Source organism: Lentzea kristufekii (assembly GCF_033949925.1).
GTDB classification, from domain to species: domain Bacteria; phylum Actinomycetota; class Actinomycetes; order Mycobacteriales; family Pseudonocardiaceae; genus Lentzea; species Lentzea kristufekii.
Window position 1 is genome coordinate 54,930 of record NZ_JAXAVV010000002.1, and the last position, 56,775, is coordinate 111,704.

54 protein-coding genes and 5 pseudogenes (2 of these 59 running past the window's edge) are annotated in these 56,775 nt (G+C 66.6%); 25 read left to right on the forward strand and 34 right to left on the reverse strand.

Going from position 1 to position 56,775, the window contains the following annotated elements:
* The 10 genes from SK571_RS03850 to SK571_RS03895 form a co-directional block, all read right to left on the reverse strand.
* Positions 1-943: the 5' portion of a hypothetical protein gene (locus SK571_RS03850; RefSeq protein ID WP_319982624.1), read on the reverse strand. Its footprint begins 545 nt before the window's first position; the window shows 943 of its 1,488 coding nt (coding positions 1-943); its start codon is at positions 941-943; its stop codon lies beyond the left edge, outside the window.
* Positions 944-1,020: 77 nt separating this feature from the next.
* Positions 1,021-1,182: a hypothetical protein gene (locus SK571_RS03855; RefSeq protein ID WP_319982625.1), complete on the reverse strand. Its 162-nt coding sequence runs from the start codon at positions 1,180-1,182 to the stop codon at positions 1,021-1,023.
* Between the two features lie 296 nt (positions 1,183-1,478).
* Positions 1,479-3,734 carry a hypothetical protein gene (locus SK571_RS03860; RefSeq protein ID WP_319982626.1) on the reverse strand — a complete coding sequence of 752 codons (2,256 nt, stop codon included), beginning with the start codon at positions 3,732-3,734 and terminating at the stop codon, positions 1,479-1,481.
* On the reverse strand, positions 3,731-4,603 hold the full coding sequence (locus SK571_RS03865) for an ABC transporter permease (protein ID WP_319982627.1): 873 nt from the start codon (positions 4,601-4,603) through the stop codon (positions 3,731-3,733). Before SK571_RS03865 ends, SK571_RS03860 begins: the two co-directional genes overlap by 4 nt.
* On the reverse strand, positions 4,600-4,884 hold the full coding sequence (locus tag SK571_RS03870) for a hypothetical protein (RefSeq protein WP_319982628.1): 285 nt from the start codon (positions 4,882-4,884) through the stop codon (positions 4,600-4,602). Before SK571_RS03870 ends, SK571_RS03865 begins: the two co-directional genes overlap by 4 nt.
* Positions 4,881-5,147, reverse strand: coding sequence for a hypothetical protein (locus tag SK571_RS03875; RefSeq protein WP_319982629.1), 267 nt, complete (start codon positions 5,145-5,147; stop codon positions 4,881-4,883). The genes SK571_RS03870 and SK571_RS03875 overlap by 4 nt, the downstream gene beginning before the upstream one ends.
* Positions 5,148-5,239: 92 nt before the next feature.
* Positions 5,240-5,560, reverse strand: a complete 321-nt coding sequence (locus SK571_RS03880) for a hypothetical protein (RefSeq protein ID WP_319982630.1) — start codon at positions 5,558-5,560, stop codon at positions 5,240-5,242.
* On the reverse strand, positions 5,560-5,967 hold the full coding sequence (locus tag SK571_RS03885; protein ID WP_319982631.1) for an RRQRL motif-containing zinc-binding protein: 408 nt from the start codon (positions 5,965-5,967) through the stop codon (positions 5,560-5,562). The genes SK571_RS03880 and SK571_RS03885 overlap by 1 nt, the downstream gene beginning before the upstream one ends.
* 26 nt (positions 5,968-5,993) lie before the next feature.
* Positions 5,994-6,470, reverse strand: coding sequence for a Pycsar system effector family protein (locus tag SK571_RS03890; protein WP_319982632.1), 477 nt, complete (start codon positions 6,468-6,470; stop codon positions 5,994-5,996).
* Positions 6,470-6,712, reverse strand: coding sequence for a hypothetical protein (locus SK571_RS03895; protein ID WP_319982633.1), 243 nt, complete (start codon positions 6,710-6,712; stop codon positions 6,470-6,472). Before SK571_RS03895 ends, SK571_RS03890 begins: the two co-directional genes overlap by 1 nt.
* A gap of 194 nt (positions 6,713-6,906) precedes the next feature.
* Here SK571_RS03895 and SK571_RS03900 point away from each other — a divergent pair, with 194 nt between their 5' ends.
* The 3 genes from SK571_RS03900 to SK571_RS03910 all read left to right on the forward strand — a co-directional run bounded on the left by SK571_RS03900 (position 6,907) and on the right by SK571_RS03910 (position 10,553).
* Entirely contained in the window at positions 6,907-7,755 is an 849-nt protein-coding gene (locus SK571_RS03900) for a GntR family transcriptional regulator (protein ID WP_319982634.1), read from the forward strand.
* 57 nt (positions 7,756-7,812) lie between these two features.
* On the forward strand, positions 7,813-8,724 hold the full coding sequence (locus SK571_RS03905) for an NAD(P)-dependent oxidoreductase (RefSeq protein ID WP_319982635.1): 912 nt from the start codon (positions 7,813-7,815) through the stop codon (positions 8,722-8,724).
* An 899-nt stretch (positions 8,725-9,623) separates the two neighbouring features.
* Positions 9,624-10,553, forward strand: coding sequence for an HNH endonuclease (locus SK571_RS03910; RefSeq protein WP_319982636.1), 930 nt, complete (start codon positions 9,624-9,626; stop codon positions 10,551-10,553).
* A 510-nt stretch (positions 10,554-11,063) separates the two neighbouring features.
* Here the strand turns inward: SK571_RS03910 and SK571_RS03920 are convergent.
* Positions 11,064-12,365, reverse strand: a pseudogene (locus SK571_RS03920) (IS701 family transposase).
* 154 nt (positions 12,366-12,519) lie between these two features.
* On the opposite strand from SK571_RS03920, the gene SK571_RS03925 reads away from it, so the two are divergent.
* Positions 12,520-12,669: a hypothetical protein gene (locus SK571_RS03925; protein WP_319983166.1), complete on the forward strand. Its 150-nt coding sequence runs from the start codon at positions 12,520-12,522 to the stop codon at positions 12,667-12,669.
* A 40-nt stretch (positions 12,670-12,709) separates the two neighbouring features.
* On the opposite strand, the pseudogene SK571_RS03930 reads toward SK571_RS03925, so the two are convergent.
* Positions 12,710-13,138: pseudogene (locus SK571_RS03930) on the reverse strand (DUF4383 domain-containing protein); the annotation flags it as partial.
* 206 nt (positions 13,139-13,344) lie between these two features.
* Between SK571_RS03930 and SK571_RS03935 the strand changes: the two are divergent.
* Together SK571_RS03935 and SK571_RS03940 are read left to right on the forward strand one after the other, a co-directional pair.
* Positions 13,345-13,989, forward strand: coding sequence for a hypothetical protein (locus tag SK571_RS03935; protein ID WP_319982639.1), 645 nt, complete (start codon positions 13,345-13,347; stop codon positions 13,987-13,989).
* Between the two features lie 58 nt (positions 13,990-14,047).
* On the forward strand, positions 14,048-15,619 hold the full coding sequence (locus SK571_RS03940; RefSeq protein WP_319982640.1) for a serine-rich family protein: 1,572 nt from the start codon (positions 14,048-14,050) through the stop codon (positions 15,617-15,619).
* Between the two features lie 68 nt (positions 15,620-15,687).
* Here SK571_RS03940 and SK571_RS03945 read toward each other — a convergent pair whose 3' ends face one another.
* Together SK571_RS03945 and SK571_RS03950 are read right to left on the reverse strand one after the other, a co-directional pair.
* Positions 15,688-16,320, reverse strand: coding sequence for an anti-sigma factor (locus tag SK571_RS03945; RefSeq protein ID WP_319982641.1), 633 nt, complete (start codon positions 16,318-16,320; stop codon positions 15,688-15,690).
* Positions 16,317-16,838, reverse strand: coding sequence for a sigma-70 family RNA polymerase sigma factor (locus tag SK571_RS03950; protein ID WP_319982642.1), 522 nt, complete (start codon positions 16,836-16,838; stop codon positions 16,317-16,319). The genes SK571_RS03945 and SK571_RS03950 overlap by 4 nt, the downstream gene beginning before the upstream one ends.
* A gap of 144 nt (positions 16,839-16,982) precedes the next feature.
* Here SK571_RS03950 and SK571_RS03955 point away from each other — a divergent pair, with 144 nt between their 5' ends.
* On the forward strand, positions 16,983-17,834 hold the full coding sequence (locus SK571_RS03955; protein ID WP_319982643.1) for a DUF4394 domain-containing protein: 852 nt from the start codon (positions 16,983-16,985) through the stop codon (positions 17,832-17,834).
* Positions 17,835-17,877: 43 nt separating this feature from the next.
* On the opposite strand, the gene SK571_RS03960 is transcribed toward SK571_RS03955, so the two are convergent.
* The 3 genes from SK571_RS03960 to SK571_RS03970 are packed head-to-tail and all read right to left on the reverse strand — an operon-like array spanning position 17,878 to position 18,785.
* The gene (locus SK571_RS03960; RefSeq protein ID WP_319982644.1) at positions 17,878-18,009 is read right to left on the reverse strand and encodes a hypothetical protein; all 132 of its coding nucleotides are present in this window, start codon (positions 18,007-18,009) and stop codon (positions 17,878-17,880) included.
* 9 nt (positions 18,010-18,018) lie between these two features.
* On the reverse strand, positions 18,019-18,288 hold the full coding sequence (locus tag SK571_RS03965) for an integrase core domain-containing protein (RefSeq protein WP_319982645.1): 270 nt from the start codon (positions 18,286-18,288) through the stop codon (positions 18,019-18,021).
* Positions 18,285-18,785 carry a helix-turn-helix domain-containing protein gene (locus SK571_RS03970; RefSeq protein WP_319982646.1) on the reverse strand — a complete coding sequence of 167 codons (501 nt, stop codon included), beginning with the start codon at positions 18,783-18,785 and terminating at the stop codon, positions 18,285-18,287. Before SK571_RS03970 ends, SK571_RS03965 begins: the two co-directional genes overlap by 4 nt.
* 536 nt (positions 18,786-19,321) lie before the next feature.
* On the opposite strand from SK571_RS03970, the gene SK571_RS03975 reads away from it, so the two are divergent.
* Positions 19,322-19,459 carry a glycoside hydrolase family 2 TIM barrel-domain containing protein gene (locus SK571_RS03975; protein ID WP_319982647.1) on the forward strand — a complete coding sequence of 46 codons (138 nt, stop codon included), beginning with the start codon at positions 19,322-19,324 and terminating at the stop codon, positions 19,457-19,459.
* A gap of 756 nt (positions 19,460-20,215) precedes the next feature.
* Here the strand turns inward: SK571_RS03975 and SK571_RS03980 are convergent.
* A pseudogene (locus SK571_RS03980) lies at positions 20,216-20,439 on the reverse strand (SAM-dependent methyltransferase); the annotation flags it as partial.
* A 17-nt stretch (positions 20,440-20,456) separates the two neighbouring features.
* On the opposite strand from SK571_RS03980, the gene SK571_RS03985 reads away from it, so the two are divergent.
* From SK571_RS03985 to SK571_RS04000, 5 genes and pseudogenes are all read left to right on the forward strand, one after another.
* Positions 20,457-20,672, forward strand: coding sequence for a DUF397 domain-containing protein (locus SK571_RS03985; protein ID WP_319982648.1), 216 nt, complete (start codon positions 20,457-20,459; stop codon positions 20,670-20,672).
* Positions 20,656-20,961 (forward strand): hypothetical protein, encoded by a 306-nt coding sequence (locus SK571_RS03990; protein WP_319982649.1) that lies wholly within the window; start codon positions 20,656-20,658, stop codon positions 20,959-20,961. Before SK571_RS03985 ends, SK571_RS03990 begins: the two co-directional genes overlap by 17 nt.
* A gap of 924 nt (positions 20,962-21,885) precedes the next feature.
* Entirely contained in the window at positions 21,886-23,382 is a 1,497-nt protein-coding gene (locus tag SK571_RS03995; protein ID WP_319982650.1) for a cytochrome P450, read from the forward strand.
* A gap of 1 nt (position 23,383) precedes the next feature.
* Positions 23,384-23,674: pseudogene (locus SK571_RS46320) on the forward strand (undecaprenyl diphosphate synthase family protein); the annotation flags it as partial.
* A gap of 7 nt (positions 23,675-23,681) precedes the next feature.
* Positions 23,682-23,966 carry an undecaprenyl diphosphate synthase family protein gene (locus SK571_RS04000; protein ID WP_319982651.1) on the forward strand — a complete coding sequence of 95 codons (285 nt, stop codon included), beginning with the start codon at positions 23,682-23,684 and terminating at the stop codon, positions 23,964-23,966.
* On the opposite strand, the gene SK571_RS04005 is transcribed toward SK571_RS04000, so the two are convergent.
* The gene (locus SK571_RS04005; RefSeq protein ID WP_319982652.1) at positions 23,963-24,760 is read right to left on the reverse strand and encodes an ion transporter; all 798 of its coding nucleotides are present in this window, start codon (positions 24,758-24,760) and stop codon (positions 23,963-23,965) included. The genes SK571_RS04000 and SK571_RS04005 overlap by 4 nt on opposite strands.
* A gap of 24 nt (positions 24,761-24,784) precedes the next feature.
* Entirely contained in the window at positions 24,785-26,929 is a 2,145-nt protein-coding gene (locus SK571_RS04010) for a COG1361 family protein (protein ID WP_319982653.1), read from the reverse strand.
* 310 nt (positions 26,930-27,239) lie between these two features.
* Here SK571_RS04010 and glsA point away from each other — a divergent pair, with 310 nt between their 5' ends.
* Both glsA and SK571_RS04020 read left to right on the forward strand, forming a co-directional pair.
* Entirely contained in the window at positions 27,240-28,889 is a 1,650-nt protein-coding gene (gene glsA / locus SK571_RS04015) for a glutaminase A (protein WP_319982654.1), read from the forward strand.
* A gap of 3 nt (positions 28,890-28,892) precedes the next feature.
* The gene (locus SK571_RS04020) at positions 28,893-29,657 is read left to right on the forward strand and encodes a bestrophin-like domain (protein ID WP_454780178.1); all 765 of its coding nucleotides are present in this window, start codon (positions 28,893-28,895) and stop codon (positions 29,655-29,657) included.
* A 165-nt stretch (positions 29,658-29,822) separates the two neighbouring features.
* On the opposite strand, the gene SK571_RS04025 is transcribed toward SK571_RS04020, so the two are convergent.
* Positions 29,823-30,242: a hypothetical protein gene (locus tag SK571_RS04025; RefSeq protein WP_319982656.1), complete on the reverse strand. Its 420-nt coding sequence runs from the start codon at positions 30,240-30,242 to the stop codon at positions 29,823-29,825.
* 37 nt (positions 30,243-30,279) lie between these two features.
* Between SK571_RS04025 and SK571_RS04030 the strand changes: the two genes are divergently transcribed.
* Entirely contained in the window at positions 30,280-30,597 is a 318-nt protein-coding gene (locus SK571_RS04030; protein WP_406601937.1) for a transposase, read from the forward strand.
* 39 nt (positions 30,598-30,636) lie between these two features.
* On the opposite strand, the gene SK571_RS04035 is transcribed toward SK571_RS04030, so the two are convergent.
* Positions 30,637-31,871 (reverse strand): IS3 family transposase gene (locus SK571_RS04035; protein WP_319982657.1). Its coding sequence is split into 2 segments (ribosomal slippage): positions 30,637-31,592 and positions 31,592-31,871, totalling 1,236 coding nucleotides; the frame shifts between segments, so codons are not numbered across the junction.
* 74 nt (positions 31,872-31,945) lie between these two features.
* Between SK571_RS04035 and SK571_RS04040 the strand changes: the two are divergent.
* Together SK571_RS04040 and fxlM are read left to right on the forward strand one after the other, a co-directional pair.
* Positions 31,946-32,572 (forward strand): annotated as a pseudogene (locus SK571_RS04040) (lanthionine synthetase C family protein); the annotation flags it as partial.
* 72 nt (positions 32,573-32,644) lie between these two features.
* Positions 32,645-33,856 (forward strand): methyltransferase, FxLD system, encoded by a 1,212-nt coding sequence (gene fxlM, locus SK571_RS04045; RefSeq protein WP_319982658.1) that lies wholly within the window; start codon positions 32,645-32,647, stop codon positions 33,854-33,856.
* Between the two features lie 99 nt (positions 33,857-33,955).
* On the opposite strand, the gene SK571_RS04050 is transcribed toward fxlM, so the two are convergent.
* From SK571_RS04050 to SK571_RS04075, 6 genes are all read right to left on the reverse strand, one after another.
* Complete coding sequence (locus SK571_RS04050; protein WP_319982659.1) at positions 33,956-35,071, reverse strand: uS7 family ribosomal protein; 1,116 nt, start codon at positions 35,069-35,071, stop codon at positions 33,956-33,958.
* A complete protein-coding gene (locus SK571_RS04055) occupies positions 35,072-35,941 on the reverse strand; it encodes a hypothetical protein (protein WP_319982660.1) in 870 nt (289 codons plus the stop codon).
* A 1-nt stretch (position 35,942) separates the two neighbouring features.
* The gene (locus tag SK571_RS04060) at positions 35,943-36,251 is read right to left on the reverse strand and encodes a hypothetical protein (protein WP_319982661.1); all 309 of its coding nucleotides are present in this window, start codon (positions 36,249-36,251) and stop codon (positions 35,943-35,945) included.
* Between the two features lie 18 nt (positions 36,252-36,269).
* Positions 36,270-37,073, reverse strand: a complete 804-nt coding sequence (locus tag SK571_RS04065; RefSeq protein ID WP_319982662.1) for an AAA family ATPase — start codon at positions 37,071-37,073, stop codon at positions 36,270-36,272.
* Between the two features lie 2 nt (positions 37,074-37,075).
* On the reverse strand, positions 37,076-38,260 hold the full coding sequence (locus SK571_RS04070; protein ID WP_319982663.1) for a coiled-coil domain-containing protein: 1,185 nt from the start codon (positions 38,258-38,260) through the stop codon (positions 37,076-37,078).
* 412 nt (positions 38,261-38,672) lie between these two features.
* Positions 38,673-39,194, reverse strand: a complete 522-nt coding sequence (locus SK571_RS04075; protein WP_319982664.1) for a MarR family winged helix-turn-helix transcriptional regulator — start codon at positions 39,192-39,194, stop codon at positions 38,673-38,675.
* A gap of 231 nt (positions 39,195-39,425) precedes the next feature.
* Here SK571_RS04075 and SK571_RS04080 point away from each other — a divergent pair, with 231 nt between their 5' ends.
* The 5 genes from SK571_RS04080 to SK571_RS04100 all read left to right on the forward strand — a co-directional run bounded on the left by SK571_RS04080 (position 39,426) and on the right by SK571_RS04100 (position 46,598).
* The gene (locus SK571_RS04080) at positions 39,426-40,559 is read left to right on the forward strand and encodes an ABC transporter substrate-binding protein (RefSeq protein ID WP_319982665.1); all 1,134 of its coding nucleotides are present in this window, start codon (positions 39,426-39,428) and stop codon (positions 40,557-40,559) included.
* Between the two features lie 48 nt (positions 40,560-40,607).
* On the forward strand, positions 40,608-41,549 hold the full coding sequence (locus SK571_RS04085; protein WP_319982666.1) for an SMP-30/gluconolactonase/LRE family protein: 942 nt from the start codon (positions 40,608-40,610) through the stop codon (positions 41,547-41,549).
* A 751-nt stretch (positions 41,550-42,300) separates the two neighbouring features.
* Complete coding sequence (locus SK571_RS04090; protein WP_319982667.1) at positions 42,301-43,554, forward strand: cation:proton antiporter domain-containing protein; 1,254 nt, start codon at positions 42,301-42,303, stop codon at positions 43,552-43,554.
* 141 nt (positions 43,555-43,695) lie between these two features.
* Entirely contained in the window at positions 43,696-44,805 is a 1,110-nt protein-coding gene (locus SK571_RS04095; RefSeq protein ID WP_319982668.1) for a cytochrome P450, read from the forward strand.
* A gap of 41 nt (positions 44,806-44,846) precedes the next feature.
* Positions 44,847-46,598: an NAD(P)/FAD-dependent oxidoreductase gene (locus SK571_RS04100; protein ID WP_319982669.1), complete on the forward strand. Its 1,752-nt coding sequence runs from the start codon at positions 44,847-44,849 to the stop codon at positions 46,596-46,598.
* 38 nt (positions 46,599-46,636) lie between these two features.
* Here SK571_RS04100 and SK571_RS04105 read toward each other — a convergent pair whose 3' ends face one another.
* A complete protein-coding gene (locus tag SK571_RS04105) occupies positions 46,637-46,984 on the reverse strand; it encodes an ATP-binding cassette domain-containing protein (RefSeq protein ID WP_319982670.1) in 348 nt (115 codons plus the stop codon).
* A gap of 129 nt (positions 46,985-47,113) precedes the next feature.
* Between SK571_RS04105 and SK571_RS04110 the strand changes: the two genes are divergently transcribed.
* Entirely contained in the window at positions 47,114-48,358 is a 1,245-nt protein-coding gene (locus SK571_RS04110) for an ATP-grasp domain-containing protein (protein ID WP_319982671.1), read from the forward strand.
* Positions 48,359-48,547: 189 nt separating this feature from the next.
* Here the strand turns inward: SK571_RS04110 and SK571_RS04115 are convergent, their stop codons facing one another.
* On the reverse strand, positions 48,548-51,556 hold the full coding sequence (locus SK571_RS04115) for a substrate-binding domain-containing protein (RefSeq protein ID WP_319982672.1): 3,009 nt from the start codon (positions 51,554-51,556) through the stop codon (positions 48,548-48,550).
* A 65-nt stretch (positions 51,557-51,621) separates the two neighbouring features.
* Positions 51,622-52,491 carry a hypothetical protein gene (locus tag SK571_RS04120; protein ID WP_319982673.1) on the reverse strand — a complete coding sequence of 290 codons (870 nt, stop codon included), beginning with the start codon at positions 52,489-52,491 and terminating at the stop codon, positions 51,622-51,624.
* 199 nt (positions 52,492-52,690) lie between these two features.
* Here SK571_RS04120 and SK571_RS04125 point away from each other — a divergent pair, with 199 nt between their 5' ends.
* A complete protein-coding gene (locus tag SK571_RS04125; RefSeq protein WP_319982674.1) occupies positions 52,691-53,872 on the forward strand; it encodes a trypsin-like serine protease in 1,182 nt (393 codons plus the stop codon).
* Between the two features lie 37 nt (positions 53,873-53,909).
* Here the strand turns inward: SK571_RS04125 and SK571_RS04130 are convergent, their stop codons facing one another.
* The 3 genes in view from SK571_RS04130 to SK571_RS04140 are tightly spaced (at most 28 nt apart) and all read right to left on the reverse strand, a layout consistent with a single transcriptional unit that may run on beyond the window.
* Positions 53,910-54,911 (reverse strand): LacI family DNA-binding transcriptional regulator, encoded by a 1,002-nt coding sequence (locus SK571_RS04130; protein ID WP_319982675.1) that lies wholly within the window; start codon positions 54,909-54,911, stop codon positions 53,910-53,912.
* Positions 54,912-54,939: 28 nt separating this feature from the next.
* On the reverse strand, positions 54,940-56,262 hold the full coding sequence (locus SK571_RS04135) for a GH1 family beta-glucosidase (protein ID WP_319982676.1): 1,323 nt from the start codon (positions 56,260-56,262) through the stop codon (positions 54,940-54,942).
* Positions 56,259-56,775 carry the 3' portion of a carbohydrate ABC transporter permease gene (locus SK571_RS04140; protein ID WP_319982677.1) on the reverse strand. The gene runs 305 nt beyond the window's last position, so 517 of the gene's 822 nt are visible here — the last part of the coding sequence; its start codon lies beyond the right edge, outside the window — the gene reads right to left on this strand; it ends in the stop codon at positions 56,259-56,261. Before SK571_RS04140 ends, SK571_RS04135 begins: the two co-directional genes overlap by 4 nt.

Here is a 56,775-nt window from a genome sequence, read left to right on the forward strand (position 1 = left end):
TGATGTCCTTCTGGCTGCCGACATGCGAACCAGGTTCGGCGATGTTGACGCTGTGCACCGTGTGCCCGCCGGCGGCCGTGATGCGCTGCTGGCGTTCCTGCTCCCGCATCGCCTTCACCGCCTCGTCCACGGCGTCCTGGATCTCGAACTTGCCGCAGTCGCCCAGGCTCTCGTGGCGCTTGCGGCCCAGCCGCTTGACCTCTGCGTCCAGGAAGCGGGTGTCCCCTGCCGCGGCGCGTTCGCAGAGCTTGAGCAGAGGCTGGATCTCCCGTTCCGGTTCCTGGCGGACCATCGGGACGGCGTGCAGCTTGCCGACCAGCTCTTTCAGCGGTTCGGGCGTACCGGGCGGGACCTGGGGGACGGGCGTGTCCGGGCCGTCCATGTCGCGAATCGCGGTGGACAGGCACCGATGGGCTCGGCTGCCCTCGGGGAGCCGGTCGCGCAATTCCTTGAGGTCGTTGACGGCCTGCTGCGCGGTGGTCTTGCGGCGCACGACGTTGGTGGCGAGGCGGCCCACGACGTTGGCCAGCGGTTCGCCGTCGATGTCCATCTGGGCGTCCTGGCCCATGTACTTGACCGCGGTCCCGACCGGGCCGTCGTCGTGGTAGTGCACCGGGCTCTTGTCGAGCGGTGCACCCCAGGTGTTGTCCAGCAGAGGCTTGTCCGACAGCGCGCCGGTGACCGGACCGGGCTTGGGGGTGGCCACGTCCCCGCTGTGATCTGCGGTGTCGTGGTTGTCGTGCTCACGCATGGCGTTCTCCTTGGCGGCCTTGTGGGCTTCGTTGGCCGCATCGAGTCGTTCGGTGGCGGTGCGGATGGCGTCCTGGTCACCGCTGGCTTTGGCTTCGCGTAGTGCCTTCGTGGCGCGGGAGCGCTGTTTGCGGGTGGCCTGTGTGGCTTTGCCGGTCCCGCCCCGGCAGCGGCGTCCGCCTGCTCTGCACATGTCACGTCCCCTTGGTGTGCAGGGGTTTCGTGTTCAAGGCGCAGGTGGCGCCGGATCGCATGTGGACGGTGGGCATGTCACTTGCCGCCGTTGGCCACACACGCGGCGCAGGTGGGGCGACCGGACAGGCTGGGGAACCACACCTTCTCCGGCTTAGGGATCGTCAGCCCGCAGAAGGTGGTGGACCTGCCGTTCCAGAGGGAGCGCGACTTCTCGATGTGCATCGTGTTGTCGTTCATGACGCGATCTCCGATTCAGTCACTCTTAGTGATGGTTGGTGGACGTGCGTGGTCAGCGCGGCACCGTGCGGGTTCACCGCGGTGAGGGACTTAGGGGGGCGCTCGACAGGGGCGCGCAGGCCCCGTTTCGAGGGTTTTCGCTGGTCAGGCTGACCTAGATGTGGATCTTCCCTGGCGGTTGTTGTCGCTGGTGGGGGCAGGGAGGAAGGTCAGGGAGGCGGTCAGGGGAAAATCCCTGCGGCACTGGTGGTTCCCTGACCGCTTCCCTTGCCGGTGGTGGGTTGCGTAGCGCGGCTCTAAGCCTCACCGGCGTCGTCTTCGGCGCTCTGCTCGATCTCACGCAGAGTGATTGCTTCGGTGACGTCGTCAGCTCGCACGAGGCTGTCTCCGTCGCTCTTGCGGATCGGGACCTGGGCCTCACGCAGCGCTGCGGCGAAGGTCTTGCTGGTCCAGTCGCCGTAGTGACCGGTGTTGAGGTCGATCAGCGCCCGCAACGCGACGGCCGTGCGGATCTTCTGCTCATCACCCAGCACGCGGACGAGGTCGAGCAGGAAGTCCACTTCGGACGACTCTTCCTCATCGCCGCTGGTCGCCGGGGGGACGTGACCGGCGCGCAGGTGCATCGCACGGTCGGTGACCTCGGCTACCTCGTCGCTGGTCAGGTAGAAACTGCGCAGCAGGCCGGGCTTGGCCATGATGCCGCGCACCATGGCGGTGCCGACGTCACCAGGGCCTTCGGAGGTCGCGGCCTCCAGGCTGACCGCTGAAATCCCCGCCTTGTACGAACCGGTACCCAGCACGGCGTCGTTGGACTGCTGGTCACCGATGGCGAAGCACGCCTTGCACGAGGTCACCGCGGTGACCTTGCGCGGCAGCGACGCCGTAGAGGCCTCCGGCGTGGCGAACAGGATCGTGACGGCGTACTTGCGCGCGGCGAACACGAGCTTGGCGACCACGTCAGCGGCCTCCTCACCGCACTCCTTGTGCATGAACAGCGCCTGGCACTCATCGATCACGATCACCCGCGGACGCAGCCGGACGTCCTTCTCCGCGAGCTTGCGCGACACCGCCCGCGCTCCGTGTTCCTTGAGTGCCTTGCCGCGCACGTCCAGGTCTGCGTACAGGGCATTGAGGGTGTCCAGGCAGGCCTTGACGGTGTCGTCATCGGCACCGGTGCGCAGGGTCCGCAGCCGTGGCTTCATCGGGTCGTAGTCGGCGTTCTCCGCGAGCACGAACACGTCCACCTCGACCAGCGGGTCCAGGATCGCCCCGGACACGAGCGTGATGTACATGCTCGACTTACCCGAGCCCATCTCGCCGGCGGCCACGTAGTTCTTCTGGAACAGTTGCGCCACAACGACTTCACCACGAATGTTGATCCCGACCGGGATACCGGTGAAGTAGTCCGCAGGCCCGTCACCCTCCAGCAACGGCCACGCCTCGACCGGACCGGACAGCGCGCCCTGGTCGGCCACCCACAGGTCCAGCACACCGGGCTGTCCCTTGGGCTCGGACGGCCACACCTCAACAGGCAGACGCACGAGGTTGTGCGCGAACACGGACTTGCGCTTGACGATCTCCTCCACCGGCACACCCAGCGGCAGCACGAGCTGCATCCGCCACCCCTTGCCGTCACGGTGCGGAGGCATCACCCAGGTCGGGGCGATGCTGCTGCCCCACCCCTTCTTGAACGCCTCCTTAAGCGTCGGTAGACCCGACAGGTGCCGCAACGCGGTCAACACGGCGGACTCGTCCGGGATGATGCTGCGCCCGTCCGTGGGTACGGCGTCGGCGTCCACGGCCCACATCGGCAGCGTGCCGCGCTCACGACCGACCGGGATCACCCGTGCCGCCCACGCCAGCGCACCCGCCGCGGCCCACGCCGGCCAGTAGCTACCTGCCGGGGACACGTCCACCACGGTGGACCAGAAGCCGGTGACGTCGTGCCACCGGTCGGTCAGCGACCCCGCACCCACCACGGCCTGCACCGCGGCGTAGCCCAGCAGCAGCACGTGGCCGGACGCGAGCACGACCACGACACCGCCGGACCACCGCAGGATCTCGATACGGCGCACCCGAGCGCGTTCGGCGGCACCGCTGCGCCGGCGTTCCAACGTGTCCTCCAGCTCCCGCAGGACACGGAAGTCATCGGCGTTCTTGCCGTTGACGCGCAACGTGGTGATCGCCTGTTCCAGGTCGAGATGCTTACGGCGCGCACGCCGCTCCGCACGGCGGATGCGCGACCCGGCCACGGCGTATCCGGCGGTGCGCACAACCGCGCGTCCGGCGCTGCGGGTCCGCTCGTGCGTGGCCCCGGTCCGCACCACACGCACCACGGCCTTGGTCGCCGCGATCGCACGCTGAGAGGCAAGGCGCTGATCGAGCGCAGCACTGTCCTCCGCGGACACGATCTCGCCCTCGAACACCTTCGGCTCGATCTCACTGCCGTGGTGCTCAGTGGTGCCGGGTGTACGGCGCGTGTGCAGCTCGTAGACCGTCGCGTCCGGCTGGTCGTCGGGACCGGTCGCGCCGGTCGGGGACGTGACGGTCATCGCTGCACCTCAGACGTGTTGTGGGACAGGTGAACCAGAGCAGCAGCGCCACCGAGAACGAGGACGGGCAGGCAGGACACGAACGTGGTGATCTGCCACGGCGCCGCGGTCATCCCGGCAGCCTTCATCAGGTGGTAAGCCACCTGGCCGCTCATACCCAGCAGCAGAGCGGCGAACGTGGACCACATCGCGAACCGCCGTGCCAGCGCGGTCTTGCCGCGGTCGAGCCAGACCCGCATGGCGAACGCGGCGTAGGCCTCCATGCCCAGCGGCAGCGTGATCGCCGTGTTGATCGTCCAGTTGTCGGCGATGCCGGGCAGCGGCGCGACCGGCCCGAAACCGGTGAGCTCACCCAGACCCACCCAGCCACCCCAGATGGCCACGAACGCACCCAGCGCGATCAGGTACAGCGGCGCGTTGCGCCACCGGCTCGACTTCTGGGTCTCCACCGTGACCGGGGCGGGGGACGTGACATCGGCCGTGACCGGCGTGGCTTCCGTGAGCGTGAGCGGTTCTGCAACGGGGGTGACCTCGTTGCCAGCCTCGCTCACGGCGGGCGTGGGGTCGCTTGTGGACATTGCGGGGGACAGGTCGGTGTCCGCCTGGTCGTCATCGGTGTCCGGCGTATCCGTGGTGGAGACGACCTTCAACCGGCGGGGCGCAGCCGGAACCGGTGCGGGTTCGCTGTCCGTGCCGGCGGGGTTGAAGCCGGACGCACGCAGAGCGGCCAGCGCTTCCACGGCCTTGGGGTGTCCCACGTTGCACTGCTGCTTGATCTGCCGCAGCGACGGCCACGCCCCGAGGTCGGTTGCCATCGTGCGCACGCGGTCGGTGAGCTGGTCGAGCTTGGGCGGGTAGGCGCTGGTCATCGAACTGCCTCCTGACGGGCCTGCACACCGAAACGATCGCGGTGCCCGGACAGCACCGGGCGGTGGAACGGGGACAGGTTGCGCATGGCGACAGCCACGGCCAGACCGGCGACGGCGAACACCACGAACTGAACGCCAGGGCTGTCGGCCGTCGCGTGCACGGTCAGCCACAGGCCCACGCCGATCCCGCCGGCGGTGAGCAGCAGCTTCCACAGCGCGATGACGGCCATGACGGCGAGAGCGACGACGATCAGCAGGACAGGGCTGGGCAGGGAGGTCATCGCGCGGCCTCCGAGTCCTTGGTGTCGCGCAGGACGATGGCGTCGTGGGAGAACTCGGAGGCCAGGGCGACGGCGTCGGTGTGCTGCGGGTGGGACAGGTCGCTGGTGATCGGAGCGAGCAGCCGAACGGCCTGCTCGAACCAGTCGGCCACCGCGGCGTTGGAGGCGTCCAGGCCCGGGGCGAGGGTGATCCAGCCGGACAGGACGTCGCACAGCAGCGGCGGGGAGGTGGGCGTGTGCTCGGAGGTGATGGTGGTGGACACTGGTGTGGCCCTTTCGGTCTGGTGATCGCATTGGGTGTGGGAACCCGGATCGGCGGTGTCTCTTGCCGGAGTTGGCCGCCGGTTCGGGCAGATCAGAAACGCGAGTGGATCGGACCCTTCGGGCACGGCTTGCCCTGGTCGTAGGTGTCGTCGTAGGCGTGCTCAGCCGGGATCAAGATCTCGATGTGCTCGCCGCGTTCGCTGTAGTGGCGGTCCAGGTCGCTCGCGACGACGCACACGACGGCGTGCTGTCCCTTGCCGCCGGCGTGGTTCTCGCCGCGCGGACCGGAGTAGGTCACCGACAACACCACCCACGGCTCGGACGAGGTGGACTTCTCGGACTGGACGGGCTTGCACGCCGTGAGCGCGACGGTCACGCCGATCAGGCACAGCGTCAGGGTTCGAGCGGACATCACGAGGCCTCCGCCATCTCGGTGTTCTCGTTGAGTTCAAAGCACTTCCAGCACTGGTGAGTGCTGGTCGGGACCACGTAGAGCGGGTCCTTGCCGCAGGTCTGGCAGATGCGGCGCGCGAGGTTGGCCTTGGCCAACGCGGTCCACTTCGCCGGCGTCATCGGCCGGACCGGCGCGGCGTTCGCGATCAGGTACAGCGACGCGAACCACGTCTTGCCCGACCGGTTGTGACGGCCGTACAGCACCGCGACCGGGTCAGAACCGTTGGGACGCAGGCCCATCGCCCGCAACTGGCGGTAGGTGGCGAGCTTGTCCCGCGGCGCGCATCGGTAGGACAGCAGCGGCAAACCCTCGTGCGTCCCTCGGGTGAACTGCACGCCGTCCGCCCAGCAGACCAGGGCCTTCACCCATGGGAACGTTTTGCCCGCCATGGCTAGGAGACCGCCGTGACGGTCAGTGCGACACCCAGCAGCAGCAACCCGATGTACAGCAGGTCCACGGCGCGGCGTACGTCGGCGTACTTCGCCTGTGCGATCACCGACAAGCGGCAGACGTCCACCGCCAGAGCGACCGCCGGCGGCTCGTTCTGGAACTGCTCCAGCAGGTCCGAGGGACGCTCCACATAGCTCGCGAACAGCGCGAACCCGTAGCGTCCGCGCTTGCTGATCCTCGGACGCACTGCGGACAGCAACAACAGGACACTGAACGCCATCGGCGCCGCTGCAAGCCAGAGAATCGTCTCAGCCGCGGCCGGAAGGCTGCGGGTCGTCAGCGCGACCACGCCCGCCAGGAACCCGCCGAACAGCGGCAGCAACGTGGCCGCCTTGGTGTCCGCACGCCTCAACTGGTCAGCCACATCGGCCTGCGCTCTGTCGATCCGCGCAACCACCTGGTCGTCGTAGCTGGTCATCACGCGGCCTCCGTCCCGGTCGGAACGGACGTGACCTGCGTGCGGAGAACCCGCACGGTGTGGCTGGTCACCCGGTTCGCCTCGCGGCGCTCCCAGCGGACCGCGGCGACGCCGTCCAGCAACCGCGACGTCGGCGCCGGCATGTCCACCAGCTCCGCATTCACCGCTGCGATCAACGCGTCGATCGCGGACTCGTTCAGCCCGTCCGGGCTGAACTCTCCGTCGATTTCGTCGGTGTGCATCAAGGCTTCCTCCCATGTGGTCGCCGCCACATCTGGCGACATGCCACGAAGCTAACAGTTGATATGTGACCGAGTCAACTGTTAGGTGGGGAATACCCTCAGGAACGGTCTCTACCTGCGAAAATGCTGGACAGCGGCCTGTTAGGTGGCTGGTATGCTCTGGTCTGTCATTAGTCACCAGGGTCGGAGGTCGCATGTCAGGCGAGAGCCCTCGCGCCACGCGGGGCGAACCCGTTCACCAGCAGGTTGCGCGCAACATCCGCAACCAGATCGCCGCTGGGGGACTTCGCCACGGCCAAGCGTTGCCGTCGACGCGCGACCTCGCGGAGGAGTGGGACGTCAGTGTCTTCACGATCAACGAGGCGATGGCGACGTTGATCAGCGAAGGTCTGGTGATCAGCAAATCGCGTTCCGGTCGCTTCGTTAACGCGCCTGATCAGGCGTTTCATGCTGAAATACGTCCCGCTGCGCCGAACGTCTTCCTGATTGGCGGTTATGCGGGCAGCGGCAAGACCGAGCTGGGTCGGATACTTGCGCGCGAAACCGGTTGGCCCATGCTGGATAAGGACACACTTACTCGCCCAGTTGTTGAAGCCGCCTTGGAAATCCTTGGCCTGTCGCCGAACGACAGGGAGTCGGAAACATATCTCTCAATGATTCGGCCGCGCGAGTACGAGGCTCTCGCGAACGCCTGGACAGAGAATGTTCAATGTGGAAGTAGTGCAATCGTCACGGCGCCGTTCATCAAGGAGTTTAAAGACGCTGCGTGGCTCAATCGAGTCGAGGCAAGTTGCGCCGACATGAACGCCAAGCTGACGGTTGTTTGGGTCTATTGCGACCCTGCGACTATGCGCACCTATATTCGACACCGCGGTGCGGCGCGCGACACAGCCAAGATTGAAAACTGGTCGCGTTACCTCGATGGGATTGACATTGAATTCCGTCCATCTGTTCCGCATCAAGTGGTTGACAACAGTGCCTCGGGAATCCCTTTGCAGGTTCAGGCACGTGATCTAGTTTCATTGGTGGCAGAGAATTCCTGATTGAGTACCTGTTGACCTCGTCTCGGAAGGGCATTTGTGACAACGACGAAGATTCTTGTGAGCAACGAGGAAGACGACAGGGACGGGTGCGAATACCTTGCATCAGTGCCGGGTCTTGAGATTATTGAGTATGACCCAAATAGTCTGACTCTCAACGATCATCAGCTCTCGGCAGAACTTTTTATGCCACCTTTTCGTGGTAGCCACCGCCCACTTGATTTGATTGGCCAACTTCCCAACCTTCGTATGGTGCAGCTCCTCTCGGCTGGTGTGGACGAATGGCGTCCGCGCGTGCCATCCAACGTGACTGTCGCGAGTGCTAGGGGAGCGCACGCGAGACCCGTCGCCGAGTGGGTGCTATCGGCGATTCTGACGCAGTTGCGTCGGTGGCCAGCGCTTGTGCGATTTCAGGACGACCACGTATGGGCTCACCGCCGTTTCGATGCTGACACGCTTGCGGGAAAGCGAGTGCTCATCGTTGGCGCTGGCAGCATTGGCATGGCCGTAGCACGGATGCTCTCTGCCTTTGACGCTGTGGCAACCCTGGTTGCTAGCTCCGCCCGAGACGGCGTGCACGGACCTGATGAACTTTCTGACTTGGTCGCCGGTCACGCGATCGTAGTTATTGTGACGCCGCTAACTGAGCTGACCGTTGGCCTCGTGGACGCCAAGTTTCTTGCTGCGATGGATGATGGTGCATTGCTCGTGAACGCAGGCCGTGGCCAGGTTGTCGACACGGATGCGCTTGTTGCAGAACTTGAGATCGGACGTCTTCGTGCGGCACTCGATGTGACCGATCCTGAGCCGCTGCCAGCAGAACACCGTCTTTGGGCTTGTACAGGGGCGATCGTGAGCCCTCATTCAGCTCGCACTGTGCCCGGAACCAATCGCCTGTGTTATGAGGTCGCCGCGCGGCAGATCGACACCTTTCTGTCCGGTGGCACGCCGTCCAACATCGCCTATCGGTAGCACGAGAAGGGCGGGCTGCAGCCGGAGGGGATTGGTCTGGCGTTGGTGGACCCGTTATCCTCAGATGCGTAACTGCCGTAACTGCCGTAACCTCGCTGGTCAGACGGTTACGAACGGCCGATTCGATCCGTAACTGGGCGCGTCTATCCGTTGACGGTTACGGATGTCTGAGTCTATCCGTAACCGCTTGACCTGCATGGTTACGGCAGTTACGGCAGTTACGGACTCTGAAGAGATGGGGGCAAGCACCGGCTGCGCGTGCGCATTGGTCTACCCCCTCCGGCTACAGCACTCGGAACCAAGGGTGCTGCTCAACGTGGCGGTTCACGGGTTAGAACGGTGGGTCCTCTTCGTCTTGCATCCGCTTGTGTAGCGCGTCGCGAGCGATGAAGTGTCGGACGGGGACGTGACCTAACCCAGGGGCAGCGACGGTGTAGGTCGTGAGTGCCAGCCACGATCCGTTTTGCGCCCTGGTCCAGGCGGATACCTCGCCCTTGGCCATGGGGAGGCGTTCAGGATTGAGGCCCTGTGTGCGCACTACGGTCGCCGGCGCGTTGTCTGGCGAACCGCCTGGTACATGGCGGTAGACCTGACGGAGGTCGATCCAGACGAGTTCAGGTGGGTCACACGTCCGCCACAGTGGCGATGGCTGACGCTCGCTTGGATCGACCATGTGTTCGATGGTGCATTCCTACTCGACGCAAGGCAAGCCTGCTCCATTGTGGACCTGCGCACGCTGACGGGCGGTGCACCGCGGTGGGCATTCGCCCGCGATCAGAAGCGCCCAACTAGGTGTTTGTGCTGATCAGCAGCTTTTGTCGGGGTTGGGTTGTATGTTCGCGGCCTGGGTGAAAGATCAAGCATGAAGGCGGTAGTCAGTGCGGGCGTGGTCGTTTCTCGTGGCACAAGGCAAGCGCAGCTTTCTCGGCAACGAGGGTTATGCGGACGTAGAGGACTCGTACTACGTCTACGACGATGGGGTGGCCTACCACAAGCAAGTCACCGCGGGCGATCTCGTGGTAGTTCGGACCAAGGTGGAAGCTTTGGGGGTCGCGACGATCGAGCAAATTGAGGTCAACCCCGACGCCACCAAGCTCCGTCGACGATGCCCCCACTGCAAGAAGACTCGCTTCGGCCGCAATGGCGATGGAACTACTGCCTACCGCTGCGGAAGCAAGGATTGCGGGAGGACCTTCGATGAGCCTCTGGAGCGAGATGAGCCGGTCATCGGCTTCGAAGCTCACTATGAGGGCACCTGGCGTGCGATCAGGGGCGCCATCACCGCAGCCCAACTGGAAGGCATCACGACCAGTGAGGCGCGCCAGAACGCGATCCGTCCTCTCGATACCGAGGGGGTGAAAAGGCTGTTGGCCGAGGCGCACGTGCCGAGTCCGCCGACACCCGCGAAAGACAAGGTGCGAAAGCCGATCGCTGGCGGGATTGCCAAGTCGTTGGTAACCGTCCGAAAGGGACAGAAGGAGTTTCGCAAGTCGTTGCTGGAGCGCTACGGCCTGGTGTGCATGGTCACCGGTCCGAACCCTGAGCAAGCGTTGCACGCAGCGCACTTGCGGGCGTTCGCGAAGCATCAGCGCCATGTGCCCGAGGAAGGTGCCTTGCTGCGTGCGGACATCCATCAGCTGTTCGACCTGGGGATGATCGCTGTCGATCCGGCCACCTTGACCGTCGTGGTGGACCCGAGACTCCGCGCTTACCCCTCCTATCGGGATCTCGGAGGCCAAGCTTTGCAGGTACCAGCAGACAAGGTGCCGTGTATGGAAGCGCTACGCGATCATCACCAGCACGCCACCTCTCGGTGGGCAACTACCTAGTCGCAGCTGTGCCTGGCGTGGTCGGTTCGCGATCCGGAAGTCACGTCCCCGTAGGGAAGTGCAACGTCGGCTGCTGGGGGTAGTACATCCGGCTTGATCAGCCCTGACCAAGTTTGTCCATAGTGGACGATTCGGAACTGTCTTTGAGTGACTAAGTGAGTGACAATCCCTGCGTACCTCGCTGGACGTCCATGGACGCCAACACACGGTTGGTGCAGGCCACCCGCTTTGTCCATGCTGGACGGTTGGACCTGCAAAGTGCCTGTTCGTCAAGTGCGCTCAACTGCGTCGAACGTACATGTTTTCGCAGGTCAGCGGCCTATGAACCCTGACTGGGGGTCAAGTGTGTTCAACTGCGCTGAACAGCATGTTCTGCAGTTGGTCGGCACCTCGTCGGGAATAGGTAGTTGCCCGGTCGCGTTCACCATCGTCGAAAGCTGCGAGGCCGTACTTCACGGCCAGTTTCCTGGTCGGACGTGGCTAGTACGGCAGCCGCACTTTCCGGTTGGGCTATGTTCGCTGGTCACGGCGTAGCCGGGTGCGGTGATGGAACCAGCGGGCGCGGGCTTGGTGGCGTCGGCGCCACCAGATCCAGTGCAGGTGGTGGGTTTCGGGCCGGAGCCGGCGGGTGACGAGGGTGAACAGTCGTTTGATCTCGGCGACGGTGAGTGTGATCAGGCCGGGGTCCTCGGGTGGTTGCTGGTCGGGCGTGGCAGGCAGGATCGGTGCTGGAGCGTGGGTTCTGGCTTGGGCGGCGGTGACCGCGCAGATCGCGAGCGCGGCCAGGGTGAACACGATGTGCCGCAGCAGCGCGGTCTAGAGGCGGACCTGGGAGTGATCGAGTCCGAAGTGGTCCTTGCCGAACTCGAACCCTTCCTCGACCGGCCAGCGCAGGCAGGCGACACGCACCAGCGTCATCAACGTGACCGGTCGTCCGGCGGGCACGTGGCAGTAGTGGTAGGCCAGCTCGCCGGTCTGCAAGTGCTTGCGGATCAACAAGGTGTGACGTGGGCTCGTGGTCGCGAGCCAGGCCCAGGCGTAGGCGCGTTCGCCTTTCGATCCGGTGACCGAGCAGACCTGCCAGCGCCTCTTGTGCTTGCGGCCGGTCAGGTGCGTGGTCACGGCGGCATCGGCGCGCATCCGCTCACCGGTGGGCAACTCGATGGTGAAGGCGCACCCGACGCGCATCACGTACCCGATCCCGTTGCCTTCCAGGAAAGTCCGGAGTTTCCCGGCCCTGCCGTAAACCTCGTCACCGGCGATCCAGGGCGGGATCGTCTTGTCGGCGATCATGTCGGCGAGAATGTCCCGCGCCAGCTGGGACTTGGTCTTGAACTCCAGGCCGACCAGCGCGTGCCCGCCCGCAGTCGCATACGAGCAGTAGACCGTGTTCACTCCGTTGGCGACCCGGCCCGCACAGCCCATGTACTGCCGCTTGGCACCCGCGGTCGATTCCCCCTGTTTCTCCTGCCCGGACTCATCCAGCGTCCCCACCCTCAGCGGCTGATCGCCGAACTGCTCGACCACGAACCGCCGCACCACACCCTGCGCCTGATCGTGGTCCCAGACCGCCCGATTGAGCAGCCGTTGCGTCCGATCCGGCGTCCGGTCACCCACGTGCTCGGCGATGGTCCACCCGTTCTTGCGCGGCAGATCGCTCACCAACCCGGTCATGTACTTCCCGGCCTGCTCAAACGGCTTCCTCCGGGCGAAACACGACCTCAACCGGCCGTGTAACACGCCCAGATTCGCCACCGCCCGCTCGCCCTCTACGATGACAGCCGCAGCCGCCTCACTGATCTCTTGTGTCACAACCTGATGATCGTGAGGCGGCTGCTCCCATGATCAACAGGGTCCGCGAACGGCCTCACCAGCAAAGATCATCAAAGTGCGGCTGCCGTACCAGGACTGCGCGGCTCAACGTGTGTTGAGCTTGGCGCCGTCGCGTCGTAGTCGTAGAGGTGCGGTGAACGCGGACGTGGATGCCGCTGCAGGGCCTGGTGGTCCGTCGCTGAGACGGTGGTCGGTGTGGATCTCGCTGGCGCTAGTGGTGGTGCTGCTGGGAGCGGCCACGGCGGTGTTGCTGGCCATCGGAGACGGGCGGTACTGGCCATGAGTAGTCCCGCGATGCCAAACGCGATGTGGACCACGTTGTGCAGCACGGACACCGCGAACACGCCCAGCAGCAGCGCGCCTTCGCGGTGACCGGCGAAGGAGAGTTGATCGGAGTTCACGGTGAGGTCTGGGACGAAGCGGAGGGCGCCGACGAGTAGGAACTCCACGCCGACGACCGCCGCGACCAGCTGGACCGGCCGAGGAGTGTCTCGCGGTGTCTCGCGCGGGAGGAACTTGTTGGAGTCAAAGGACCTACCTCCGCGAACTTTGACGCGAATTTGGCGTTGGTGATTCGGAACACGTTCGTTCACGGATTGATGATCACTCTGCGTTGATGTAGTCGACGCGATCATGTGCCGCAGAGTAGTCAAAAATCGATGTTTCGAGTTTCTTCGCCTCGCTGATCTGCGACAACGGAAAACTTCCACTTTCGGGTGAACCGGCGCCGGAACAGCTCCGAATAGGAGCATGTACGGGTGCTGATTCGTCGAAAGGGGGTGATTACATGAAGACGACGTGCTCTACAACGCTAAGGCGCGCACTGGGTATAGCCGGCTTTCTCATCGGTTTCGGTCTGCTCTCGGCGGGAGTCGCGAGCGCTGATGAGGGCGACTCACCCGGCTTGCTGGGTGGGGTCGGCGCGCTCATCTCCCCGGTGACCGACGTGGTGGCGCCGGTGACGAGAGGTGTTGCGGCGGTGACCGATCCGGTGCTCAAGCCGGCTTTGAAGGCCGCCGCGCCGGTGACCGAACCGCTGCTGGCACCGCTCGCACCGATCGTCGACACCGTGGTGCGGTCCTTGAACCCGGTGCTGGATTCACTTCAGCCCGTCACGGCGCCGCTGCTCGCCCCCGTGGTGGGCACGGTGCAGGACGCGCCGGTGGTACCGCGGATCGCGGAACCGTTGGTGACACAGCGATCCGCTCCGGCGGACGTTCCGCAGCCGACTCCTGTGCCCGACGTTCCCGTTGCCGTGCCTGCGATTCCTGAGGTGCTGCGGACGCCGGTCATCGCGCCGGATGCCTACGCTGTGGCGTTGCCAGGCCGAGTCGCGGTGGTGGTGTTCCCGCAGCAGCGACAGATCTCCGCATCTGATGTGGCGCCACCGACCGAGGCGCCGCTTCCACCATCACCTGATGTGCCGTTCGCTTTGCCCGGCACGATGGGATCGGTGTCGTCGAGTGGATCGACGAGTCCCGCTGTCTCGGATCTCCCCGCAGGTTCAGGAGTTCGTCCGAACAACGGATCGCTTGTGGTGAGTACAGATCACCAGGTCTACGGGTCGTGGTGCTACTACTACGGCCGAAGTCATCCCAGTTGATCAGTCCTGACAACCAAGCCGACAGATCACCAAGCTTGTTTGACAGGAAGGTTCGACAATGCACAGCTCTGTGCGACGCGGTCTGATGGCCGCAGTGTTCTCGGGAGGCTTCCTCCTGGCCGGCTCGGCAATCGCGAGCGCTGACACGGGAGGCAACGGCCTGCTCGGCGGCGTCGGCGATGTCGTGCACTCGGTCGTGAACGGTGGCAACGGCGGTAACTCGGGCAACGGCGGTAACTCGGGCAACGGCGGCAACGCCTCCAGCTCGAACAACGCCACGTCCGGTAACTCGGGCAACTCCGGGAACTCCGGTGCAACCGGTGGCAACAGCGCCTACGGCGTCTGCGTGCTCGCCAAGTGCAACACCCAGGTGAGCTCGGGCAACTCCGGGAACACCGGCGCGACGGGTTCGACCGGCGACGCCTCCAACCACAGCACCACGGTGGGCGGCAAGTCCGGTGCGGCGGGCAACGGTGGCGACGCCACCGCGGCCGATCGTTCGCAGAACACGAACGCGAACGCGGGCAAGGGCGGTAACTCGGGCAACGGCGGCAACGCCTCCAGCTCGAACAACGCCACGTCCGGCAACTCCGGCAACTCGGGCAACTCGGGTGCCACCGGCGTCAACAGCGCCTACGGCCTGTGCGTGCTGGCCGAGTGCAACACCCACGTCACCTCAGGCGACTCGGGCAACACCGGTGCTACGGGCTCGACCGGTGACGCGTCCAACCACAGCAACACCGTGGGCGGAAACTCGGGTCCCGCCGGCGACGGCGGCGACGCGGCGGTCGTGAGCAGGAACCAGAAGTGGAACAACCACGGCAAGTCTGGTTCGGCTGAGGCGACCGCGGGCAAGGGCGGTAACTCGGGCAACGGCGGCAACGCCTCCAGCTCGAACAACGCCACGACCGGTAACTCGGGCAACTCCGGTAACTCGGGCGACACCGGCGGCAACAAGGCCGTCGTCCGCTCGATCGGTTCGGACAAGGGCCACGGCAAGTCCTGGAACAGCACCAAGTCCTGGACCACCGTCACCTCGGGTGACTCAGGTGACACCGGTGCTACGGGCTCGACCGGTGACGCGTCCAACTACAGCAACACCGTGGGTGGGAACTCCGGTCCGGCCGGCGACGGCGGCAACGCCTGGGCAACGACCGAGCAGGGCAAGTCCTGGAACCACGGCAAGTGGAGCCACCGCAACAACAACTCCGGCTCCACGGAAGCCACCGCGGGCAACGGCGGTAACTCGGGCAACGGCGGCAACGCCACCAGCTCGAACAACGCCACGACCGGCAACTCGGGCAACTCCGGGAACTCGGGCGCGACCGGCGGCAACACGGCAGTGGTGAAGTCCGAGAACAGGAAGAACAGCTGGAAAAACCACGGCTGGAAGCACAACGGTTGGAAGAACAGCTGGAAGCACGACAGCTGGAAGCACGACAGCTGGAAGAACCACGGCACCAAGTCCTGGACCGAGGTCACCTCGGGCAACTCCGGTGACACCGGCGCCACTGGTTCGACCGGCGACGCGTCCAACCACAGCAACACGGTCGGTGGCCACTCCGGTCCGGCGGGCGACGGCGGCGACGCCTCGTCCTGGACTCACGGGAAGCACTCCGTGAAGGCGTGACCACGAGGTGATCACAAAGGCGGGGCCGGTGGAAACCGGCCCCGCCTTTCTCGTGCGAGCTGGAAACGTCAGCGCCGCGGGAACGTAGAGGCCAGCGTGATCATGCCGGTGGCGTCGCGCACGACGAAGCCGGACGCGTCCGAGCGCAGCACTGAGCTGTTCAGGTTGCAGTGCATGAGGTTTGCGCCGGTGCCGATGAACGAGCCTGCGGAGACTTCGGCTCCGTCGGTGCCGGTGACGGAGACCTGGTAGGTCTGCCCTGAGGCGAATCCCTGTCCGTCGAGTTTGATCTCGACTCCCCAGGTGTGCGGGACGATGGACGCCTCTGCGGTCACTCCCGGCGCCTGCTGGACGACCGCGACCGATTCGAGTGGTGCGGTAGGGCGCAGGTACCACCAGGTCGTGCCCGCGATCACCATGGCGGCAGCGGCGGTGAGCAGAAGCGCGGTGCGCGTCCGTCGCCCGCGTTGGGCATCGACCCGCCGCACGACCAGCTCTTCGAGATGTGCGGGCACGGTGACGTTGTCGGCGTTCACGTCGGCCAGCGCGCGTGCCACAGGAGCGAGCTTGGCGACCTCGCCCTGACATTCCGCGCAGTCGTCGAGATGGTCCAGCACCGCCGCGAGCTCAGACCCCTCAAGGTGGTTCAGGACGTAGGCGCCGAGCAGTTCGGTTCGCCTCCGATGAACGAAGTCGTTCACAGCCGCACCCCCATCTCTTCCATCGCCAGCCGCAGCGACTTCAAGCCGAAGAAGACCCGGCTGCGCAGCGTCACCTGCGACACGCCCACATCGGCGGCGACGTCCCGGTAGGACCGGCCGCGCAGATAAGTCTCCACGAGCGCCACGCGGTGGTTGTCGCTGATCCTCAGCAGTGCTTCCTCCACCAGGCGCTGATCGAGCACCGCGTCGGCGAAGTCGGAGATGTTCGTGGGCGGGTTTGCTGCCACCGCGTGGAGTCGCCGGTTGTGCCGGGCCCGCGCCCGCGCTTCGTCGATGACGACGTTGCGGGCGATCGCGAACAGCCACACGCGCAGGCTCGCCAGGTCCGGATCGAACCGCTCGGCGGACCGCCAGGCTCTCAGGAACACCTCCTGCACGGCTTCCTCTGCGGCCTGGCCGTCCCCGAGCTGCCGGAGCGCGAACCGGTAGATCTCCGGGCCGTGCGCGGCGTAGACGTCCCGGAGGTCCAGATCTCCCCGCTTGCCGGTGATCGCCATGAGCTCCCCGTCGCCGCTCCCGAAAGCCAGTTCGGAACCGAGGGCGGGTCGGATGGGTCTGAATTTGTTCTGCTGGCGCTTCAACATCGGCCTTGGCCGTGCCGTATGCACCCGTGTTCCGCGTTCACAGCCCTTGGAGAAACCATGCGCATCGCTCGCACGACCGCCATCGCCGCAGCGGCAGCACTGCTCGCTGGTGTGCTCGGCGCGGCGCCGGCCTCGGCGTCCGGCGACCAGCTCCGCGTCCACCTGCTCACCGACGACGGCGTGCTCAGCACCCGGACCTGGTCGTCTCCGCTGTTCGCCCAGCACCGCGTCCGCGTCACCGGTTTGAAGGCCCACGACCGGCTCGTCGGCATTGACGTGCGGCCCGCCACCGGCGCGCTCTACGCGATCGGGCGCTCCGGCCAGCTCTACACCCTCGACGCCCGCACCGGCCGCGCCACCGCCGTCGGAGCCCCGATCACGCTCAACGGCACGGCGGTCGGGCTCGACTTCAACCCGACCGTGGACCGCATCCGCCTGGTCACCTCGACCGGCCAGAACCTGCGTCTGGTTCCCGACACGGGCGCACTCGCCGCCACAGACGGCCCGCTCGCCTACTCGCCGGGCGACCGCGCGGCAGGCAGCACCCCCAAGGTGTCCGCCGCCGGATACACGAACAGCGTCGCCGGAGCGACCTCCACCACGCTCTACGACCTCGACAGCCACAAGGACACGCTCGTCACCCAGGGCACTGCGGCTGGTGTCACCCCGGTCGTCTCCCCGAACACCGGCCAGCTCTTCACCGTCGGCAAGCTCGGCATCGACGTCGACAAGGCCAACGGCTTCGACATCGCCACCGTCAACGGCCGCCACCACGCACTCGCCGCCGTGCGGCCGGGACTGTCGTTGCTGGGCGGCTCGCTCCTGGTGAAGGTCAACCTGGAGACCGGCCGCGCCTCGGTCGTCGGACTCGCGGGCGGCGAGGTCGTCGGCGTCGCGTTCGCGAAGTAGCTGTCGAACTCCAGGAACAGCGCCACGACGCTGTTCCTGGAGTTCATCGGCTCGCGAAGGCCTGACGCAGGAACTCCAGAATGGCGAAGCGCGCGGTCTGGGCGGAGATCGAGCCCCAGATCAGGTCGAAGCAGTGGTCGGCGTGCTTGAGCGCTGTGCTAGCCGAAAATGTCATCCGTGCAGGTCAGGCGGCTTGGTGATACTCGTTGAGGATACCGCCCAGTCGTTGTCGTCGACGGACGCCCAAGTCAACGAGTTGGGCTTGGTCGGTGATCGGTGGTGGCAGCGCGTGTAGCGGCCGGTTGTTGGCGATGCCTTGATGAGGCCTGTGGGTGTTGTAGAACTGTTCGTACTCGCGCAGGGCGTGGAGTAGATGCTGGTGGTTCCAGATGAGAGTGCGATCAAGAAGCTCGTGGCGGCAGCTCTGGATCCATCTCTCCATGATCGAGTTCATCCGAGGGATCCGGACACCGCTGAGGACAACCTGGATGCCGCGTCGGCGAGAACGGCGTCGAACAGTGCGGGGAACTTCCCGTCGCGGTCGCGGATCAGGTACCGCACGCAGGTACCTGTGTCCTCGAGGTCCATGACGAGGTTCTTCGCGGCTTGGGTGATCCAGGAGGCGGTCGGGTGTGCTGTGGCGCCCAGGATCCTGATTCGGCGGCTGGTGTGTTCGATGACCGCGAACACGTACAGGCGGGTGCCGTTCAGGGTGAAGGTCCCGAAGAAGTCGCAGGCGAGCAGAGCACTGGCTTGGGAACGGAGGAAGGTCGACCAGGTGGTCGAGGTGCGGTCGTCTGCTGGGGCGATTCCGGCGTCGGTGAGGATCTGCCAGACGGTGGACGCGGCAACCTTGATCTCGAGTACGAGTAATTCGCCGTGGATGCGGCGGTAGCCCCAGGTGGGGTTCTCCCGTGCCAGACGCAGCACCAGCAGCCGGATCGAGCGCACGGTCCGTGGACGACCTGAGCGCTTGGGCCGGGACTTGGCGGCATGCGAGGAGATCCCGATGCCAACGCAGCACCGTTTCCGGGCGCATCAGCAGCTGAAACCGATGAAGCACTTCCGTTGGGAGTCGGTGCAGCAGTGCCGCGAGGAATGCCCGATCGGCGGGGGAGAACCGCGGCCGGGTTTTGCCCAGCTGGCGTTCCAGGACCGCGATCTGGTGGCGTAGCATCAGGATCTCCACGTCCTTGTCCCGGTCGCTCATGGGGAGCAGGCGTAGCAGGGCGAATGCATTGGTCACGCTGTGGTAGGCCAGTCGCAGTAGCACGGCTGGTCATCATGCCGTGCTCATCGGCAGCGGCATGATCATGACTGCATCAGCACATGGGCTTTGCGGGCCTTCTTTCACCTGCATGGATGAGGTTTTCGGCAGCACAGGGTCATGATGGCGGCGCGGTCGTGGCCGAAGAAGATGATGGCGGTGGATCGGCCGCCGGGGTTGCGGACGGGTACCGCACCTACACGTTCAGGCAGCCCCTCCGGTGATCGCGCTGGTGCTCGGGTACCTCGACCGTATTGAGCTGACCGTGGAGCGGGACAAGAACCATTCAGTGGTGATTTCCCGGTCATTGGGCAACGAGGCGGGCGACGGGAAGAACCTCGAGGCGATGGCCGCGTGAGTGGGCGAGCACGACTCGTCCCGGCCGATCCACTACGAGGGCGACCGGATAGCGCGCTTCGGGGACATCCACGCGGTGTTCGGCCTGCTTGAGATCGGCATGGTGATCGTGGTGCCGCTATTCGGCATCCACCTCACTGACGGTTGGTTCCGGAACACCTGCCCGTTCCGGAACGGGCGTGACGGGAAGGACTCCTCGGCGACGATCGCCGCCGGGACAAGGGGTGCGGCGCGAGGAGGTCGCAGAGGCGGCTTCGACCAGCAGCGGTCCCGATGGAGGTCGTCGCAAGCCCGGCGCTCGACCGCCTCGCCGGGCCAAGCAACGCGCCAGGTCTGCGATGCGGCGGCTCTGCCGGTCCAGCTCACCGAGTCGCTCGATCGTGTTCGTGCAAGCGGATGGGCGTCCTTGCGTTGGTCCTGGCAGCGCGATGCCCGCAACGCCGCTGCCGTGGTGCGCATGCGGACCGCGTCCTCCGGCACTGATGACTCTGAGCCGGCCCGCTTGATCGGTGACTTTGCTGTGCAGGCCCTGGCCGTCCGACCTCATTGCGTCAGCTCATCGAGGTGCTCGCCAAGGAGACCGGCGGTCACTTCTCCCACGAGCAGGCGTGCTCGTGGGCGTCGCGAACCTGACGCTGTAAGCGGGTTTGGTCGGGGACCATGCAGCAGCTCATCGTTCGACTGGTGCACGCGGACGCGAACCGGCGCCCGCTGCGGGAGAGCGACTACGACGGCGTGGCCAGGGTCCTTGTCGAGGTCAGGGCTTGCGGCCTACAGCGCCTGCGATGCAGTACGACACGGGGGGAGTGGCGTGATGCGCGGACCGTCGGGCCACCAGTCCGCGCACAGCGTCAGACCCGGGGCGACCAGTTCGAGGCCGGCCAGCATGCCCTCGATCTCGTCGCGCGTGCGGAAACGACCGGTGCCCATCGGGCTGTGCAGGAACGTGTCCTCCATGCGACGGGCGAGATCGCTGTGCTCCGCGGTCTGCCAGTGGGATGTCGGCTGCCCTGCTGACCGAGGCGACCTGGCGGAAAAGCAGGCACAGTGGCGCGAATGGCAACTGCATGGAGCTCGCCCGGCTCGACGGCGGCCATATCGCTGTGCGGAACTCCCGCTTCCCGGAGGGTCCCGCACTGGTGCTCACCCGCGTCGAGGTCGCGGCCTTCCTGGCGGGTGCGAAGGAAGGCGAGTTCGATGACTTCGTCGCGTGACGCCGCAGCGAGCGCCACGGTCCGGCTCAATGCGCTGATCCTGCGTGGCTTCCAGTTCCTCTATCCGCGAGACCACGAGGGCGAGCTCGCCGCCGTGGTGGGTGTCCGCGCCCATGACAACGTCATCGACATCGTCCGTCTGCATGACGAGAACGACGCGGTCGCGACGCGCATGCCTGCGGACGAGGTCAACGTCCTGGTGCCGACGCGGTACTCATGGCAGCGCACCGGCCCCGCCTGCCGCGTGATCGAGGAACTGCTCGAACTGCCCGACGACCGCATCGCCTGAGCCTCGAACCGCCGGCCCGGTCTTCCGACCACCGATCCTGGCGCCGCTCCGGCCCCGTCCAGCGTCGCGTCAGGGTGTCTCCCAGTCTCGGATGGTGGCTGGCCGCGGGCCTGGTGAGGTCGGTGCTTGTTGTAGTGGCTTGGGTGGGTCGTAAGGACTTGACGCGCATGGGCTTCGCCCATGATGAGGATGTGGTCGAGGGTCTAGCGTCCGACTGTGCCGATGATGCGTTCGCAGTGAGCGTTCATCCGGGGTGCTTGCGACGCGCTCTTGACCCTCCGCAGTTCCTCGGCTTCGAAGACGGTGTCGAAGGTCTCGCCGTATTTGCTGTCGCGGCCGCGTAGCAGGAAGCGGAGGCAACTGTGTGCGCAGCCCGCAGCTACGGAGAGGTTCAACCCGACGCCCTGGTGCTGCCGATACCGTGGGCCCTCGCGGGTGCACTCGAACTGGCCCGCGGCAACACCAGGCAGGCGGTGACGAAACTCCGCCGGGCTGGACAGTGGCTCGACCACGCGGAACTGTTCAACCCGTCGGTGAGCCCGTGGCTCTTCGACCTCGCAAAAGCACTGCGGCACACTTCACCCGACGAAGCACAGGAGCGCGCGGAGATCGGAAAGGAGCGCGCCGACTCGTTCGGTAGTCCACTGGCCCGTGCCCAGGCCTTGCAAACGCTGGCCATGCTGGGCAGTCGACCTGCTCGACGAGGCTGTCGACCTCCTGCGCGACGGACCGAACCAGCTGGGATATGCGCACATCGTCGCCGACCTAGCCACCGCGCTGACCCGACGCGGCCACGATGCCACCGGGCTCCTGGCCGAAGCCCTTGCGCTGGCGGACGAATGCGGTGCCCAATGTTCGGGGTCAAGGCCTCACACAGCGTAATGAATTGTTACGCAGCATAGTTCAGTGAGTAGTACAGTGCGGATGCCCACGCAGGCTACCGATGCGAGCGCACCCGGAGGTATCCCATGCCAGTCATCAAACCGCGTCGATGACCGCGCTCCTCGACCCAAGGGCGCCACGCCGCGCTCGACTGCCCGTCACGGACTCCAAGAGAATCAAGACCTCCGAGGTTCTGCCGTGAAGACCGCGGCGATGCTGCCGCCCACGTTGCGCGGCACCCATGTGCTGACCGGACACCTGCCGCAGCTGCGGAGAGAAGCGCCGGCGTTTTTGCGGACGTTGCCCGAGTTCGGCGACGTGGTGCGAATCCGGATCGGACTGGAGCCGGTGTACGTGGTGAACAGCCCCGATCTGGCGCGGCAGGTCCTTGTGGGTGACGCGCGCAGCTACCTCAAGGGCGCGCAGTTCGAGATCGCCGCCCGCTACTTCGGCCACGGCCTGGCCACCGCGCCCGGAGGTGCGTCCCATCTCGCACAGCGGAGGATGCTGCAACCGGCCTTCCACCGCTCACGGATGGCCGGATACGCCGAGGTGATGTCGGAACTGGCGGGGCGGGAGGCCCGTCGTTGGCGCCACGGAGATCACGTTCGGGTGTACGAACGGATGTACGACCTGGCGCTCGACGTCCTGGGGCGCACCCTTTTTTCCACCAGCCTTGGCACGTACGTCATCGACGACTTCCGTCAGTGCCTGCCGGTTCTCATCAAGGACGTGCAGCACCGGGTCACCACCCTGATGCCGTTGCCCGGTGCCATCCCGACATCCCGCAACCGCAGGACCGCGGCCGCGATGGCACGGCTGCGGGCCGCCACCGCCGGCATCATCGCCGACTACCGAGCCTCCGGGACCGATCGGGGGGACATCCTGTCCAGCTTGCTGGCCGCTCGCGACGAGCAAACCGAGCGCGGGATGACCGACCAGCAGATCCACGACGAGATTGTGACCCTGGTGGTCGGCGGGACCGAGACCACCGCGGCGACCTTGTCCTGGGCGTTCCACCTGCTGACAACCAGCCCTCAGGTGGAGACCGAGCTCCACGCCGAGGTCGACGCGGTAGCCCTCGAAGGCGTGGTGCACTACGAGCACCTGCCGCGGATGCCGGTGTTGGCCTCGGTGGTGAGCGAGACGTTGCGGCTGTACCCGACGTTGCTGGTCATCACTCGCAAGACCGGCAGCAGCACCCGGCTCGGGGCCTACGTGATCCCTGGCAATGCGCAGGTGTGGATCAACATGCACGCGCTGCACCACGATCCTCGCACTTTCCCCGAGCCTGACCTATTTGATCCGCGACGGTGGGACCACAACACCAGCGGCTCCCGCGATGGCACGTACCTGCCCTTCGGAGCGGGCAACCGCAAGTGCATCGGGGACGACTACGCACTCGTCGAAGCCGCTCTCGTCCTGGGCACCATTGCCTCCAGTTGGCAGCTCAGGCACAGCACAACACGGCGCATCCGCACAGCAGCGGGCACCACTGTCATCCCGATGAACCTTCCCATGGAAGTACGAAGCCGGTGACATGTCGGTTCGGGACAACCGCTCGGAGTTCCCGAAAGCACGGGGGCGCGCCCGAGTGCGGCACCCACGCGTTCGCCGCAGCCGAGGTGGCCGCGTACGGCGCAGGGAGGAGTCGTTGCACCGGCGGGGTGTGCGAGTCATCTGGTCGGGCAGAAGAGACCGGGTCCCTGTGCACCGCCGGGCGGATTTGGAGGCCGTTGAGCGCCGCACCGCGGGCAACGACCGGCTCACCGTCATCCTGTGCCTGGACTACGGAGGTCGCACGGAGATCGTGTCCGCCGCGCGACGGCTTGCCGAGGATGCCGGGGCGGGCCGGGTGGACCTCGATTCGGTGGGGGGAGCAGGACTTCGGCCGTTACCTGCACGTACCGGGTGTGCCCGATATGGACCTGCTGATCCGCACCTCCGGAGAGCGGCGGATCAGCAACTTCCAGCTGTGGCAGATCGTCTACGCCGAGCTGGTGTTCGACGAGGTGCTCTGGCCGGACTTCGACCGCCACGGCCTGTGGCGTGCGGTGGAGGAGTACGCGCTGCGGGACCGCAGATCCGTCGGCGTCGAGGTGTCCCCCACGACGACGGTCTAGCGCGGGCGGTCCGCGGTCAGGGCGCGGACCTCCTCGCGCAGCGCCTTGAGCTCGCTGAGGATCAGCGAGTCGTCCTCGGTGCGCGGCGCGGGGACCGGCTGGGGCCTGCTGCTCTGGATCTCGCTCTCCATCGCGCTGCACACCACCGAGATGAACAGGTTGAGCATGGTGAAGGTGCCGATCAGCAGGAAGCACACGAAGAAGATCCAGGCGAACGGGTGGCTCACCATCAGGTCGCGCATCACATCCGACCAGCCGTCGCCGGTGGTGATCTGGAACAGCGTGAGGATCGTGGAGCCCAGGTTCCCGAAGCGGGGGTCGCCGGAGTCGCCGAACAGGTTGCTGGCCATCACGCCGCCGACGTAGAGCAGCAGGACCAACAGGGTCAGCAGCGACACCAAGCCCGGTATCGATGTCACCAGAGCGGACACGACGCGGCGCATGCTGGGCACCATCGAGACCAGCCGCAGCGCTCGCAAGATCCGCAGCGAGCGGATCACCGAGATCGCCCCGCCGGCAGGCAGCAGCGAGACGCACACGACCAGGAAGTCGAAGCAGCTCCACGGATCACGGAAGAACTCCAGCCGGTGCGCGTACAGCCGTGCCACGAGTTCGACCACGAAGACGGCGAGTGCCGCGTGGTCCAGGGCGTTGAGCAGGCCACCATAGGACGCCACCAGCGCCGGTGACGTCTCGCAGCCGAGCACGATCGCGTTGACGATGATGACCGCGATGATCGCCCGTTGGAACCGCTCGCCGTCGACGACCGTTCGCACGCGTTCCCGCACACCCATGGATTCTCCCTGCCCGTAGAGGAATTAGGGCTTGGTGGCGGCTGTCGTGGCTCCGATGACCAGGAACATGCCGACCACGGCCAGTGTCACGACGACCGCGCCCACGGCCGGTTTCGACAGCGGCGCGCTCTCGGCCTTGCGGGCGATCTGCTCGGGGGGAGCCTCGGGCTGTGGCGCGGCGCTCGACAGCAGGCCGACACGGACCGGTGCGGACGCGGTCGCCCCGCCGCCCGTGACGATCAGCTCGCTGTCCACATCGGACTCGATGGTGACGAGGCAGGTGTAGGAGACGGTCTGGTAGGGGTCCAGCGTGCCGAGCTCGTGCCCGCAGGAGGCCGGTTCGCCGCTGACGGTCACCCCGTCCAACCGGACCGCCGACGGGTTGCTCACCGTGACGGTCACCGTGACCGCGGAGCCGGTGGCGACCCGGTCGGCCGACCAGACCGCGGTGATCGACAGCCTGGGGTGGACCACGGTGAACGCGGCCTGCGCCGACGCGGAGACCGCCAGGCCGAGCCGGTCGGTGCCGGTGATCGTGACCGTGTTGACGAAGCCCTCGTCGCCCGCGACCACGGAGCAGTCGACCGTGGCCACGCCCGCGGGGTCGAGCGGGCCGAGGTCGGCGCGGCGGCAGGCCGGCGCCGACTCGGTTTGTACGGCCAGGCCGGACAGCGTGGTGTCACCGATGTTGCCGACCTCGAGCCGGAACGCCACGGTCTGCCCCTGCAACACCGTTGTCGGGGCGGCGGACTGGCTGATCCGCACGGCGGGCCGCAGCACGTCCACGGTCGCCGTCGCTTCGGCGGTCAGGTCGTCGCCGACAAGGCTCTTGCCGGTGGCCGTCGCGGTGGCCGAGTAGTCGTCCTCGGGTGCGGTACCCGCACAGGTAACCGTCGCCGAGGTGCCGCCGGCGAGCATGGCGATCCGCTGCGCGCAGGCAGGCGCCGACCCGATCCGCACCGCGATGTCGCTCGCGGGCGCCCCGCCGACATTGGTGACCTCGGCCGTCTGGACCACCGCGTCGCCCACGTGCGCGGCGGGCCGGTCGGTGTTCGTGGTGATGGCCAGCGCGGGCCGGGGCAGCGAGACCGACAACCCCTGCACGAGGTAGGCGTCCCCGCCGCCGGTGAACGCGAACTGGGCGCTGGTGTCGCCCGCTTTCACGACCTCGCCGGAAACCTCGACGGTCTTGACGTCGACGCTCATGTTGTTGGGCACGTTCGGATCCAGCCCGCCGTCGGCGAACGAGGAGAAGAAGTTGTCACCGGCTTGCGCTTCCCCGTTCACCAGGAGCTGGTCGCCCGAGTTGGCCCAGTCTCCCTCGTACGCGGTCACGCCCACCCGTGCCGGACCGCCCGCCGCCCGCATCGACCCGGCCAGTGCCACCGTCCTGGCTTCCCTGGTGAACAGCCGCACATGCCCGCCGTAGACGAGGACGTGCTTGCGGGCGGGTGCGAACCGGGGATCGGGGCTCGTGAACTGCCAGACCACAGTGAGCGACCACCCGCCGAAGCAGTCGAACCCCTGCGGGGTCCAGACGTCCCCGACGGTCACCGCCACGTCGCCGTCCGCGCCCGCCAGATCGGTGGTCACGTCCGCGTGGGCGCTGTAGAACTGCTGGTCGGTCCGAGACAGTGTGCCGGGGTCGTCGACCGTCACGGTGAACCCGTCCGGTCCGATCCGCCGGGTCGGACCGCCATTCACGGTGAAGGCCACCGCCTGCGTCAGTGGTGACCCCGGTGGCGAGGTATCGCCGCGACCGCAGGACGCGTCGGGGAGGGCGCCGGTCGTGCCCGCCCAGCCGAGTTCGGCGTAGGCGACCCGCGCGCCAGGGGGCAGAGCGAGTCGAGCCGTCGACGAGTTGTAGGTCGTGTTGTCGTCGTCGACATCAGCCCACACCATGTGGTGCCCGTTGTTCAGCGCGGCCACTCCGCCGCCCTTGCGGCGCTGGGCGTCAGCGCAGCGTTCCGCCGGGTAACGGGCGTCAGGGGTCTGGCGGGCAGGGCAGGTCAGCACAGCGTTGCCGACCAGTGCAAAGTCGCCGTGAAGCGTCTGGTCGAAGTGGACGGACAGCGGGACGGCATCGCTTGCCCCGGACGGGAATCCTGGTGTGGTCACCGCCAGCAGCGCGATCGTGCCGAGCAAGGGCCACCACCGACCAACGCGCATTCCGACCTCCCGATGAATCAGGCTCGCACGCGAACGACGCTGCCGCAGCCGACCACCGGCCGCCGTGGTGGCACAGGGTGAGCGCGGTTGGTGAAAACCCTTCATAGGCAACCGGATCGTTTCGGTCGTCGATCGCGGCGGCGTACATTCCCTCGCGACTGTTCGCGGTCGTCCGGGGCCGCGACTACTCAACGGGGTAGGTAATCGGTCTCAAGTGGTGGAGCTCGACGAAGGGCATGGCGGTCAGTCCGAATTGAACGAAACATGAGAGGCGTCTTGGACCGGAGGACGACCGGAAGAGGTGGGTTCAGTGCAGCGGACTCCGACTACCACGGGCAGTCGCGCCAAGCCGAAGGCCAGCACGGCCACCGAAGAGCGATCCGCCCCGCCGCCGGAGGCGTTCCCCGAGATCCCGCAGCCACGACTCTCCGGGGTCGACCCACTGGAGGCGTCCTACCGCGCGTTGTTCGCCGCGTTCGACGACGACGGCAGCGGAGATCTGACCCGGCAGGAGTTGGTCGCGAGGCTGAAGAACGCGGGCATCCTCGAGGACGACCCCCGGATGCGGGAGACCTTGGCCGCCGCGCAGAAGGGCGATCAGGAGAAGGGCCTGCTCTTCGAGGAGTTCGTGTCCCTGATCCAGAACAGCAGCGGCCTCGTCCGCAGGGTCGCCGAGGAGAGTCTGGTGGTGCCGGACTTCGCTTCGTTCTGCACCGAGATCGACCAGCTCTACGCCGAACTATTGACCGACACACGAGGGGCTGTCGCCGACTACATTCCCCAACTCGCCAGGGTCGACCCGGACCAGTTCGCCATCGCGGTGTGCACCGTGGACGGCCAGCGGCACGTCGTGGGTGACGCGTCCAGCAAGTTCTGCGTCCAGTCGGTGTCCAAGGCCGTGAGCTACTGCCTTGCCTTGGAGGAGCACGGACCCGACGTGGTGCACCAGCACATCGGCCGCGAACCCAGTGGCGTGAGCTTCAACTCGTTGACCCTGAACAAGTCCGGTCGCCCGCACAACCCGATGATCAACGCCGGGGCGATCATGAGTTGTTCGCTGATCAAGCCCAAGGACAACCTGGCCGACCGGTTCGACCACGTGTCCGACACCTGGAAGCGCCTCGCGGGCGGACGCCCGGTCGGATTTCACAACAGCGTGTACTTGTCGGAACGCGACACCGCGGACCGCAACTTCGCACTGGGCTACTCGATGCGCGAGCAGCACGCGTTCCCCGCGGGTACGGATCTGGTGCAGACGCTTGAGTTCTACTTCCAGTCCTGCTCGGTGGAGCTTGACGCGGAGATGATGGCGATCGCCGCGGCGACCTTCGCCGACGGCGGTATCTGCCCGCTCACCGGCGACAAGGTGTTCAACACCCAGACCGTCCAGCACTGCCTGTCGCTGATGTCCTCCTGTGGCATGTACGACTTCTCCGGCGAGTTCGCGTTCACCATCGGCCTGCCGGCCAAGAGCGGCGTGTCCGGCGCGCTGATGGTCGTCGTGCCGGGGTTGATGGGCATCTGCGTCTGGTCGCCTCGGCTCGGCAACACCGTGCGCGGCATCGAGTTCTGCCGCAAGCTGGTCGAGCGGTACAACGTGCACCCGCACGACGCCGCCGAGAGCGAATCCGGCAAGCGCGACATCCGGCGTCGCAAGAATCAGACGTCGGTGGAGAGCGTGGCCATCCTGTGCTGGGCGGCCGCGCACGGGGACCTGCACGCGATCAAGGTGCTCGCCGCGGCGGGTGCGGACCTGAGCACGGCCAACTACGACGGCCGCACGCCGCTGCACCTGGCCGCGACCGAAGGCCAGGCGGTGGTGGTGAAGTACCTGCTGGCCCAAGGCGTGCCCGCTGACTCGAAGGACAGGTGGGGAGGGACACCCCTGAGCGACGCGCAGACCCGAGGACACAGCGAAGTGGTGGCCATGCTTCGGACCAAGTCCACCGCCGCGGTCTAGCGGATGCCGGGTTATGTCCTTGCCCTGATCGGGGCGGCGATCGCGCTCGCTGCCGTCGTCACGGTACTGATCGGACGGCGGCAACGAGCGCGCTCAGGGGAGTTCGACTCCGACTCGCTCGGCTTCATCGGAGCGATCCTCAACGGGCTGTTCATCGTGGTGCTGGCCTTCTACGTGGTGATCGTCTGGGAGGAGGCAGGTACCGCGGAAGACCACGCCTCCTCAGAAGCGGCGGCCCTGGCCGACACCTACTGGAACCTCGGTGTCGTTCCCGAACCGCAACGCGAACGGTTGCGCGGACTGGTTCGGGACTACACCACCGAAGTGATCGAACGGGAATGGCCGCTGCTCGCCGAGGGGGAAGGCGATGCCCGCGCCGAGGAACTGCTGTTCTCCCTGCGGTCGGGGATCACCCAGCTCCCGGTCACCCCAGATCTGGTCAAGACCGCTCGCGACCGGTCTATCGAGCGGCTCCGAGAGATCACCGACCTACGACGTCAACGTGTCGACCAGGCCGGCGGCTTGAGCCCGACAGGCGAACTTACCTTCTACGGCACGCTCGGCGGGGCACTCGCTGTGCTCGCCTTTCCGCTGCTGATCGGCTTCAGCGCGTCGATCCGTCACGTGGTCCTGATCAGCCTCATGGCAGGGGTGCTGGGCTTCACCTGCTACGTGGTCTCCGACATCACTCAGCCGTTCCGCGGGTGGATCAAGGTGGAACCCATCGCGTTCCGCACGGTGTCCACCGAGTTCCAACGCATTCCCTAGCTTGATTTAACCTCTGAGTGGCCGGGCGTGACCCTGGGTGGGGCTTCGGTAGGCACACTTCGAGCAACCTCTTGATCGCGCAGTCTGTTCCGTCGTCGCTGCTCCCACAGCGACGACGACCTTTCGAGCGGCACAGGCTGGGGTGCGGCGATCTCTTTGCAGCTGTCAGGTTGTGCCCAGGCCTGGGCCAAGCCAACTGTTCTCCAGTTGACCGTTCGAGTACCCGACCCCGTATGGATAGGACTTGAACGCCGGTAAGTAGTACACGGAGTGCGAACCCTTCTCCGGATTGGACAATCGTGTTGCCTCGCACAACGCCTCGAACTCGCTGACCGCACTGTCTGGCAATCCGTCGCGATCGAGGAGATGGTGTTGGGCTAGGCGTTGGACCACCTGTCGGGAGAGTTCTCCGCTGTCGGCACCAGCGGTCAGCAGCACGGTGAGTCGGTTGAAATGGTTCACGTCCTCCTCGATCTCCTGTTGCGTCGTGATGAGGAGTTCGCAGCCGTTCAGGAAGCTCTGCTTCGGACGGAAGCCGATCGAACTGATCCAGGGGTACTGGGCCTGACCCGTTTTGACGGACACCTGAGATCAGGGGTTTTGCCCCTGGAAGGATGTCCTTATGAAGACCACGGGCTCGAACAAGCCCCGGCGTCCTCGTCGTGCGTTCACCCCGGAGTTCAAGGCGGAGATCGTCGAGCAGTGCCAGCGTGGTGACCGCTCGATCGCGCAGGTCGCGAAGGATTTCGACCTGACCGAGACCGCTGTGCGCGAGTGGGTCAGGCAGGCCGAGCGTGACGCCGGGACCCGCGATGACGGCGGGCTGAGCAGTGACGAGAAGGCCGAGCTGGCCGCGCTGCGGCGGGAGAACCGGCGGCTGCGTGAGGACGTGGAGATCCTCAAACGGGCCACGGCTTTCTTCGCGAAGGAGACCCGGTGAACGTCTATCTGTCAAGTACCGGGTTTGGTGGAGACTGGATTAGTTGGTTTCCAGGGTTGCGGTGACCGGGTGGGTCATCGCGTGTAGTGCTTCGTACTCGGCGGGCGGTACGTGTCCGAGTTCGCCGTGCAGGCGTCGGTTGTTGTACCAGTCGATGTACTCGACAGTGGCGATCTCGAGGTCGTCGATGCCGTGCCACGGGCCCTTGTTGCGGACGAGTTCGGCCTTGTACAACGAGTTGAACGCCTCGGCCATCGCGTTGTCGTAGGAATCTCCTTTGCTGCCAACGGATGCGACCGCGTCGGCTTCGACGAGGCGCTGGGTGTAGCGCACCGCCCGGTACTGCACGCCGCGGTCGCTGTGATGCACCAGCCCGGCCAGATCCGCGCCACTGGCCTGGCGGCGCCAGATCGCCATCTGCAGCGCGTCCAGCGCCAGATCGGTGTAGAGGCTGGTGGCGACCTGCCAGCCCACGATCACGCGGGAGTAGACATCGAGCACGAACGCCGCGTAGACCCAGCCGGCGGCGGTACGCACGTAGGTGATGTCCGCGACCCACAGCTCGTTCACGCGCGTCGCGGTGAAGTCACGTTCCACCAGGTCAGCGGGCCTGCTGGTCTCCGCCGCGGGCCGTGTGGTGCGCGGAGATCTGTCGCGTAGCAGGCCACGCAGACCGTTCTCGCGCATGAGCCGCTCGACGGTGCACCGGGCCACGTCGACGCCGTCGCGGTGCAGCTGCCTCCACACCTTGCGCGCCCCGTAGACGCCGTAGTTGTCCTTGTGCACCCGCTTGATCGTCGCGGTCAGCTCCCGGTCGCGGACCGTACGGGCCGATTCGGGGCGGGCTTTGGCCGCGTAGTACGTCGACGGTGCGATCTCGGCGGGCGTCTGCGTGAGCGCCGCCAGGACCGGCTGGACACCGTGTTCTTCCCGCTGGGAGTGGACGAATGCGACCTTCATCGCGACGGACGGTCCAGCTCCGCCGCGAAGAAACTGGCCGCTGACCTCAGGATCTGGTTCGCCCGCCGCAGTTCGCGGTTCTCCCGCTCCAGCTGCGCGAGCCTCTCCGCATCGCTGGTCGTGGTGCCTGGCCGGTCCCCGGCGTCGGTCTCCGCGCGCTTGACCCAGGTCCGCAGCGCCTCGGGATGGATCCCGAGCTGCTCGGCGATCCGCTTGATCGCCCCGGTCGCGGACGCCGGGTCCCGCCGGGCCTCCACGGCCATCCGGGTCGCCCGCTCACGCAGCTCGTCTGGGTACTTCTTCGGTGGGGCCATCGGTCCTCATCATCCAGGCTTGAATGTCTCCATAACCCGGTACGGAACAAGGTGGGCACCGAGAAGACCGCTGGCCGGGCGGGCACGGCAACCTGGGCATCGCCCACGGCATCACCGGCCCACTCGCCTTGCTGGCCATCACCGCGCGACGCGGCACCGCGGTACCCGGTCAATTCCAGGCGGTGGAGCGGATATGTACCTGGCTCGACGACCTGCGCCAAGGCTCGGTGGACAACCCGTGGTGGCCAGGCATCGTGTTCCGCGCCGAACACCGGGATCGCATCGTTCGCCAGCGCGGTCCACAGCGCCCGTCCTGGTGCTACGGCACACCGGGCATCGCCCGTGCCCAGCAGTTGGCCGCCCTCGTCCTGGAGGACCAGGCTCGCCAACGCGCCGCTGAACAGGCCCTCGTAAGTTGCGTGAACGACGAACACCAGCTCGCGCAGCTGCACGACGCCTCGCTGTGCCATGGCTGGGCCGGACTCCTGCACGCCACGTGGCGTGCGGCAGCGGACGCCACCGACGATTGCTTGGCCGCCAGCCTGCCCGCGCTCCGCACCCGCCTGCAGAACCACCTCGACCACCACGGCCCGCCGACCTCACCCGGCCTGCTGGAAGGCATCACCGGAGTTCTCCTCGCCGGCCGAGTCGGCACGGCACCAGTCACCCGATGGGATGCCTGCTTGCTGCTCGACGGCTGACACCCGCCGCAACCCAGCGCCGTATCCGGCGCACGCCGCTACCATCCGCCCGCCCGCACTGAGAAGGAACCGATGAACACCACCACCGACTCCTCACCCGAAGCCCTGCGCGCCGCAATGGTCGACCGCATCAAGGCCGCTGGCCACGCACACACCGCCGCGGTGGAGCAGGCCCTGCGCGAGGTTCCCCGGCACCGTTTCGTGCCCGCCGCGCAACTCACCGACGCCTACGCGAACCAAGCCGTGATCACCAAGCGCGCCGCCGACGGCGCAGCCCTGAGCTGCGCGTCCGTGCCCACCGTGGTCGCCATGATGCTCGACCAGCTCGACGTCCAACCCGGCCACCGCATCCTGGAGATCGGCGCCGGCACCGGCTACAACGCCGCCCTGCTCGCCACGCTGACCGGCCCGACCGGTCACGTCACCACCGTCGACATCGACCCCGAGGTCACCGCAGGTGCCCGCGCGGGCTTGGACATCACCGGCTTCGCCGACGTAGAGGTGATCACCGCCGACGGCTCCCTCGGGGAACCCGACAACGCACCCTACGACCGGATCATCGTCACCGTCGGCGCGTTCGACATCCCGCCCGCTTGGCGCGAACAGCTGGCTCCCGGCGGTCGACTGGTCGTCCCCCTGCGCTGGCGCGGCCAGACCCGCAGCGTCGCCTTCGTCCGCGACGACGACCTGCTGCGATCGGACTTGGTCAAGCTCTGCGGCTTCGTGCCGATGATCGGCCAGGACAGCGAGCGCTCCGCCCACCTCGACCACGACGAGCAGGTCACCCTGTACTGGGACGCAGACCAGAACATCGACCCTGAGCTCCTGCACGGCGTGTTCAGCACGCCGAAGACCGAGGTGTGGTCCGAGGTCACGGTGGGCGACTCCGAGCCCTTCGACGGCGTCTGGCTGCGCATGACCGCCACCGAACCCGCCACCTGCCGCATCGCTGCCGACCAAGGTGCAGTCGACAGCGGCCTGTGCACTCCGGCCATCCCGAGCCGCAGCCCCGCACTGGCCGAAGGCGACTCCTTGGCTTACTTCACCTACCGCCGCGTGGATCCGCATCAGAGCGGTGGCGCCCACGCCGAACTTGGCGCGATCGGGCACGGTCCTACCGGGGTGAACCTGGCGAAGCGGCTGTGCGATCAGATCCGCTCCTGGAGCCAGGACCGCACAGGCGTCCCGACCATCGTGGTCTATCAGGCCGACGTCCCGAATGAGCGGTTGGCGAGTCGCGACTCAATCGCCAAGCGGTGGGCATGCCTCGTCTTCACTGGCTGATCGAGGCACAAACGGCTTGTCGTGCCGCGGCTCAGTGGGTAGTTGATACGTCTGGCGCGTCAGCCACCCACCTCGTCGATCAAAGTACGGGCGCTGCGTTCAGCGTCGTGGCCTCGACAGGTCTTTTCCGGAACGTCCGGGCGGGACGAAAGTGTGGCCTGGTCGTGGTGCGCAACCACAGTTCGGGGCGCCAGCGCAGTGGTCGCACCAGCAGCAGCGGAAACGGGGAACCGGGTGATCGGTCGGCGCCGCACAGGGCTCTGCCAGCAGGTCGGCGCCGGCGGTCATGTCGAGGCGGTCGCCGTGCGCCGTGTCGACCACCGCGTTGCGTGGCCAGAGGAACGGGTACCGCTCTCGGCAGCTTCCGCAAGGGTTCAGTCCCCACGTCGTGGAACACGAATCGCATCGGCAGACGAAGGTGCCATCAGGCCGCGCCGTCATCACGGCGCGGCCGTTGGGGCACAACGGACAAGTGTCCAGGACAGCCAGCCGTCGGTCTGCTTCGCCCAGCTGGTCGATGAAGTGGCGCAGTTCGTCGTCGCCGCGCCTTCGTGGCGAGCCTGGCTTGTTCGCCGCGGTGAGCCTGGCAAGCTCCGCGTCGTCCGGCCTACGCAGGATTTCCACCTTCCCCCGCTCGCCAGCCCGATACCAGTCCGCGTTGGGCAGCTCGGTCCGGGCGGGCAGGACGACGGGATATCCCGAGACGTAACGGGCAGCCTGAAGTGGCCAGCGGAGTGCGCGGGCGAGGCGTTCTTCACCCTCGATCTCCACCGGGCTGATCGGCACGATCCCTCGCTGCGACGAGTGCAGCACCGACCGGGCCTCTGGTGCGAGCTGCCGGCGTTCGTCACGAACGCCGGGGTACACGATGATCGTGTTCTCCACGCTGCGGATCTGGTTGATCCACTTCTGCCGCGTGTGGTCGGGAACTGGCGCTGTCAGGTCGTGGGAGAGCGAGACGATTCTGGTCAAAGCCTCGCCATCGACCGAGATCGTCAGCACTCCTGCGCGATCGATCGTGCAGACGAGGACTTCTCCGTTGCGGTGAAGACGGACCGGTACGTCGGCTCCTGGCAACGACGCGTTCCCGTCCAGCACGTAGCCCAGGATGATCAACGCCCGAATGGTCATAAGCGCGACGTAGGTGTTGTAGGCGCTGAAGAAGCCAGCGTCGTCTTCGCGGCGACGATCTGCTGTTGCGGTTTCGTGCACCACTCACATCTCCCACAGTTCGCCGACCCTGCGATATCTCCGCTCGTTGACGAACAGGTTCGTGCGGACGAGACGCAGTGGCAGGCGAATCCGGCGGTTCGCCTGCCGCATGACCGTGGACCCGAAGAGGATGCGAAGGCGGGTTCGCAGCTTGGTGAACGTGTCCGCACTTTCGCGGATGGCGGCGGTGGACGCTGCGCGGTCCTCCACGGCCGCCGCAATGAGTCGCGCGGTGCGCTCGTGCTTGCGCCAGGACTGCCTGCTGCCGAGTGCACGGTCGTATTCCTCGAGATCGGCTATGCCGGCGGCTAGGAGAGCCAGTTCCCGCAACCGCTTCCGCAGGTGCTCGTCCAGCCGATCGACCAGTTGCGCTGCCACGCGGTTCTCGTAGAAGTCGAAGTCGTCCACGTATCGAGTGGACAGCACTCGCAACGGCTGTAGTTCACCGTGTTCGATTCCGCCCCAGTCCTCCGAGTGGCTTGCCAGCCGGGCGAGGCCGACGGGTGGCACACGGCGCGCCAGACCCGTGCGCACCAAATGCGTCTCGTGGTCCAGCCGCGCTTCGGGCCGACGACAGACATCGGCCAGCATGCCGATTCTTTCCATCACCGCCAAGTCCAGCTCGGTCAACGATGCTCTGGCGGAGGTGTCAGGTACGAACAGGTTGGCGCCCAGCCACTTTCCCGACGAGTCGTGTTCCCTCAGCTCGTTGACGACGGCGACGACAACTGCCATGACGAGAGGGTCCGGGCGGCCGTTGTCGTCACCGGGAACGGGATGACCGTCCTCGGTTCGCACCACATACCGGCCGAGCAACGGGTGCTCGCCGACTCGATCGACTTCGCTCTTGAACCGGTCGTGTGCCTCCAGCACGTCAGCCTGCCCGTCGCCGGCGCTCTTCGTCGAACACGCGTGTGCTCCGAGTCGGCAGCCCCGCCATGCCGTTTCCTTCCCAGTGCAGTAGCACCGAATCCTGGAGCGCCTCAATGCGTTCCGGCGTCACGTCGTACCTCCCCCTGATTGCGCGGAGCACCTTGTAGGCGAGGAAGTGATCGGCTGCCAGAGCGAGTCCGTCCTGGTCCACATCGCCGTAGTCGTGGTGCTCCGAAGGATGCTGACCTTGCCACGCCGCGACGACCACGGGGACGAACTTCCGCAGCTGCTCCTCGACATGAGGGCTCATCTGGACGCGTCCCTCCTCTCAGAGATCGTCCGACATACCGTGGACCAGCTGGCGGACCTTCTTGACCGCGTCTCGGTGCACTTCCCGGGCCTTCGCGAAGGCCTTGTACAAGGCGTCGGAGGAGTATGGCTGGACGCTACTGCCGTTCTGGTGCGGAACCCACGGGCGGTGGGATGGGAGTTGCATCAGGTGAGCGCGGTTGTAGGTCTTGTCAGCGAATTCGAGAGTGGACTCGTCCTGGTTCGCGGTGCCGATGAACCACACGTTGTCGGGCAGGCGCAGCCCGATGCCGTTCTCGAACAGAGCGGGTGGGCGACCGGTGCTCGAGCTCACGAGCTGAATGGCCTTGCCGTCGTTGTTTTCAAGCTTCGACAGCAACACCGAGAAGTACTGCTCAGGACAGGACAGGTTCATCTCGTCCAGGACGATGAAGAAGGGCCTGTCGCGATAGCGAGGCGTTCCTGCCCGATACAGCGCTTGGAGGAAGTCGCTCTCCTCGAACCTGTGCTCGAACGTGTTGTGATGGCCGAACAGGTCGGTGCGGTCCCGCCATCCCGCCTGGACTTCGACAACCGCGCAGTCAGTGTGCAGTGCCGCGGCGAACGCCTTGGGCAACGACGTCTTGCCGATGCCGCTCATGCCTTCCAGCAGGTGCAGGCGTGCCATCGCGAGGCCGCCGAGGAACACTGCGATGTCGTTGATGCGGTAGGCGCGTTCGCTCTCGCGGAACATGGTGGACTGGAGAGAACGAGCGAACGAGGACAGGTCGATCGCGTCGTCGAGGACGACACCCGGATCGTTCAACATCGCGTTGTCGTCCATGCTCACGCACTGGGGGAAGAGCGGAGAACGCGGGTCGGGGCGGTCCTTGTAGATAGTCTCGACGGTGCGCTGCAGCTCGGCGATGCGGGACTGGTAACCGCGGGACAGCACCTCGTAGTGGTGCTCGGCATCCTCCAGCTGCCGAACCTTGAGGTTGTTGATGCTGTTCGCGAGCACGTTCCCCTTGAGCTGCTGCAGCTCGTGGGACAGAGGCGTTCGCGCTCGTTGCTCAGCTCGCGGTTGCGCTCCTCCACCGAGCGCAGGCGTGCCAGGTCGTCGTCGTTCAGCCGCGCGGCGACCTGGTTCCGCAGCTCGGAGTTGGCCGTGCGCAGGCTCTCCAGCTCGTTCAGCAGGCGAGTGGGATCGGTGGTCCCGAGTTTGAACAGTGCCATTTCCAACTCGGTCACCCGCTGGCCCAGGTCTGCGTTGAGCTGTTCCGCCGCCTCTGCGCGGATGGCGGTCAGGTGTGCTTCGCGTTGCGCCTCGGCAACTGCAACGGCCGCAATCGCCTCGACTTCGGCTTCTTGTGCTGATTCCCGCCTGCTGACAGCGATCTCACGCCCGAGGACGGTACCCCGGTCGAGCGTGATCTCCTCGCGCTGTTTTTCCAACGCCGTCTGTTCGTCAGCCAGCCGGGCACGAGCACGTTCTACTTCCGCCCGCATGCTGTTGAGCTGCTCCGTGATCAGCTCTTCGTGCTCTTCCAGGCGCTCCAGCGACTTGGAGCGCTCCAGGCCGAGCTCCTGGTCGAACTTGGCACGCCGTTCGGCCAACTCCTTGTCCAATTTCACCCGCGCGGCCTGCGCAGCGGATCGGAAGCCTGTTTCAGCATCCTCTTCGAGCACGCGAACGCGTTCCTCGCGCTCGCGCAGTTCCGCGAACTTCTCGGCGGCCTGAGCGCGCAACTCGTCCGCGTCGGAGCGGGCTTGCGCCGCGGCTTCCTGATCCGCGTCGATGGTCAGGGCGTGTTCCGCGAGGCGCTCCTGGAGTTGCTTCGCGGAACGGGTACGTGCGTCGGCAGCGGTCGCGGCGTCCTCGTAGAACTTGCGCCTCTGATCCATGACGTCGAACGCCCTCAGCAGGGAACCCTCCGGATCGTCCTCCGACCACACTGGTGGGGGCAGCTCTTCTGCCTTGGCGGCAGTGAGGATCTTGGGGTCCTGCGTGCTCGCGAGGTCGAGGAACATCTGCACCTCCGCGGCGTCGTCGGCCGCCGAGTTGGACGGTGCACCGTTGTGGTGGTTCCTCGGGGTGGGCAGGTTCGCACGCCTGCGCGAGGTGTTCTTCTTGTTACAGGACAACGCTCGGTGCAGGGCTGTATGGGATCGCTCTCATGCTGTCTGTCGGCTATCGGCCGGTCAACGCGCTAATAGCGATAACCAGGACAGGTTTCTGTCCAAGGGGTTCTGGCCTGCCACTGAAGGTCGCTCAGGTGCCCTGGGTGAATCTCCTGCCGGAAGGCGCTTACCTACCTTCGGGGAAAGGAAATGCGTCCAGACGCGCGTCGCGCTGATGCAGGGATCGGGTAACGGCCATCGGGCCGCTGCCCGACTTTGGAGCGCGGTCGCCCTGGAGCGGACTTCCTGGCGTGCGCCGAGGTCATCCAGGGGAGTGGTCTGGAGGCGGCCAGAGCGCGTCGGAGTCCATGTGGTTGAGGATGCGGTGGCCGAGGTCGCGCAGGTGGCGCAGATCGGCGGGGCTCAGCGCGTCGAGGACGAGGTTGCGCACCGCCTCGACATGACCTGGCGCGGCGGAAGCGACCTTGGCAAGGCCTTCGTCGGTGAGGATGGCGTTGGTGTAGCGCCCGTCGTCGGGACACGGTTCGCGGCGCATCCATCCGTGGCGTTCCATGCGTTTGACCAGGTGCGACAGTCTGGACAGTGAACCGCCGGTCAGCTCGGCGAGTGCGCTCATCCGCAGCGTCCGGTTCGGTCTGGAGGACAGCTGGGTCAGCACCGTGTACTCGAAGTGGCTGATGCCTGCGTCGGTCTGCAGCTGCTTGTCCAGTGCGACCGGGATCTTCGACATCAGGATCGCCAGCGGCAGCCAGGCTTCCTGCTCCGGGCCGGTCAGCCAGCGCGGCTCGGGGGAGCCCGGCTGCGATGAGTCGGCCACGGTCATGTCGGACAGCCTACATGACTTGAACCGTCAAGCTGCTAGTGCCCCAAGGTACTTGAAGGCTCAAGTCGTCTTGGATGGAGCTGAGTTGCTGGGCTCAGCGTAGGAAGCGTGTAGTCGTCGCCCGCGTAGCGAGTAACTCACCCCATCACTTGAACATTCAAGTCAAACGCGCTAGCTTCGACTTGAATGTTCAAGTGATCTACGTGAAGGGCGGTGTCGATGAGCGGCTTCTTGAGCAGGCGTCGAGCGCTCGCCGGAGGCGCCGCCGCTCTCGGCGCGGCGGTGCTCGGCTCAACACGGTCGGCCGAGGCGGTGGCAACAGCACCTCTCGGTGTCGGCAAGGGTGTTTCGGAGGAGACCAGGACGCTGGACGAGCTCTATCGGGAGGCTTCGGCTCACGGCGGCAAACTCGTCGTCTATGCGGGCGGCGACAGGGCCACCTCGATGGACGCGATCGGTGCGGCGTTTCTCGCGGCTTTCCCGGACATCGAGCTGACGATGGTCGTGGACTACAGCAAGTTTCATGACGTGCGGATCGACCACCAGCTCGCGACCGGGACGCTGGTACCCGATGTGGCGCTGCTGCAGACGGTGCAGAACTTCCCCCGCTGGGCAGAGGAAGGCAGGCTCCTGCGGTACAAGCCGGCCGGTTTCTCGAAGATCCACAACGCGTTCAAGGATCCCGGTGGCGCGTGGATGGCACCGGTCGTCATCGCGTTCAGTTACATGTACGACGCCACCACCGCTGGACCGGCGGCGCCCCGATCACCTGCGGATCTGGTCGATCCGCGGTGGAGGGGAAAGATCGCGTCCTCCTACCCTCATGACGACGACGCGGTCCTCTATCTCTACAAGCGGTACGTGGAGACCTACGGCTGGAGCTGGCTGGACAAGCTGGTCGCGCAGGACATGCAGTTCGCCCGCGGCAGCTTCACCCCTGCCGCGGCGGTCGGCGCCAGGCGGAAGGTGATCGGGATCGGGGGGTCCGGCTCGCTGGTCGCCCCCGCGACGACGACGCCCACGTGGGCTGTGGCCGATGGGCATCCGTTCATGGCCTGGGGTCAGCGGATGGCGATCTTCAACGACGCTGCGAATCTCGCCGCCGCCAAGCTCTACGTGAACTGGATGCTGTCGGTCGAACGTCAGCAGGCGGCGTTCAACGGCTGGTCGGTGCGGACCGACGTCACCCCGCCCGGTGGCCTCAAGCCCGTGTGGCAGTACCCGGACTCGAACCTCGACGGGTTCCCGCGCTTCATGGCGGACCGCGCCGAAGCCGAACGCTGGCGGCAGACGTTCGCGCTGTACTTCGGTGAGGTGCAGGGCGAGCCGACTCCCGGCCGACTCGGGCTGCACCCCGGCAGGTAACGGCCTGTCTCTTCCTCACAGCGGCATTTCGAACCATTGGAGAAACCCATGCGCACCACACCCCCGCGGCTGACAGCGTTCAGGCGCGCGCTCGCGACACCGCTGCTGGTCATGGCGCTCGCGACCGCGACCGCCGTCCCGGCCTCCGCGTCCCGTGCCCAGACGATCGTGCTCCCCGGCGCGGTGTCGGCCGAGGGCATCGCAGTCGGCCGTGGCACCACGTTCTTCGCCGGGGATCTCATCCGCGGTGACATCTTCCGCGGTGACCTGCGCCGCGGCAAAGCCGATATGTTCATCGACAATCCCGACGGGCGCATGGCCGTGGGCATGGCCGTGCTGTCCTCACGCAACATGCTCTTCGTCGCCGGTGGCGGCACGGGCCAGGCCTATGTGTACGACACGGACACTGGCGCGACGTTGGCCACGTACCAGTTCGGCGACCCGTCCACCTCGGTCATCAACGACGTGACCGTCACCTCGCGCGGCGCCTGGTTCACCGACTCGCTGCAGGCGAAGCTCTACTTCGTGCCGGTGAGCCCGGCCGGGACGCTCGGGAAGTTCCGGACGTTGGCTGTCACCGGTCCTGCCGCGGTCACTCCCGGGCAGTTCAACCTCAACGGCATCCAGGCCGCACCAGGAGGGCGGTCACTGGTCGTGGCGCACTCCGGCACGGGGAGTGTGTACAGGGTCGACGCGACCACGGGCGTCAGCGTCCTCATCAGCGGGGTGAGCGTGCCGAGCGTTGACGGCCTCGTGCTCTCCGGCCGGTCGCTGTGGGCGGTGCAGGCGACCAACCAGATCAGCTTGATCCACCTCAGCCCCGAACTCGACTCTGGTGTCGTCCGGAAGGTGATCACCAGCGACCTGCTCCAGTCACCGGCGACCGCGGCACTTCACGGTGACAGGCTCGCGGTGATCAACGGAAAGTTCGACACCGGCTTCCCTCCCACCGCCGATCAGTACGAAGCGGTCATCGTCCCGGCTCGATGATGACAGATGCGCGTCGTGCGGTTGTCGCACAACGGTTGGATCAGTAGATCACGACTCTGCAGGTGTTCAGCGCTTCGACGGCGGTGCCGTTTGCGGGTTCACCCCGTCGGGCTGCGCGATCGAACAGGACAGCAGCCTCGGCGTGGTTGCGCTCTCACGGGGGCGCACTGCCAGTCGGTAGTAGCTAGTGGTAAAGGCAAACGTTTGCTGATCACCCCACCTGCTACCGACTGACCACCACGACGCCGACACTCCCGCGACCAGTCCGTCAGCAACTTGGTCGTGCCAGCGCAGCAGTTGACATCGTTGTCCACCTCGGTGGACTGGATCTGAAATTGCTCTGCGGCACTGATTGATCATGCTGATAATAGGTATTATCTGGACAGAAGTACTGCCGGAGTCACTGCTGTGCACGGCAGGTGGCGCTACGGCGAAACCCGAGGTCGCCGACCTCCCGGATGCGTCCTTCCGTTGCTTTGTCGCACTGATCGTGCAGTTCTGATCGGTTTCGGGGCGTCTCACTACGTTGGGCATCATCTGGACGGCCGTTGAGGAACTGTCGTACGTTGGGTGTCGGGGATCCGGGTTGTTGATTCCATCGAGAGTGTGGCTTCTGAAATCACGACAAGCACTCGGTCAAGGAACTGCAAAGCTTGAAACAGTCGATGTTGTCAACGTTGACAATCGTGACAGCGCCGTGAGGCTCACCGGCAGATCGAGGTGACTTGTGGAATTTCAGTACGTTCGCACATTGGCGGCGGAATCGGCTGGTGCAGATCCGGTCGCGCATTTTCTGCTGGCTCTCGCGGTGATCGTCGTTGTGTGCAACCTGCTGGCCTGGATTTTCCGCAAGCTCAGGCAGCCGCCCGTGGTCGGTGAGATTCTCGGCGGCCTGCTGCTCGGGCCCACGGTGCTGGCGCAGTTGTGGCCGGCGGGCTCGGCGTGGCTGCTGACGCCGTCCGTGGTCGGCACGCTGAACGTGGTCGCCCAGCTGGGCCTGGTCACCTTCATGTTCCTGCTCGGCAGTGAACTGCGGTTCAGCGGGGCGGGTGCGGATCGCAAGGTTGTCACCGCGGTGGTGGCCGGCAGCATCGGACTGCCGTTCGCCGGCGGCGTACTGCTGGCACTGTTCGGGCGGCCCATGATCGCTGGCGAGGCAGGGGACGGGGTCACCTACCTGGTCGTCTTCGGCCTGGCGGTGTCGATCACGGCGTTGCCGGTCCTGGCCAGAATTCTCGTGGACGCCCGGATGGACACCACGCGCGTGGGCAGGGTGGCGCTCGCGTGTGCGGCGGTAGGTGATGGCGCCGCGTGGATGGTGCTCACGGTTGTTCTCGCGGTGTCCGGTTTGGCGGCGTCGGGTGGCGCCGTCCTCACGGTCGCCCTGGTGGGCGTGCTGCTCCTGGTCACAGCGCTGGTCGTGCGTCCGGTGCTCGCCCGACTGGTGGCGCGGGCGAGTGGTGGGCCGCTGTTGCTGCCGATGCTGGTGGCCGGTGCGGTCTCGTACGCGGCTGTCACCCAGCTGATCGGCCTGCACGCCGCTGTCGGCGCGTTCCTGTTCGGTGCTGTGCTTCCGCGCGACGACGTCATCATGCGGAAGGTTCGCCAGCAGTTGCACGGGTTCGCCGAGATCGTGCTCCTGCCGCTGTTCTTCGCGAGCGTGGGCTTGAGCACCGCCGTCACCGCGATCAGCGGCTCGGTGCAGAACTGGCTGTTGCTCGGCGCGGTGGTCGCGGTCGCAACGCTGACGAAGTTCCTCGGCGCAGGCGGAGCGGCCTATCTCGCCGGAATGCCGGTGCGCGAGTCCCTGCAGCTCGGCGCGTTGATGAACTGCCGGGGCGTCACCGAACTCATCGTCGCCACCATCTGCCTGCAGTACGGCGTGGTGAACACGCTCGGATTCACCATCCTCGTGTTGATGGCCCTGTGCACCACCGCGGTGACCGGGCCGCTGTTGCGGCTCTTCACCTCAGATAGCCGGGAAGTCGTCGTCCAGCAGCGCTGAGCTCAATCTGCCGCGCGGACAACCATCGGAGATTTGATGTTTCTGACAAACGAGTTCAGTCTGAGCAATCCCGATCTCTTTATCGATCCATATCCCGCTTATGTGCAAATGCGGGAAAACGACCCCATTCACCGTTCGCAGATGTACGGCGGTTCATGGGTTCTGTTTTCCTACGAGGATGCGGCTGCGCTGCTGCGTGACCCGAGACTGACCAACAACCGGGCGAGCCTGCCGGTGCTGGCGTTGCCGGAGGAAGAGCGTGGTCAGTTCGACGACTTCGTCGCCTTCCTCCGCACCTGGACCGCGTTCTACGAAGGCGACCACCACCTGTTGCGCCGCAAGAGAATGGACGAGGTCTTCCGCGTGCTGACGCCGTCCCGGGTCGCGGCCGTCGTCCACGAGGTGGTCAATCGTCTGATCGACGGCTGGGGCCGGCGACACGCGGTCGACGTGGTTCAGGAGTTCGCCCGACCGTTGCCCGCGATGGTGTTCACCCGGCTCATGGGCGCGCCGGAGAGCGACCACGAACAGCTCGACCACTGGGCTGACGACATCGCGTACCTGTTCGGTGCCAGCGACCTGACCGTCGAGGACGTGAGTCGCGGCTGGGAGAGCGCGCAGCTGCTCATGGCTTATCTGCGCGACCTGGCCGCCGACATGGCGGCGCTGCCGCACAACAGCATCCTGGGCGGGCTGATGGCGCAGGACAACCCCGGCTTCAGCTTCACGGAGGCGGAAGCGTGCGCGCAGGTCGTGCTGCTGATGTTCGCGGGCCTCGAACCCTCACGCCACCTGATCGGCAGCGCGCTGCTCGGGCTGCACCGGTTCCCCGAGCAGCGCGCGCTGCTGTCCGAACAGCCGCGCCTGTGGCCGGCGGCGGTGGAGGAGTTCCAGCGGTTCGACCCGCCTGTGCAGTACATCGGCCGGATGGCCGCGGAGTCCTTCACCTATCGCGGTCACCAGATCGAGAAGGGGCAGCTGGTGCTGCCCCACGTCGGGTCGGCCAACCGCGACCCGAAGCAGTTCGCCGACCCGGACGTGCTCGACGTCCGCAGGCGCCCCAAGCACCTCGCGCTGGGGGAGGGGGTGCACCGCTGCATCGGCGCGGGTCTGGTCCGCGTCCAGACCGGAGTGGCGGTGCGGACGCTCCTGGAGCGCTGTCCCGGCCTGCGCGTGAGCGAGCAGATAGAGCCGCTGTGGCATTCGTACGTGGGTTTTCACGGCCTGAGGTCTTTGCCTGCGTGGCTCTGAACTCGCCGACGTTCTCACATCTCTTCAGGAGGAAGTTCCCCATGAGCAAGGAAATCAGTGCTGAATACGACGTTGTCGTCATGGGCGGCGGTCCGGCGGGGGCAACGCTCGGCGCGATCCTCGCCCGCCGCACGGACCTGAGTGTCGCGATCTTCGAGAAGGAGCGCTTCCCGCGCGAGCACATTGGCGAGTCGTTCGCGCACACCATGATCCCGGCGCTGGAGCAGAGCGGCGCGCTGCCGAAGGTGCTCGCCAGCGAGTGCTGGATCAAGAAGTTCGGCGGTGGTGTGTTCAACTGGGGCGAGACGCCGATGGTCGCGTTCTTCGACCAGCCCAACTACCTCAAGGACGGCGTGCACCGCTTCGCGATCCACGTCAACCGCTCCGAGTTCGACGACATCCTCCTCAAGCATGCCGCTGACGTCGGAGTCGACGTCTTCGAGGAGACCCCGGTGAGCTGGTTCTCCTCCGATGAGCACGGCTGCACGGTGACGCTCAAGGACGGCACGGAGGTCCGGGCGAAGTACTTCGTCGACGCATCGGGAAGGCGCAACAGCATCGCCGCCAAGCAGAAGCGGGAATGGCTCTCCGGCTACCGCAACATCGCGATCTGGCAGCACTTCCTCGGCGGCAAGAACGTGCAGAGCCTGCCGGGCGACTGGAACATCTTCGCTTCCGACGACCTGTCGCCCATCGGTTGTTTCGCGTTCCGCGACGGCTGGTGCTGGTACATCCCGGTGCCGAAGGTGATCAACGGGGAGCGCAGGGTGACCCACTCCATCGGTATCGTGACGATCCCGGAGATCCTCAAGCAGGACGGCTACGACTTCACCGACCAGAAGACCTTCCTCGAAACGGTGAAGGAGGTGCCGTACCTGAAAGATCTCATCGCCGACGTCGAGCCCGTCGCGGACAAGATGCTCACCGCCACGAACTACTCGATGATCAACGGGAAGTTCTCCGACTTCGACGAGCGGTGGCTGCTCGCGGGCGACGCCTCCTACTTCGTCGACCCGCTGTTCTCCTCCGGAGCGGGATTCGCCGTGAACATGGCCGCGAACGCCGCGATGGTGCTCGAGCAGACGCTGTCCGGCGACCTCGACGAGCAGTCCCTGCGGGACCTGTGGCGCGACTACGACGACGGCTGGCACGGCATGGCGGAGAACTTCGCGCTGTCGATCGACCAGTGGTATCACGCGCTGGGCAACGCGAGCCCGGACAGCATCTACTGGAGCCACCGCGGCAGCAGCCCCGACCTCGACATCCAGGAACGCACGTTCGACGTGCTGATCAACACCGCCGTCACGGCACATGTCCTGCAGAACATCGTCGACGGTCCGGTGGAGGGCATGGCCCCGGCGCCCGTCGAGGTCAAGTCGCGGCCTGCTCGCACCACCGACCCGTTCGACCCGGACACGGTGCTGAGCCTGCATCCCGAAGTGCGGCTGAGGCAGTCCGTCGCGCTGGATGTGCCGGGTTTCAAGGGTTTCCTGCCCGCGCCTCCGTTCGACGAGGACGTCGACGACGAGACCAGGGCCGCGATGGCCCGCTATTGGGCCGATCCCGTCGCGAACGGCGATGCGCTCGCGTCACCGGTCGCGCGTCCCGTGCCTGCGTACCGGTTCGCCTTCGGCGGCACGGAGATTCGGGGGCTGGCCCGCGAGGGCTCGGCCGAGTTGCTGTCCCTGCTGTCGTCCGGTGTGACCGCGGAACAGTTGAACGACAAGCTCTCCGGTATCCAGCACCACCTGTTCCAGCGCCTCGTGCGCGCCGGCATGGTGATCGCGGCCTGACCACGCTGTCGGGCCACCGGAACTCCGGTGGCCCGACGTCAGCGGGCAGCCCGGAGACGGCCTTTCACCGACCACTCCAGGCCGGGTCTGCCGTTCGACGTGAGAGCAGGAGACGACCAACTGTGAACCTCCGGCGTCTCCGCAGCGGGAACTGCGAACAGCGGGTGTTCAGTGAGTACGTCGACGCCGCCGGCGAGCTGGATCCGGCTTCTGCCGAGGAACGGCAGATGATCGCAGAGGTCGCTCAGATCACCGAGCAGGTGGGACGACATCAGCACGGTCGTGCCGTGCTCGGCGGCCTCGGTCATCGGGCCGCGCAACGCCTCGTCCTGTGCCAGTGGGTCCAGATCGGATGGTGGTTCGTCGAGCAGAAGCACCTTTGGCAAGCGGCCCAACACAAGCGCGAACGCCACCTGTGTTCGCTCGCCACAGACAGCGCTCGGACCTCGGGGTGGCGGTCTGCTCCAGCGAGCAGGTCGATCACAGAAGTTCAAATTGAACCACCTAGGAGTGGCGTGACGAACGTGTTGCTGTTGCACGTGAAGCAGAACGTGCTGCCCGCGCAGTTGCTGGACGCTCCGGAGATCGGGCGGCTCACGGTGATCACCGAGCCTGGTCACCTGCAGCAGTACGGTCCCGAGGTCGACGTGCGCCTGGTGGACAGCGTCAGGGACACCGAGCAGGTGCGTCTTGCCGCGTTGGAGGTGCTCAGAGAGCAGGAGATCGACCGGGTGGTGGCGCCGTTCGAGCTCGGGCTGCCCGTGGCGGGCTACCTCCGGTCCTATTTCGGCTTGCCCGGCATGGGTTACGAGACCGCGAACGCTTTCGCCAACAAGTACGTGATGAAGCAGCGGATGGCCGCGGCGGGCCTGCCGACCGCCGCGTTCCGGATCGCTTACGGCCTCGGCGGTGTGGCGGTGAAGGCGCAGGAGATCGGCTGGCCTGTCGTGGTCAAGCCGGTCATCGGCGGCGGGTCGATCAACGTGGTGGTGCTTTCCGACGCCGAGCACCTGACTCGGTTCGCCCGCTCTCCGGAAGGCGACGCGATGAACACGCTCGACGTTCCCCTGATCGTCGAGGAGTTCATCGAGATGGACGGTGAGTACCACTGCGACGGGATCGTCCAGAACGGTGAGATCCAGTTCGTGTCGCCATCGCTGTACTTCACGCCGGTCCTGGGCAGGGTGGGGAACTTCGGGTCCTACTGCCTCCCCGAGGAGCACCCGGACCGGGCAGAGATCCTGGCGCTGCACAGCCGTGCCGCCCGTGCTCTGGGGATCGAGTCCGGTGTGACCCACATGGAACTCTTCCGGACGCCGCGTGGCCTGGTCGTCGGGGAGATCGCGTGCCGTCCCGGCGGTGGCGGCGTGGTGAGCGGGATCAGGCTGCAGTACGGGGTCGACCTCTGGCGTGCGCTCCTGCTGACCTCGCTCGGGCTCGAACCGGAGATCGAGGTGCGACGACGGCCGGATGTCGTCGGCCACTACTACCTCCCGGTGACGCCGGGGAGCATCACCGCTCTCACCCCGGTGGAGGAGCTCGAAGCCCTGCCTTCGGTGCTGCGGGTCGAGATGACCCGCAAGATCGGCGATGTCATCTCTCCGGTGCCGAACTCGACCTCGTCGGCCGGACTCGTCTACTTCACGATGGAACGTGGGCGTGACGTGTCAGCACGGATTCAGGAAATCCTGGGCCGCTACGTCCTCGAGATAGACGGCGAACCAGCGGAGATCGAGGTGCGCATGCCGACGCTGAGCTGACCGGTCGCCGAGGTGCGCAGACCAGCGCACTCCGCACGATCGGTACATGTGCGTCTGTCACACGTCCAGTTCGGACAATCGGATCGTCTGCTTCCGCATCGGCGATGCACCACAGCTGATGTGACGGGCATCCTGCGTGGTCTTGGCGCGAGCCGGATGCCCGACCGCGGCCCCAGCGTGGACCGCAGCTCAGCAGCCTTGGCCCAGCAGCCGGCGGACCAGGGCCAGCAGGTCTGCCTCCGCGTACGGCTTGGCGAGCAGGACCGCCGCGTCGTCCAGCTTTTCGTCGGTCGTGTAGCCGGACACGTACAGCACAGCCAGACCAGGCCGGATCCGCTGCACCGTGGCCGCGAGCTCCGGTCCGCCCCTCTTCGGCATCACCACATCGGTCACGATGAGGTCGATGTCGTCGTGGGTGTCGACGAGCTTCAGCGCCTGCAGGCCGTTGCGTGCCTCGATCACCGCGTACCCGGACCGTTCCAGCAGGCGACGCGTCATGGCGCGCACCTGGCTGTCGTCCTCCACGAGCAGAATGGTTTCCGAGCCGCGGTCCGGTGACGCCTGGGGCGTGGCGCAGGGGAGCGGTGCGGTGGACATCCGCGCGCGGGGCAGATACACGGAGACCGTCGTGCCCGTGCCGGGCGAACTCGTCAGGTCGATCTGGCCGCCGCTCTGCTGCACGATGCCGAAGACCGTGGCCAGGCCGAGGCCAGTGCCCTTGCCCACGGGTTTCGTGGTGAAGTACGGCTCGAAGATCTGCGCCTGGACCGACTCGTCCATGCCTGTGCCGGTATCGCTCACGATGAGCACGACGTAGTCGCCGGGTCCCACGTCGGCGATGCGGCCCGCGTGGCAGGCGTCGAGAAACACGTTGTCCGTCCCGATGCGGAGCACGCCGCCGCCGGGCATCGCTTCGCGGGCGTTCGCGGCCAGGTTGAACAGGATCTGCTCGAGCTGTCCGGCGTCCGCCCAGACCGGCGACACGTGCGCGGGCAGGTCCAGTATCAGCTCCACGTCCTCCCCGATCAGCGTCGTCAACATGGCTCGCACCTTGGTGATCGTCGTGTTGAGGTCCACCCGCTCGGGGTTCAGGACCTGCTGGCGGGTGAACGCGAGCAGCTGGTGGGTGAGATTCGCCGCGCGCTCACCGGCGTGCCGGATGTCCTCGATCTCCGGACGCCGTGGATCATCGGGCGAACAGCGCCGCAGGAACGCCTCGCTGTTGCCGTTGATGACGGTCAGGATGTTGTTGAAGTCGTGGGCGATGCCACCGGTGAGCCGGCCGATCGCCTCCATCTTCTGCGCGTGCCGCAGCTGCGTCTCCAGGCGTTCGCGTTCCGCGATCTCGTCGACCAGTGCCGCGGTGCGCTCCCGCACTCGGTCCTCCAGTTCGGCGTGGGCCAGCTCCAGCGATCGCCGCGCCTGTTCGGCCTCGTGGAGGGCCTGCCGTTCCCGCTCGAGCATTCTGATGCCGCGCAACGCACTGCTGAGCTGTTGCTGGATCGCCTCGTAGACCCAGCCCGGCATCGAGCCGACCTCGAACAGTGCGAACCCCAGCTGCTCCTCGATCCCGAAGAGCGCGGCGGCCACGAAACTGCCCGGCTCCGGGCGGTCGATCCGGTGCGGCGTGAGCTGAGTGGACCGGAACGACAGCGTCGTGCGTTCCGGCCGGAGTTCGCAGTTCTCGTACGACATCAGCGGGCGCGCCCACTCATCGGTCGACTCGAACGTCATCACGTGGCAGCCGGGGATCCCCAGCCTGGGCAGCTCTGCCACCAGTGCGTCGGTGAGCTCGGCGACGTCCCGCGAGACGATCAGCCGCTGGCCGGCCTCGCGCATGGTCTGGTCCTGCCGTTCGCGGAGGAGGTACTCGAACGTCCTCTCCCGCTCGACCACGTCCGCCACCATCAGCTGCACCCGCAGCCACAGGTCCTCGATCGCGCGCTCGTCGGTGCCGCGCGCGAGGGCAAACCGGCGCAGGTAGAACAACGGCGCCCACCACGACTGTGCCGTGCAGCCGGCGCGTGCGCTGTCGCGGAGGTACTCCGCGAACACCGCGAGAAAGCCCTCTGGCCGGCCGGCATCGAGGAACAGGCCGGTCAGGCGTTCGGCCCAGCCGTCCGGCAGCACGGCCGACTTCGCACCGAGTCCCTGGCGCAGGTTCGCGGCGACCGCCTCGGCGGTGTCGTGCTCCGGTACGGCGAGCCGCTCGTACGCCGGTGCCGAGACTCCGTCGCCGGAGGGAATGCAGCCGCACGATCGGCGGACGACCAGCTCGGTGGAAATGATCTCCAACGGCGGTGCGGGCTCGCCCATGACCAACGCGCGCGCGAGCTCGGCGGCCCGGCGCCCCATCTCGTGAAACGGCGCCCGCACCGTCGTCAGTGCGGGCGTTCCCGCGTCGATGTTGACCCGGCGCTGCACCCGGCCCGAGGCAGGCAGCGCGGGCGCCTGATAGCCGAGATCGTTCGAGCGGATGCACGTGTGGTTGTCGTACCCGACGACCGCCACGTCCTCCGGTGTGCGCAGGCCGGCCTCCTGCACCGCGGTCACCACGCCCAGCGCGAACTCGTCGTTGGCCGCCGCGAAGGCGTCCGGCGCTTCCGCGGCCTCGTCCAGCATCGTGGCGACCGCGTCCGCTGCGGCGGCGGGATCCCAGGACGGGGCGGGCGCGGTGACGAGCCGCGGCTCGACCGGGAGGCCGTGGCGGGTGAGCGCGTCCACGTAGCCCTGGAAGCGGTCCTGCGCGCCGACGTGGGCCAGCGGGCCGCGGACGAAGCCGATCCGCCGATGACCGTGCACCTCGATCAGGTGGCTGACCGCCTGGTCCATGCCACCGCGGTTGTCCATCAGCACCGTCGGCCAGTCCGCCAGGTGCGCCTCGACGCTCACGATGGGGATCGGCGCGTAGCGGTCGGCGAACTCGCGCATCGCGGCCTCGCCGATCTGCGGGCTGATCCGCGTCGTCCAGATGACGAGCGCATCGATCCGGCCGGGAGCGATGAGGTCGTAGACCGCGTTGGCCTGTCGTTTGTGGCGGTCCGGGTGGGCCAGCTCCGTGTCCACGAAGCAGATGAGGTCGCAGTCGTTCGCGGCCGCGCCGTCGCTGACGCCCTGCCACTGCTCACCGGCGAGCTCGATGAGCGGGCCTGCCGTGATCATGCCGATGGTGGGCCGCACTGTCTCGCTGTCTCCCACGGACCGTAGTCAGAGCCAGCGTCAAATTGTACGCGCCGTATGGAATTCATGACACCCGGTCATCATCAGTCCGGCCATTCCCAGCTGATGCCGATCACGCCGGAGTTCATGCCGCTCGTCGTGACGTGCACCGCGTGGTGGGCGTTCAACGGCAGCTCGCTCAGGCGGTGCTGGTCCACGTACAGGTCGGCGCGGAAGTACTCGTGTACCCGTGAAGGCAGCGCGTCGGGGTGAAACCGCACTTCCATCAGACAGGTGCCCTCGAGTCGGCGGAACGCATGTGCGAACTCGGTCCTGGAGGTCGTCGCGTCGTGCAGTTCGTACTCCCACACCCACGTCGCGCCGGCCTGAAGCCGTTGTCCGAAAAGCAGTTCAGCGGCCAACACTCGCCCTTCCGGGTGACGCAGCAGCCGTCCGACCGCACAGTTGCGCACCGGTACGACACGGACACCATCGATGTCACCGCCAGGTGCGCCGAAGTAGCGCAACACCGCTCTGTCGACGTCGTCCCGGCGGGCGCGGGCGAGGTTGCGCACGGTGATGCGTGACGGGCGGCGGTGGGCGTCCACGTTCACCGTGCGCTCGGAGGTGATCACCTCGAGGGTCCAGTCCCGCGCACCGGGGAGCGCGTCGAGCAGCTCGCCCATCGGACCGCGGTACTCGTCCACGCCCTGCTGTGGCCGGAACGGCGTCAGCTGGTGAGCGGCGAGCAGACCCGTCAACGTGTGGCGCGGCAGGCCGAGGATCTCCTCCAGCACAGCGATGGCGCGTAACGAGTTCGGCCGCCGCGGCCACGCCCGGCCGTGCTGCCAGTCGCTGAGACTGGCCAGCCCGATCTGGATCCCGCGCTCGGCCAGCCGCGACCGCAACCGGTCGAGCGGCAGCCCGCGCTCGCGGATCGCCGCGCGCAACACGAGATGAAATGGTCCGATCATGGAACTCCTCGCCGGTACACCCTACGACGGTGCGCGACAAGAGGTCCAGACCATCAACGTGGGTGGCGCATCGTATTCAGAAGCGGTGCGGGCGGTTAGCCCATCCGCAGCGCCGAAGTTTCGGACTTAGATCCGTTGACTTCGGCCGTTGGAACCTTCAGGGAATTCTCCTTCGACCCATCGAACGCGAGGTTCCCCCATGCGACGACTGGTCAAGGGTCTGCTGGCGGCGGTCGCCGTCCTGACCCTGGCGGGAGCGGCCGTCACGTCGGCGACGGCACAGCCCGACCCGCTGACTCCGAACATCATCGGTGGCGTGGACGCCACCGAGAACTACAGCTTCATGGCCTCGATGCAGGGCAACTCCGGCGGTCACTTCTGCGGTGGGGCCCTGATCCGGTCCACCTGGGTGCTGACGGCCAAGCACTGCATGGCCGGCGAGGTCCCGAGCGGTGTGCAGATCAGGATCGGCAGCAACAACCGCAACTCCGGCGGCACGGTGGCCAGGGTCAGGCGCTGGGTGGACCACGGCAACGCGGACACCTCGCTCGTCGAGCTGACGGCGCCGGTCACCCAACAGCCGATCTCCATCGCACCGGTCGTCGCACCAGGTTCGACGGTGCGGCTGCTCGGCTGGGGCGCCACGACGTGCAACCCCGGCGGAGGCTGCGGTGGCGCGCCCACCAACCTCAGGCAGGTCGACGTTCCCGTGCTGTCCGACAGCGCGTGCGGCACCGATCAGTGGACGATCTGCCTGGACAACAAGGACGGCAAGAGCGCCTGCTACGGCGACTCGGGCGGACCGCTTCTCGTGGGCACACCCGGCAACTGGAGGCTCGGCGGTGACACGTCCGGTGGCCCTGGTGTCTGCGGCACCGAGCGCTTCTTCTACGCCGAACTCCAGGGGAGCGTCAACGCGTGGATCAACAGCGTGGCCGGCCCTGACGGCGGCCCTCCTCCTGGCAACAACCTCGCACTGAACCAACCGGCGACAGGTTCGGCTGCCTGCAACGCGAACGAAGGCCCCGCGAAGGCCGTGAACGGCAGTGTTTCCGGTGGCAACAGCGACAAGTGGTGCTCGGTCGCTGGGACGAAGTCGCTGCGGGTGGACCTCGGCTCCGGCCACGCGCTGAAGAAGCTGGTCGTCAAGCACGCGAGCGCGGGCGGTGAGTCCGCGACCTTCAACACCAGGGACTTCGACCTGGCGGTGTCGGCCGACGGGACCACGTGGACGACGGTGGCGACAGTGCGTGGCAACACCATCGGGACCACCGAGCACACGATCAACAACAGCGCACGGCACGTGCGCCTCACCGTGATCACGGGTGCGCAGTCCGGCGGGAACGTCGCCCGCGTTTACGAGTTCGAGGCCTACGCGTAACCGAACCGGCGGGCCGCAGTGCGCGCGGCCCGCCGGTTCAGGCCGAGTCGCGGATGACCAGTTCCGTGGGCAGGATCAGCGACGTCGGCTGCTCCCCGTTCAGCAGCCGCACCAGCATCCTGGTCATCTCCCGGCCCAGCGCCTCGATGGGCTGCCGGACCGTGGTGAGCGCGGGCTGCATGTGCTTGGCCGTCACGATGTCGTTGAAGCCGATCACCGCGACGTCCTCGGGAACGCGCTTGCCGTGGTCGCGCAGCACGCCGAGTGCTCCGGCCGCCATCGCGTCCGATGCCACGAAGACAGCGTCGAGGTCGGGGTGGTCGTCGAGCAGCAGCTTCATGCCCGCGGCCCCGCTGGCCTCGCTGAAGTCGCCGTGCGCCACCCGCGCGTCGCTCAGCCCCGCAAGCACGATCGCCTCGCGGAACCCCAGGTAGCGCGCCGTTCCGGCATGCGTGTCGAGCTCACCGGTGATGGTGCCGATTCTCTTGCGGCCCGACGAGATGAGGTGCTCCACGGCGGCGCGGGCGCCACCGCGGTTGTCCGCGTCGACGTACCACTGCGGGGCCCGGTCGAGCGAGCGGCCGCCGTGCACGGTGGGCAGGCCGCTCTCCTCGGTCATCTTGGACAGCGGGTCGTTCTCCTTGAGCGCCAGCAGCATGACGCCGTCGGCGCTGCGGGATTGCAATATCCGGCTGAGCCGGGCACGGCCCCGTTCCGACGCGGCGAGCACCAGCATCAACTGGAGGTCGGTCTCCTCGATGACCGCGTTGACCCCGGTGATCACCTCGGCGAAGAAGAGATTTGCGAAAAGCGCGGGGTCGTCGCTGGAGATCGCGAGCACGACCGCACCCCGGCGCTGGGTGGCGAGTGAGCGGGCCGCGGTGTTCGGGACGTAGCCGAGCTCCGCGATCGCGGTTTCCACGGCCCTGCGGGCTTTCGCGCTGACGTGGCGGGCGTTGTTGATGGCACGGGACACCGTGCCGGTGGAGACGCCCGCGCGCTGTGCGACCTCTTCGAGGGTGGGCGGTCGCGTGTTCATGGCCGGAGCCTATCAATCCTGTAAGCGCTCACAGGCCACCGCGCCGGATCACGTCCGCGTACCACCGCGCACTGTCCTTGAGCGTGCGGCGCTGGGTGGCGTAGTCGACGTGCACGATGCCGAACCGCTGGGCATAGCCGAAGGACCACTCGAAGTTGTCGAGCAGCGACCAGGCGAAGTAGCCCTTCAGCGGTACCCCGCGCGACACCGCCTCCGCGCACGCGCGCACGTGCCCGTCGAGGTAGGCGACGCGGGCCGTGTCGTGCACCTCGTCATCGAACGCCGCGCCGTTCTCGGTGATGTACAACGGGATCGCGGGGTAGTCGCGTTCCAGCCGCAGCAGCAGGTCGAGCAGGCCGCGTGCGTCGATCTCCCACCCGATGGAAGTGCGCTGCCTGCCGCCGTCGTGCTGCCGCACGTGTTCGGAGCCGACGTACGCGGACGGGCTCGATGTCGTGCCGTGCCCGACCAGCATGGGGGAGTAGTAGTTCACGCCGAGGAAGTCGATCGGTGCGGCGATGGTCTTGAGGTCACCCTCCTGCACGTGGTCGAAACCGGTGACCGGCGCCAGGTCCTCGACCACGTCCTGCGGATAGGCGGCCCGCAGCACAGGGTCGAGGAAGATCCGGTTCTGCATTCCGTCGATCCGGCGCGCCGCGTCGACGTCCTCCTCCGCCGTGGACATCGGGGTGACGTGCGTGAGGTTCAGCGTGATGCCGACCCGTGCCTCGGGCATCGCCGCGATCGCGAGACCGTGCCCCAGCAACAGGTGGTGGGCGGCGCGGATGGCGGAGGCAGGCTCCTGGCGGCCCGGTGCGTGCCTGCCGGTGGCATAGCCGAGGAACGCCGAGCACCACGGTTCGTTCAGCGTCGTCCAGTGGGTCACGCGGTCGGCCAGCGCCTCGTGCACGATCGCCGCGTACTCGGCGAAGCGCAGCGCCGTGTCCCGTTCCGGCCAGCCACCCGCGTCCTCCAGCGGCTGCGGCAGATCCCAGTGGTACAGCGTCGGCCACGGCTGGATGTCCTGCTCCAGCAGGGTGTCGACGAGCCGCCGGTAGAAGTCGAGGCCGCGCTGGTTGACCGCACCTGAGCCGAGCGGCTGCACCCGCGGCCATGCTATGGAGAACCGGTACGCGCCGAGCCCCAGCTCAGCCATGAGCCCGACATCCTCGCGGTACCGGTGGTAGTGGTCGGCGGCCACGTCACCGGTGTCACCGTTGTCCACCTTGCCCGGCGTTGCACAGAAAGTGTCCCAAATGGACGGCAGACGCCCGTCCTCGGCGGCCGCGCCCTCGATCTGGTAGCTCGAGGTGGCCGCTCCCCAGAGGAAGCCGGGTGCGAACGTGGTCATGCCTTGACCGCCCCTTCCATGATGCCGCCGATGATCTGGCGACCGAACGCGATGAACACGAGCAGGAGGGGCACCGTGGCGACGAGTGCTCCGGTGAACATGAGCGTGTAGTCCGTGTAGTAGGTGGTGGAGAGCTGGCTCAGGGAGAACTGCACGGTCGGGTTGTCCGCCTCCAGCACGGCGAGCGGCCACAGGAATTCGTTCCACGTGCCCATGAAGGTGAACAGGCCCAGCACCGCGGCACCGGGGCGCAACGCGGGAAGCACCACGGTCCAGAAGATGCGGAAGGTGCTGCACCCGTCGACTCGCGCGGCCTCGATGAGCTCGTCGGGTACCGCCCGTTCGGCGTACTGGCGCATGAGGAAGACGCCGAACGCGGACACGAGCGACGGGACGATGATCGCTTCCATCCTGTTCTGCCAGCCCAGCTCCACCATGATCATGTACAGCGGGATGATGCCCATCTGCACCGGGATCATCATGGTCGCGAGGATGACGAGCAGCAGACCGTTG

Bases quoted from the DNA above. Each gene is read 5' to 3' on its own strand.
- SK571_RS03855 (WP_319982625.1), bottom strand. From the start codon at position 1,182: ATGAACGACAACACGATGCACATCGAGAAGTCGCGCTCCCTCTGGAAC.
- SK571_RS03860 (WP_319982626.1), bottom strand. From the start codon at position 3,734: ATGACCGTCACGTCCCCGACCGGCGCGACCGGTCCCGACGACCAGCCG.
- SK571_RS03865 (WP_319982627.1), bottom strand. From the start codon at position 4,603: ATGACCAGCGCCTACCCGCCCAAGCTCGACCAGCTCACCGACCGCGTG.
- SK571_RS03870 (WP_319982628.1), bottom strand. From the start codon at position 4,884: ATGACCTCCCTGCCCAGCCCTGTCCTGCTGATCGTCGTCGCTCTCGCC.
- SK571_RS03880 (WP_319982630.1), bottom strand. From the start codon at position 5,560: ATGTCCGCTCGAACCCTGACGCTGTGCCTGATCGGCGTGACCGTCGCG.
- SK571_RS03890 (WP_319982632.1), bottom strand. From the start codon at position 6,470: ATGACCAGCTACGACGACCAGGTGGTTGCGCGGATCGACAGAGCGCAG.
- SK571_RS03895 (WP_319982633.1), bottom strand. From the start codon at position 6,712: ATGCACACCGACGAAATCGACGGAGAGTTCAGCCCGGACGGGCTGAAC.
- SK571_RS03900 (WP_319982634.1), top strand. From the start codon at position 6,907: ATGTCAGGCGAGAGCCCTCGCGCCACGCGGGGCGAACCCGTTCACCAG.
- SK571_RS03940 (WP_319982640.1), top strand. From the start codon at position 14,048: ATGCACAGCTCTGTGCGACGCGGTCTGATGGCCGCAGTGTTCTCGGGA.
- SK571_RS03950 (WP_319982642.1), bottom strand. From the start codon at position 16,838: ATGGCGATCACCGGCAAGCGGGGAGATCTGGACCTCCGGGACGTCTAC.
- SK571_RS03955 (WP_319982643.1), top strand. From the start codon at position 16,983: ATGCGCATCGCTCGCACGACCGCCATCGCCGCAGCGGCAGCACTGCTC.
- SK571_RS03960 (WP_319982644.1), bottom strand. From the start codon at position 18,009: ATGACATTTTCGGCTAGCACAGCGCTCAAGCACGCCGACCACTGCTTC.
- SK571_RS03965 (WP_319982645.1), bottom strand. From the start codon at position 18,288: ATGAACTCGATCATGGAGAGATGGATCCAGAGCTGCCGCCACGAGCTT.
- SK571_RS03985 (WP_319982648.1), top strand. From the start codon at position 20,457: ATGTCGGCTGCCCTGCTGACCGAGGCGACCTGGCGGAAAAGCAGGCAC.
- SK571_RS03990 (WP_319982649.1), top strand. From the start codon at position 20,656: ATGACTTCGTCGCGTGACGCCGCAGCGAGCGCCACGGTCCGGCTCAAT.
- SK571_RS03995 (WP_319982650.1), top strand. From the start codon at position 21,886: ATGCCCACGCAGGCTACCGATGCGAGCGCACCCGGAGGTATCCCATGC.
- SK571_RS04000 (WP_319982651.1), top strand. From the start codon at position 23,682: ATGCCGGGGCGGGCCGGGTGGACCTCGATTCGGTGGGGGGAGCAGGAC.
- SK571_RS04005 (WP_319982652.1), bottom strand. From the start codon at position 24,760: ATGGGTGTGCGGGAACGCGTGCGAACGGTCGTCGACGGCGAGCGGTTC.
- SK571_RS04010 (WP_319982653.1), bottom strand. From the start codon at position 26,929: ATGCGCGTTGGTCGGTGGTGGCCCTTGCTCGGCACGATCGCGCTGCTG.
- SK571_RS04020 (WP_454780178.1), top strand. From the start codon at position 28,893: ATGCCGGGTTATGTCCTTGCCCTGATCGGGGCGGCGATCGCGCTCGCT.
- SK571_RS04030 (WP_406601937.1), top strand. From the start codon at position 30,280: ATGAAGACCACGGGCTCGAACAAGCCCCGGCGTCCTCGTCGTGCGTTC.
- fxlM (WP_319982658.1), top strand. From the start codon at position 32,645: ATGAACACCACCACCGACTCCTCACCCGAAGCCCTGCGCGCCGCAATG.
- SK571_RS04060 (WP_319982661.1), bottom strand. From the start codon at position 36,251: ATGAGCCCTCATGTCGAGGAGCAGCTGCGGAAGTTCGTCCCCGTGGTC.
- SK571_RS04065 (WP_319982662.1), bottom strand. From the start codon at position 37,073: ATGGACGACAACGCGATGTTGAACGATCCGGGTGTCGTCCTCGACGAC.
- SK571_RS04070 (WP_319982663.1), bottom strand. From the start codon at position 38,260: ATGTTCCTCGACCTCGCGAGCACGCAGGACCCCAAGATCCTCACTGCC.
- SK571_RS04075 (WP_319982664.1), bottom strand. From the start codon at position 39,194: ATGACCGTGGCCGACTCATCGCAGCCGGGCTCCCCCGAGCCGCGCTGG.
- SK571_RS04085 (WP_319982666.1), top strand. From the start codon at position 40,608: ATGCGCACCACACCCCCGCGGCTGACAGCGTTCAGGCGCGCGCTCGCG.
- SK571_RS04095 (WP_319982668.1), top strand. From the start codon at position 43,696: ATGTACGGCGGTTCATGGGTTCTGTTTTCCTACGAGGATGCGGCTGCG.
- SK571_RS04100 (WP_319982669.1), top strand. From the start codon at position 44,847: ATGAGCAAGGAAATCAGTGCTGAATACGACGTTGTCGTCATGGGCGGC.
- SK571_RS04120 (WP_319982673.1), bottom strand. From the start codon at position 52,491: ATGATCGGACCATTTCATCTCGTGTTGCGCGCGGCGATCCGCGAGCGC.
- SK571_RS04125 (WP_319982674.1), top strand. From the start codon at position 52,691: ATGCGACGACTGGTCAAGGGTCTGCTGGCGGCGGTCGCCGTCCTGACC.
- SK571_RS04130 (WP_319982675.1), bottom strand. From the start codon at position 54,911: ATGAACACGCGACCGCCCACCCTCGAAGAGGTCGCACAGCGCGCGGGC.
- SK571_RS04135 (WP_319982676.1), bottom strand. From the start codon at position 56,262: ATGACCACGTTCGCACCCGGCTTCCTCTGGGGAGCGGCCACCTCGAGC.